The sequence below is a fragment of the Microbacterium sp. B35-04 genome (genome assembly GCF_010634885.1).
In the GTDB taxonomy this organism is placed as follows: Bacteria; Actinomycetota; Actinomycetes; order Actinomycetales; family Microbacteriaceae; genus Microbacterium.
This window is the reverse complement of record NZ_MWLP01000010.1, coordinates 1-57401: the sequence shown is the minus strand read 5'-3', so window position 1 is coordinate 57401 and position 57401 is coordinate 1. Positions and strand designations below refer to the sequence as shown.

The 57401-nt window shown below is 69.6% G+C and carries 55 protein-coding genes and 1 pseudogene (1 of these 56 running past the window's edge); 6 read left to right on the top strand and 50 right to left on the bottom strand.

The window, feature by feature from the left end; all coding sequences use genetic code 11:
- Positions 1-449 carry the beginning of a PqqD family peptide modification chaperone gene (locus B1729_RS02990; RefSeq protein ID WP_163630608.1) on the bottom strand. The gene continues 931 nt to the left of window position 1, outside the view, so 449 of the gene's 1380 nt are visible here — the first part of the coding sequence; the start codon lies at positions 447-449; its stop codon lies off the left edge, out of view.
- A 34-nt stretch (positions 450-483) separates the two neighbouring features.
- On the opposite strand from B1729_RS02990, the gene B1729_RS02985 reads away from it, so the two are divergent.
- The 4 genes from B1729_RS02985 to B1729_RS02970 are packed head-to-tail and all read left to right on the top strand — an operon-like array spanning position 484 to position 5171.
- Positions 484-1866: a polysaccharide biosynthesis tyrosine autokinase gene (locus B1729_RS02985; protein ID WP_163630607.1), complete on the top strand. Its 1383-nt coding sequence runs from the start codon at positions 484-486 to the stop codon at positions 1864-1866.
- A gap of 41 nt (positions 1867-1907) precedes the next feature.
- The gene (locus B1729_RS02980) at positions 1908-3698 is read left to right on the top strand and encodes a DUF4012 domain-containing protein (protein ID WP_239539343.1); all 1791 of its coding nucleotides are present in this window, start codon (positions 1908-1910) and stop codon (positions 3696-3698) included.
- A gap of 10 nt (positions 3699-3708) precedes the next feature.
- Positions 3709-4272, top strand: coding sequence for a cell wall protein (locus B1729_RS02975; RefSeq protein ID WP_163630606.1), 564 nt, complete (start codon positions 3709-3711; stop codon positions 4270-4272).
- 56 nt (positions 4273-4328) lie between these two features.
- A complete protein-coding gene (locus B1729_RS02970) occupies positions 4329-5171 on the top strand; it encodes a hypothetical protein (RefSeq protein WP_163630605.1) in 843 nt (280 codons plus the stop codon).
- Positions 5172-5183: 12 nt separating this feature from the next.
- On the opposite strand, the gene B1729_RS02965 is transcribed toward B1729_RS02970, so the two are convergent.
- Together B1729_RS02965 and B1729_RS02960 are read right to left on the bottom strand one after the other, a co-directional pair.
- Positions 5184-6992, bottom strand: coding sequence for a DUF4012 domain-containing protein (locus B1729_RS02965; protein ID WP_163630604.1), 1809 nt, complete (start codon positions 6990-6992; stop codon positions 5184-5186).
- Positions 6993-7125: 133 nt separating this feature from the next.
- Positions 7126-7845, bottom strand: coding sequence for an endonuclease/exonuclease/phosphatase family protein (locus tag B1729_RS02960; RefSeq protein WP_163630603.1), 720 nt, complete (start codon positions 7843-7845; stop codon positions 7126-7128).
- A 149-nt stretch (positions 7846-7994) separates the two neighbouring features.
- Here B1729_RS02960 and B1729_RS02955 point away from each other — a divergent pair, with 149 nt between their 5' ends.
- Positions 7995-8441 carry a hypothetical protein gene (locus B1729_RS02955; RefSeq protein WP_163630602.1) on the top strand — a complete coding sequence of 149 codons (447 nt, stop codon included), beginning with the start codon at positions 7995-7997 and terminating at the stop codon, positions 8439-8441.
- A gap of 19 nt (positions 8442-8460) precedes the next feature.
- Here B1729_RS02955 and truA read toward each other — a convergent pair whose 3' ends face one another.
- Positions 8461-9321, bottom strand: coding sequence for a tRNA pseudouridine(38-40) synthase TruA (truA, locus tag B1729_RS02950; RefSeq protein ID WP_163630601.1), 861 nt, complete (start codon positions 9319-9321; stop codon positions 8461-8463).
- A gap of 97 nt (positions 9322-9418) precedes the next feature.
- On the opposite strand from truA, the gene B1729_RS02945 reads away from it, so the two are divergent.
- Entirely contained in the window at positions 9419-11350 is a 1932-nt protein-coding gene (locus B1729_RS02945) for an acyltransferase family protein (protein ID WP_163630600.1), read from the top strand.
- Positions 11351-11413: 63 nt separating this feature from the next.
- Here B1729_RS02945 and rplQ read toward each other — a convergent pair whose 3' ends face one another.
- The 46 genes and pseudogenes from rplQ to B1729_RS02715 form a co-directional block, all read right to left on the bottom strand.
- Positions 11414-11953 carry a 50S ribosomal protein L17 gene (gene rplQ / locus B1729_RS02940; RefSeq protein ID WP_163618873.1) on the bottom strand — a complete coding sequence of 180 codons (540 nt, stop codon included), beginning with the start codon at positions 11951-11953 and terminating at the stop codon, positions 11414-11416.
- A gap of 39 nt (positions 11954-11992) precedes the next feature.
- A complete protein-coding gene (locus tag B1729_RS02935) occupies positions 11993-12982 on the bottom strand; it encodes a DNA-directed RNA polymerase subunit alpha (RefSeq protein WP_163618871.1) in 990 nt (329 codons plus the stop codon).
- Positions 12983-13139: 157 nt separating this feature from the next.
- Positions 13140-13538 carry a 30S ribosomal protein S11 gene (gene rpsK / locus B1729_RS02930; RefSeq protein ID WP_018171470.1) on the bottom strand — a complete coding sequence of 133 codons (399 nt, stop codon included), beginning with the start codon at positions 13536-13538 and terminating at the stop codon, positions 13140-13142.
- Between the two features lie 32 nt (positions 13539-13570).
- Positions 13571-13945, bottom strand: a complete 375-nt coding sequence (rpsM, locus tag B1729_RS02925) for a 30S ribosomal protein S13 (RefSeq protein ID WP_163618869.1) — start codon at positions 13943-13945, stop codon at positions 13571-13573.
- A gap of 146 nt (positions 13946-14091) precedes the next feature.
- A complete protein-coding gene (gene rpmJ / locus B1729_RS02920; protein WP_005050492.1) occupies positions 14092-14208 on the bottom strand; it encodes a 50S ribosomal protein L36 in 117 nt (38 codons plus the stop codon).
- Positions 14209-14299: 91 nt separating this feature from the next.
- Positions 14300-14521: a translation initiation factor IF-1 gene (gene infA / locus B1729_RS02915; RefSeq protein WP_017201569.1), complete on the bottom strand. Its 222-nt coding sequence runs from the start codon at positions 14519-14521 to the stop codon at positions 14300-14302.
- Positions 14522-14688: 167 nt separating this feature from the next.
- Complete coding sequence (locus tag B1729_RS02910) at positions 14689-15387, bottom strand: thioredoxin domain-containing protein (RefSeq protein WP_163618867.1); 699 nt, start codon at positions 15385-15387, stop codon at positions 14689-14691.
- A 10-nt stretch (positions 15388-15397) separates the two neighbouring features.
- Positions 15398-16255, bottom strand: coding sequence for a type I methionyl aminopeptidase (map, locus tag B1729_RS02905; protein WP_163618865.1), 858 nt, complete (start codon positions 16253-16255; stop codon positions 15398-15400).
- 4 nt (positions 16256-16259) lie between these two features.
- The gene (locus tag B1729_RS02900; protein ID WP_163630599.1) at positions 16260-16853 is read right to left on the bottom strand and encodes an adenylate kinase; all 594 of its coding nucleotides are present in this window, start codon (positions 16851-16853) and stop codon (positions 16260-16262) included.
- Positions 16850-18172: a preprotein translocase subunit SecY gene (gene secY / locus B1729_RS02895; RefSeq protein ID WP_163618862.1), complete on the bottom strand. Its 1323-nt coding sequence runs from the start codon at positions 18170-18172 to the stop codon at positions 16850-16852. The genes B1729_RS02900 and secY overlap by 4 nt, the downstream gene beginning before the upstream one ends.
- A 99-nt stretch (positions 18173-18271) precedes the next feature.
- The gene (gene rplO, locus B1729_RS02890) at positions 18272-18877 is read right to left on the bottom strand and encodes a 50S ribosomal protein L15 (protein ID WP_163618861.1); all 606 of its coding nucleotides are present in this window, start codon (positions 18875-18877) and stop codon (positions 18272-18274) included.
- Positions 18877-19062, bottom strand: a complete 186-nt coding sequence (rpmD, locus tag B1729_RS02885; RefSeq protein ID WP_018171461.1) for a 50S ribosomal protein L30 — start codon at positions 19060-19062, stop codon at positions 18877-18879. The genes rplO and rpmD overlap by 1 nt, the downstream gene beginning before the upstream one ends.
- A complete protein-coding gene (gene rpsE / locus B1729_RS02880) occupies positions 19062-19751 on the bottom strand; it encodes a 30S ribosomal protein S5 (RefSeq protein ID WP_141892567.1) in 690 nt (229 codons plus the stop codon). The genes rpmD and rpsE overlap by 1 nt, the downstream gene beginning before the upstream one ends.
- Positions 19748-20107: a 50S ribosomal protein L18 gene (gene rplR, locus B1729_RS02875; RefSeq protein WP_163618859.1), complete on the bottom strand. Its 360-nt coding sequence runs from the start codon at positions 20105-20107 to the stop codon at positions 19748-19750. The genes rpsE and rplR overlap by 4 nt, the downstream gene beginning before the upstream one ends.
- Positions 20108-20109: 2 nt before the next feature.
- Positions 20110-20646: a 50S ribosomal protein L6 gene (gene rplF / locus B1729_RS02870; protein WP_163618858.1), complete on the bottom strand. Its 537-nt coding sequence runs from the start codon at positions 20644-20646 to the stop codon at positions 20110-20112.
- A 6-nt stretch (positions 20647-20652) separates the two neighbouring features.
- Positions 20653-21051 (bottom strand): 30S ribosomal protein S8, encoded by a 399-nt coding sequence (rpsH, locus tag B1729_RS02865; protein WP_163618857.1) that lies wholly within the window; start codon positions 21049-21051, stop codon positions 20653-20655.
- 134 nt (positions 21052-21185) lie between these two features.
- Positions 21186-21776 (bottom strand): 50S ribosomal protein L5, encoded by a 591-nt coding sequence (rplE, locus tag B1729_RS02860; protein ID WP_163618856.1) that lies wholly within the window; start codon positions 21774-21776, stop codon positions 21186-21188.
- Entirely contained in the window at positions 21776-22135 is a 360-nt protein-coding gene (rplX, locus tag B1729_RS02855) for a 50S ribosomal protein L24 (RefSeq protein ID WP_163618855.1), read from the bottom strand. Before rplX ends, rplE begins: the two co-directional genes overlap by 1 nt.
- Before the next feature lie 4 nt (positions 22136-22139).
- Complete coding sequence (gene rplN, locus B1729_RS02850; RefSeq protein WP_163618854.1) at positions 22140-22508, bottom strand: 50S ribosomal protein L14; 369 nt, start codon at positions 22506-22508, stop codon at positions 22140-22142.
- Positions 22505-22837, bottom strand: a complete 333-nt coding sequence (rpsQ, locus tag B1729_RS20855; protein WP_163618853.1) for a 30S ribosomal protein S17 — start codon at positions 22835-22837, stop codon at positions 22505-22507. The genes rplN and rpsQ overlap by 4 nt, the downstream gene beginning before the upstream one ends.
- Positions 22837-23151: a 50S ribosomal protein L29 gene (gene rpmC, locus B1729_RS02840; RefSeq protein WP_045301493.1), complete on the bottom strand. Its 315-nt coding sequence runs from the start codon at positions 23149-23151 to the stop codon at positions 22837-22839. The genes rpsQ and rpmC overlap by 1 nt, the downstream gene beginning before the upstream one ends.
- The gene (rplP, locus tag B1729_RS02835; protein WP_018171451.1) at positions 23151-23570 is read right to left on the bottom strand and encodes a 50S ribosomal protein L16; all 420 of its coding nucleotides are present in this window, start codon (positions 23568-23570) and stop codon (positions 23151-23153) included. Before rplP ends, rpmC begins: the two co-directional genes overlap by 1 nt.
- A complete protein-coding gene (rpsC, locus tag B1729_RS02830; protein WP_163618852.1) occupies positions 23570-24340 on the bottom strand; it encodes a 30S ribosomal protein S3 in 771 nt (256 codons plus the stop codon). The genes rplP and rpsC overlap by 1 nt, the downstream gene beginning before the upstream one ends.
- Complete coding sequence (rplV, locus tag B1729_RS02825; RefSeq protein WP_163618851.1) at positions 24340-24738, bottom strand: 50S ribosomal protein L22; 399 nt, start codon at positions 24736-24738, stop codon at positions 24340-24342. Before rplV ends, rpsC begins: the two co-directional genes overlap by 1 nt.
- A 22-nt stretch (positions 24739-24760) precedes the next feature.
- Positions 24761-25042, bottom strand: coding sequence for a 30S ribosomal protein S19 (gene rpsS, locus B1729_RS02820; RefSeq protein WP_045275479.1), 282 nt, complete (start codon positions 25040-25042; stop codon positions 24761-24763).
- A 12-nt stretch (positions 25043-25054) separates the two neighbouring features.
- Positions 25055-25894: a 50S ribosomal protein L2 gene (gene rplB, locus B1729_RS02815; protein ID WP_163618850.1), complete on the bottom strand. Its 840-nt coding sequence runs from the start codon at positions 25892-25894 to the stop codon at positions 25055-25057.
- A 24-nt stretch (positions 25895-25918) separates the two neighbouring features.
- Positions 25919-26218, bottom strand: coding sequence for a 50S ribosomal protein L23 (gene rplW, locus B1729_RS02810; RefSeq protein WP_163618849.1), 300 nt, complete (start codon positions 26216-26218; stop codon positions 25919-25921).
- Positions 26215-26877, bottom strand: coding sequence for a 50S ribosomal protein L4 (rplD, locus tag B1729_RS02805; RefSeq protein WP_163618848.1), 663 nt, complete (start codon positions 26875-26877; stop codon positions 26215-26217). The genes rplW and rplD overlap by 4 nt, the downstream gene beginning before the upstream one ends.
- Positions 26878-26881: 4 nt before the next feature.
- Complete coding sequence (rplC, locus tag B1729_RS02800; protein WP_163618847.1) at positions 26882-27541, bottom strand: 50S ribosomal protein L3; 660 nt, start codon at positions 27539-27541, stop codon at positions 26882-26884.
- A gap of 8 nt (positions 27542-27549) precedes the next feature.
- Entirely contained in the window at positions 27550-27858 is a 309-nt protein-coding gene (gene rpsJ, locus B1729_RS02795; RefSeq protein WP_106816553.1) for a 30S ribosomal protein S10, read from the bottom strand.
- Between the two features lie 484 nt (positions 27859-28342).
- The gene (locus tag B1729_RS02790) at positions 28343-29758 is read right to left on the bottom strand and encodes a hypothetical protein (RefSeq protein WP_163630598.1); all 1416 of its coding nucleotides are present in this window, start codon (positions 29756-29758) and stop codon (positions 28343-28345) included.
- A 440-nt stretch (positions 29759-30198) separates the two neighbouring features.
- Positions 30199-36162, bottom strand: coding sequence for a SpaA isopeptide-forming pilin-related protein (locus B1729_RS02785; RefSeq protein WP_163630597.1), 5964 nt, complete (start codon positions 36160-36162; stop codon positions 30199-30201).
- A 286-nt stretch (positions 36163-36448) separates the two neighbouring features.
- Positions 36449-36667: an Rv0909 family putative TA system antitoxin gene (locus tag B1729_RS02780; RefSeq protein ID WP_163618844.1), complete on the bottom strand. Its 219-nt coding sequence runs from the start codon at positions 36665-36667 to the stop codon at positions 36449-36451.
- 200 nt (positions 36668-36867) lie between these two features.
- Positions 36868-38061, bottom strand: coding sequence for an elongation factor Tu (gene tuf, locus B1729_RS02775; RefSeq protein ID WP_163618843.1), 1194 nt, complete (start codon positions 38059-38061; stop codon positions 36868-36870).
- Positions 38062-38220: 159 nt separating this feature from the next.
- Positions 38221-40335, bottom strand: coding sequence for an elongation factor G (gene fusA, locus B1729_RS02770; RefSeq protein ID WP_163618842.1), 2115 nt, complete (start codon positions 40333-40335; stop codon positions 38221-38223).
- A 122-nt stretch (positions 40336-40457) separates the two neighbouring features.
- The gene (gene rpsG / locus B1729_RS02765; RefSeq protein WP_055962856.1) at positions 40458-40928 is read right to left on the bottom strand and encodes a 30S ribosomal protein S7; all 471 of its coding nucleotides are present in this window, start codon (positions 40926-40928) and stop codon (positions 40458-40460) included.
- A gap of 5 nt (positions 40929-40933) precedes the next feature.
- Positions 40934-41302 carry a 30S ribosomal protein S12 gene (rpsL, locus tag B1729_RS02760; RefSeq protein ID WP_018171438.1) on the bottom strand — a complete coding sequence of 123 codons (369 nt, stop codon included), beginning with the start codon at positions 41300-41302 and terminating at the stop codon, positions 40934-40936.
- A 371-nt stretch (positions 41303-41673) separates the two neighbouring features.
- Entirely contained in the window at positions 41674-42279 is a 606-nt protein-coding gene (locus tag B1729_RS02755) for a hypothetical protein (RefSeq protein WP_163630596.1), read from the bottom strand.
- On the bottom strand, positions 42276-43832 hold the full coding sequence (locus tag B1729_RS02750; RefSeq protein WP_163630594.1) for a DUF5684 domain-containing protein: 1557 nt from the start codon (positions 43830-43832) through the stop codon (positions 42276-42278). Before B1729_RS02750 ends, B1729_RS02755 begins: the two co-directional genes overlap by 4 nt.
- A complete protein-coding gene (locus tag B1729_RS02745; protein WP_163630592.1) occupies positions 43829-46378 on the bottom strand; it encodes a transglutaminase domain-containing protein in 2550 nt (849 codons plus the stop codon). The genes B1729_RS02750 and B1729_RS02745 overlap by 4 nt, the downstream gene beginning before the upstream one ends.
- Complete coding sequence (locus tag B1729_RS02740) at positions 46375-47820, bottom strand: DUF58 domain-containing protein (RefSeq protein ID WP_163630590.1); 1446 nt, start codon at positions 47818-47820, stop codon at positions 46375-46377. The genes B1729_RS02745 and B1729_RS02740 overlap by 4 nt, the downstream gene beginning before the upstream one ends.
- Positions 47817-48782 (bottom strand): MoxR family ATPase, encoded by a 966-nt coding sequence (locus B1729_RS02735; protein WP_163618837.1) that lies wholly within the window; start codon positions 48780-48782, stop codon positions 47817-47819. Before B1729_RS02735 ends, B1729_RS02740 begins: the two co-directional genes overlap by 4 nt.
- A 57-nt stretch (positions 48783-48839) precedes the next feature.
- Positions 48840-54848, bottom strand: a complete 6009-nt coding sequence (locus tag B1729_RS02730; protein WP_204318843.1) for an Ig-like domain-containing protein — start codon at positions 54846-54848, stop codon at positions 48840-48842.
- Entirely contained in the window at positions 54848-55984 is a 1137-nt protein-coding gene (locus B1729_RS02725; protein ID WP_163630588.1) for a serine/threonine-protein kinase, read from the bottom strand. Before B1729_RS02725 ends, B1729_RS02730 begins: the two co-directional genes overlap by 1 nt.
- Before the next feature lie 345 nt (positions 55985-56329).
- Complete coding sequence (locus B1729_RS02720) at positions 56330-56998, bottom strand: spermidine/putrescine ABC transporter substrate-binding protein (RefSeq protein WP_163618835.1); 669 nt, start codon at positions 56996-56998, stop codon at positions 56330-56332.
- A gap of 72 nt (positions 56999-57070) precedes the next feature.
- A pseudogene (locus tag B1729_RS02715) lies at positions 57071-57401 on the bottom strand (hypothetical protein); the annotation flags it as partial.

Here is a 57401-nt window from a genome sequence, read left to right as displayed (position 1 = left end):
TCGGCCTCCCCCGCCTCGATGATCGACAGCGGCTTGCGGTACGGGTGCACCCGCCCCTCGACGTCGACGGCGACCGTCTCGTCGGACACGTACCCGAACTCCCTGCCCAGCACCCGCGCCGCCGTCGTCTTGCCCCGCCCGCTCGGACCGACGAGCGCGACGACGCGGCCGTCGGGCAGCGCCAGGCCGGCCGCATGCAGCATCCACATGCGCCCTCGCTGCGCCTCGATCGCAGCGAGCGTCACGCGCTGCGACAGCGCTGACAGCAGATTCCGGATGCCACCACCCGTGCCCGCCGCGACCTCGACTTCGGCCGGACCGGCGTCGTCGGCATCCACACGCGCATCGCGCCAGGCATCCTCGACGGCCTGCACCTCGTCGGCATCCAACCCGTCGCACGTGATGCGCACCCGCACCCCCAGGGCGGAGATCAAGAGGTTGCCGGTCACACGCGGTAGTGTACGGGTGAGTGGGAGGGGGCCCATGGAGCTGCGGGACTACCTGCGTATTCTTCGAGCGCATTGGCTCGGAATCGTGCTCCTCACCCTTCTCGGTGTGATCGTCGCGTGGGGGTGGACCGCGCTCCAGGCCAAGGTCTACACCGCCGAAGCGAGCGGCATCGTCACCGCCACCAACGCCGGCTCCGACACCGGGTCGTCGCTCGTCGGCGACCAGCTCGCGCGCAGCAAGGTCACCTCGTACGTCGAGCTCGGCTCGTGGCGCGCCGTGGCCGACTGCGCGATCGACGAACTCGGCCTGACGACCACACCCGAGGCACTCGTCACCCGCGTCGACGTCTCGAACCCGCTCGACACCGTCATCGTGCGGGTCACCGCAGCGGCATCGAGCCCCGAAGAGGCGCGCGACCTCGCCGAATCGTGGCTCGGCTGCATGGTGCAGCAGATCAACGCGGTCGAGGGAACCGACGAGACGGGCACGGCCGCCGTCACCCTCGTGACCGGCGACTCCGCACGCCTGCCCACCTCTCCGTCGTCCCCCAACGTACGTCTCGCGCTCGCCCTCGGCGCGCTGGTCGGACTCGCCCTCGGCATCGGGTACGCGATCGTCCGGCACGTGCTCGACCGCCGCCTCCGCGACCCGCGGGACATCGAACGCGAGACCGGCGTACCGGTCGTCGGCACCCTGCCCCTCGACAAAGGGCTCAGCGCCGAGCGCGGCATCGCCGACTTCGACAGCCAGCACTCGGCATCGGCGCCGCTCGCCGAGGCGATGCGCGAGCTGCGGACGAACCTCCAGTTCATGGATGTCGACAATCCGCCGCGCGCGATCGTCGTCACAAGCCCCCTCCCCGGCGACGGCAAGTCCACGATGGCAGCGAACCTCGCCGTCAGCCTCGCCGCGGCGGGCCGCCACGTCGTGCTGCTCGATGCCGACCTGCGACGTCCGATGGTCGCCTCGGTGTTCGGCCTGCCCGAGGGCGCCGGGCTCACCGATGTGCTCGCGGGACGCGCGGAACTCAACGACGTGGTGCACAACGTCGGCGCGAACCGCAACCTCGCCGTCATCACGGCCGGGCGCGTGCCGCCGAACCCCAGCGAAGTTCTCGGGTCGAACCGCATGCAGGCGCTGGTCCGCAGCCTCACCGAGCACGCACTGGTCATCATCGACTCGCCGCCGCTCCTCCCTGTGACAGACGCGGCCGTGCTGACGACCGCCGCCGACGGCGCACTCGTCGTCGTGAGCGCCGGGAAGACGACCTACGACATGCTGCACAAGTCACTGGAGAACCTCGGCAAGGCCAACGCGCGGCCGCTCGGCATCGTGCTGAACCGGGTGCCCCGCAAGAGCGGCGGCTACTACGGCTACCAGTACCAGGGCGACTACGCGGGAGCAGACACCCGCTGACCTGGCGGCGAACGTTCGGCCCCGCATCGTAGGGTGGATCGGTGACCGACTCGCCGCTGCCCCGCTCCGCGCGCATCGGTGGCACCGTCTTCGCCGCCGTGCTCGGCGGCATCCTGCTCCTGGTGATGCTCGGCGCCGCATGGGTCGGCATCCGTGGCGCACTCGCCTACAGTCACCTGCGCGATGCGCAGCAGACCGCCGCCGCCGTCCGCGAGAGCCTCGCCGACCCCGCCACCGCCAGCGCCGCGATCACCTCGCTCGCCGCCGATACCGGCGCGGCCCACGCTCTCACCTCAGACCCGGTGTGGAGCCTCGCCGAAGGCGTGCCGTGGGTCGGTCCCCAGCTCGCCGCCGTCGCCACCGTCGCCGAATCTCTTGACGGCGTGGCAAGCACCGCACTTCGCCCGCTCTCCGAGGTGGCCGGCACCTTCCAGGTCGACGCACTGCGCCCCCAGGGCGGTCGCCTGGATCTCGCGCCGCTGCAGCAGATCAGCGGCGCCGCGGAGACTGCGACCGACGGGGTCGGCGCGGCTGCGGCATCCGTCTCGGCGATCGACCGCACGGCGCTGGTGGCTCCCGTGCGCACCGCCGTCGACGAGGTCGATGGGCTCCTGACCGAGGCCGGGACCGCCACCGATGCGCTCGCACGGGCCACGCAGCTCATCCCGTCGATGCTCGGCGCCGAAGCACCGCGCAACTACCTGGTGCTGTTTCAGAACAACGCCGAATGGCGCTCGCTGGCGGGCATCCCCGGTGCGATGGCGCTCATCCACACCGAGGGCGGCGCGCTGAGTCTGGCGGCACAGGAATCGTCGAGCGACTACGAGCGCTACGACGAGGCAGTGCTGCCGCTCGGCGACGAGATCACCGCCATCTACGGCGATCGCCCCGCACGATGGATTCAGAACGTGACCCAGGTGCCCGACTTCGCGGTGAGTGCCACCCTTGCGCGAGAGATGTGGGCGCGCGAGCACGGCGGGCAGCAGGTCGACGGCGTCATCGCGCTCGACCCCGTCGCGCTGTCGTACCTCCTGCAGGCGACCGGCCCGATCACCCTCCCCACCGGCGACGTGCTCGCGCCCGACACCGCCGTGCCGCTGCTCCTCAACGAGGTGTACGCCCGCTACCCGCGACCGGCCGACCAGGACGCCTTCTTCGCCGTGGCAGCCGCCTCGGTGTTCGCGAAACTGTCGAGCGGCGACGTCGATCCTGCCGCCCTCGTGACGGCGCTCACCCGGGCCGGCGACGAGGACCGCCTGCTGCTGTGGAGTGCGCACGATGAGGAGCAGCGCCTCCTGGCAGGCACCACCCTCGCCGGCGGCCTACCCGAATCGGACGACGGCGCAGCGCGGTTCGGCGTCTACGTCAACGACGGCACCGGCTCGAAGATGGACTTCTACCAGAACGCGGTCACGACCCTCGCCTGGGATGCCTGCACCGTAGATGCGTCCGGAGCCGCCACGGGCGACGCGGTACTCACCGTCACGATCGGCAACACCGCACCCGCCGATGCCGCGAACCTGCCCGCCTACATCACCGGCGCCGGCGGATTCGGCGTTCCCGCCGGCATCACGCGCACGATCGGCTACCTTTACCTGCCCGAGGGCTTCGAGCTGGTCGACGCCACCATGTCTGACGGCTCGGGATTCGGCGGCGGCATGCACGATGGCAGACGCGTCGTGAGCTTCGCCATCGACCTCACTCCGGGCGCGAGCGCGACTGCGACCGTCACCGCCCGCGCGAGCACTCCCGTCGCAGCGACCCTCGAAGCGGTCACGACGCCCACACTGACCCCGCCCGCCGCGGTTGCCGCGGTCTGCGGAGGTTCGTAGACTGCTCTGGATGCCTGAAACCGCCTCGTCGTCCCCCTTCCTCCCCCGAGCCGCGCTCGCCGCGACGCTCGCGCTGGCGGCGATCGTGGCGACGCCGGCCGCGGCCGGCGCGTCGACGATCTATCCCCCGTCCGGCTCGTGCACCGCCTCGCCGACGACGACGCAGGCCGGCGGCACCATCGCCTTCGCCTGCGAGGCCGAGACCTTCTCGCCCGACGAGAGCCTGACCATCACCGTGACGGGTGAGAACGGCGCCGACGCGAGCATCGGCATGGTGCGCTTCGCGATCACGACGGCGAGCGGCACAGCCACGTCGGCAGCCGACGGCTCGCTCACGGCGATCGACATCACGCTCCCCTCGAACGCCACCGGCACCTACAACATCGCCGCCGTCTCGTCGACCTCTGCCGGCGGAACCGCCGCGGTCACGATCACGGGCGCCGACGGACTGCCCGCCACCGGCCTCGACCAGGCATCGACGATCGGCCTGTGGATCGGCGGGGGCGCACTGCTCCTCGCCGGCGCAGCACTCGCGATCGTGGCGACGGTGCGTCGCCGGCGCGACCTCCGCTGACTCCATCGGACGCGTCCCGCGACGACCGTCGGGCACCTCCCGCTAGGGTGATCGGCATGTCGATCGCCGCCGTCTCGACCTCGCTCGAGCGCACCTACCGGTATCTGCGGATCGGCATCGCCGGCACCGTCGTCGCGATCTTCGTCGCGATCGCGCAGGCGGCGACCACCTACGGCTGGCTCACGTCGGTGAGCGACTACTTCTACACGCCCGCCCGCGACGTGTTCGTCGGGGCGCTGATCGCGGTGTCCCTCGCGCTCTTCGCGCTGTCGGGTCGCGGCGCCGAGCGTGCGCTCCTCGATGCCGCCGCGCTGTTCGCACCCCTCATCGCCCTCGTGCCGACGACGCTGTCACCGGATGCCGTGCCCGGCGTCGTCGTCGACTGCACAGGGCGCTGCTTCCCCCCGCAGTACGAAGTGGATGCCGCGAACGGCGTCTCCGTGTACCTCGTGCTCGGCGCGCTCGTGCTCCTCGTCGCCCTCGTGCTCGCTGCGCTCGGTCAGGTCTCGCTCGCCGCCGTGTGGCCGTCGCTGCTGGTCGCCGTGGTCGTGCTCGCCGTCACCGCACTCACCTGGGCGTTCGCACGCGACGCGTTCCTGCAGCAGGCGCACTTCGTCGCGACGACCGCCTTCTTCGCACTGTTCGCGGCGGTCGCGGTGCGCAACGCCTTCCCCCGCCGGGGTCCGCAGCCGACGCCGGGGTTCCGCGTGCTCTACACGGTCATCGCCGTGGGACTCGTGCTCACCCTGATCGCGTACGTCATCCTGCTGCCCGACGCCGACGGCTCCGGCATCCCGATCGTGCTCATCGTCGAAGCCGCCGCGCTCATACTGTTCTTCGCGTTCTGGGTGGTGCAGGGCATCGAGAAGTGGTCCGACCCGGATCCGACGCTCCTCTGACGGGTCCGGCCGTCACCGTGCAGCCGGGAAGAGCGCCACGCAGCTCGGGTCGATGGTGACGGTGGTCGCGGTCGCCGTGGGGGTGTGACGCAGTCGCAGCGGAGCGAGGTCGCCGGGCGGCAATGCGACCGTGAACGCGGTGGTCACGGTCTCTCCCTTGGCGACGAACACCGTCTTGCTGAGTGCGGTGTTGCCCTTCTCGACGCCGCTGCGTTCCCACCGCGGGACGTCTCCCACCGCCGGGACGGTGTGCGTGATCTGAGCGCCGGGAGGCGCGAAGAACAGCACGTCGAGCATCATCGTGGTACTCGGCAGGCCGAATCGCCAGTTGCGGAGCCCGAGCGTGTAAGGGCTTCGGATGTCGTCGCCGATGCCGTTCGCCAGCGTCATCGTGGTCGTGATCGTCCGCGCCGCGGCGTCGCACGTCGCGATGATCGACGTCGTCAAGTGGTACTCGAGCTTGCCGACGGAGGAGTCATTCAGGTAGATCCCCACCTGCGTCCGCGTCGTGGTGTCGCCGGCCAACGCGCCGTCCACCCCGAGCTCGACGGCGAGCGCCTGCGCGGCCTGGTCGACGAACGCGAGGTTGACGCGCTGCTCTGCCGCAGCCTTCTTCAGCGCATCGAGCATCTGCAGCGGGTCCCAGGCCGAGGTCGTGAGGTGCGCGAACACCTGCTTCGCGGCATCCGCGAAGAACCGGTCGGAATCGCGGCCCTCGGGATAGCGCTCGTACGCGTCACGGAGCAGCACCGAGACGGCGTTGTCCGCGGTGAGCTGTTCCCCCGTACCGAGCGTCACGGGTCCGGCGACGGCGAGCATGTGCGAGAGCACGACGGGGTCGATCGAGACGACACCGTCGAACGTCGCGCCGGTGGTGTGGGTCCACAGGGCCTGGAAGAGCTGGGCCGTCGTCGGGAAGTCGGGGGTGAAGGTGTAATCCTGCGAGTGCTGCGCGAACGTGGGCAGATACAGCCCGGTGGTCTCGGCGGGCAGCGCCACGTACACATCGTCCTGCGTTCCGGCGTCGTAGAACGTCTGCGAACTCGCCTGATCCACGTACCCGAGCTTGCCGTCCGTGAGGGTCACGATCATGCTCGCCGCCGGGTTCCCACCCGTGGCACGGATCTCGGCGTTGTTCTGGAAGATCAGGAGGTAGGTCTTGATTCCGCCAGACCCTGCCATGTCGAGAAGTGTCGGCAGGTACTTCTCGGCTACTCCGAGTGCCGGCGTCGCGAGGTCGATGAAGGTGAGGATGTCGGAGATCGACGCGCTCACCTCGGGAAGGAGCGTCGCCGTGTCGATCGGCGCGACGATCGACTGCGCGTCGGCGAAGGCTGCGGCGATCTCGGGGATCGAGCTCTGCACCTGGCGGAACGGCTCGAGGTCGATCCCGCCGCCGTCGAGCGTGAGGTCGTCGAAGTCGGTGACCGAGAGGAACTGCAGTCCCGGCGTCAGGGCGCGCTCGACGAGGACGTCGACCGCATGCGTCACACGCCGCACCGCATCGACGTTCTGCCCGATGAACGGCACGCGAGAGGCGAGGTCCCACAACGGGCCATCCACGGTCCGGACGGCGAGCGTCACGTCCGCCTGGATCGCGTCCGTCGCCGCGAGAAGCTGCGCCTCGTCGGCCGTCTCCAGGCTGCCGCGGAGTTCCGCGATCCCGGATGCCGCCCGCCCGACCGCGGCGCGGGCCCGCTGCGCTTCGGACCAGAACTGCATCGTGAGCGCGCCGGCGACCACGGCGACCGCGAGCAGTACGGCGAGGACACCGACCAGGATCCAGGGCCAAACGCGCCGCCGGCGCGTCGGAACCGGCATTGCCCCGGCATCGTAAGCAACCCCAGTTCGCGCACCCTCGGATACGGTGCGCGTGACGGTCCCCCTCGTCACGCTCCCATCGTACGCGCGGCGCGTCAGGAAACCAGGGGGCGCCTGAAACGCCGGGGTGGGGTCAGGCGACGCCGGTCTCGGCCTCCGCGACCTCGACGACCCGGCGGACGCCGGCAGCGGGGTGAGCCGTCACGAGGATGGGCAGGTGGTCGCTGAGCCCCTGGGGCAGCGTCCGCACGCGGTCGATCTCGAACCCGACCGACGTCGCGAAGTCGTAGTGCCCGCGGAAGAAGCGGTAGCGCGTGTACGTGCGCGAATCGCTGAGGTTCAGCTCGTACCCCTGCTCGCGCACGTGCTGGCCGAGCCGCTCCTTGAACACCGGGTAGTTGTAGTCGCCGACCATGAGCGCCGGCAGCCCTTCGCCGAGCTGCTGCAGCTCGCCCAGCGCCGTGCGGATCTGGTGGCGCCGCAGAGAATTCAGCGCGGTGAGCGGGGCGGCATGGAACGACGCCACGATGATGTCGATGTTCTCGTCGATGTCGTGGAGCCGGACGCCCAGCATCCGTTCCTCCGCCGGCTTCAGCACCCTGTCGTGGAGCGACTTCTTGAGGGCGATAGCCCGCACATCGACGGCGCGGTAGGTGTTCTCGCGGTAGTAGACGGCGAGCCCCAGCCGGTTGCGCTGCGTGGACTCCGCCAGCCTCAGCCCAGAGATCTCGTCCGGGAGGTCGCTGGTATCCGCCTCCTGCAGACACAGCGCATCAGCACCGTGGCGCTCTACCAGGTGGGCCAGTTCGCCGGCCGCCCGGTGCTTGCGCAGGTTGTAAGAGATGACCTTCATGTCGAGGCAAGCCTATGCCGAATGACGTTGCCGACGGGTGGCCTTGCGGCATCCACAACGGGACCTTAGAGGGACCACCGACCTCCGATGTACGAAAACGCGGGCGGGCGCCTCTGGAGTGGTGTCTGCCGAGAACCCAGGAGGACCCCATGGCCGCAGCATCCACTCCCGCCGTACGAGCCGAGCTCGTCGGCGCCCTCGACGCCAGCCGCGCCGCCCGCGAAGCCGCGGAGCGCGAGCTGCGCCGCAGCATCGCCGTCCGCTACCGCGTCGGCGAGATCCTGGAACGCACCGCTGGGCGGCGCGGGCTGGACGAGGCCGAGCGGGTGCGGCTGCGTGACGAGTACGCCGCCGCCGACCGCGTGGTGGCCGAGCGTCGCGCCGCCGTCGACAAGGCGCGCGAGTTCGAACGCGCCGCCATCGTCGTGGCCGAGGCGTTCGAGACCGAGGCGGCGTCGGCGAGCCCGCTGGCTGCCGCGCTGCTCGAACTCGTCGGCTCGCGTGCGGGAGCCACCCGCGGTCGCGCGCCGGTCGCGGCTGCGCGGCGGGCCGCGCCGGCGGCGCGTCTGCGCAGCACGCGTCCTCGCACGGCCTGACGCCCGTTCTCGACGGCGATCACTCGCGGTCGCGGCGTGCCCGTGTCTGCTCCGCGCGCTGCGCCAGCAGGTCGTCGGCCGGGTAGCCGACCTCGGTCAGCGTGAGCCCGCGCGCCGCGAGCACCTTCACCTCGGGCACGCGCTCCTGCTCGTCGCGGATGCCCACGACGTCGTCGACAGCGAGGCGCCCATCGCCGACGGCCACACACGCTCCGACGAGCGCGCGCACCATGCTGTGGCAGAACGCGTCCGCCTTGACGTTCGCGACCAGCACGCCGGCGTCGTCGCGGTGCCAGTCGAACTCCAGAAGCGTGCGGATCGTCGTCGCCTCGTCGCGCGGCTTGCAGTAGGCGGCGAAATCGTGCAGCCCGATGAGGGCGCCGGCTGCGGCATCCATCGCCTCCACATCGAGGGATGAGCGCACCGAGGTGGTGCGATGGCGCTCGAGCGGGTCGTAGCCGGTGACCGCGTCGCCGACGCGGTACTCGTAGCGGCGCCACACCGCGGAGAACCGGGCGTCGAAGCCTGCGGGGGCGACCCGCGAGGCGCGCACCGCCACATCGGAGTAGGCGCCCGCCACGCCCGTCATACGTGCGGCGAGCGCACCGGCGCGGTCGTCGAGCGTCGGTGTTCCGTTTCCCGGGCGCGCGTGCCGCGCGAGGAGGCGCTGCACCTGTGCGTCGTCGAGATCCACGTGGGCGACTTGGCCGGCGGCGTGAACGCCGGCGTCGGTGCGACCGGCGACCACCAGCCGCGGGTCACCGCCCAGCACGCGCGCGAGCGAGGACTCGAGGGTCTCCTGCACGGTGCGCAGGCCCGGCTGGCGCGCCCACCCGCGAAAATGCGTGCCGTCATAGGCGATGTCGAGACGGATGCGCACCCTCCCACCCTATTCGGGCGACCACTGGCCGTCGTGATGTCGGCCCGGCACTGCCACGTAGACTTGCCGTTTCCCCCTCCTTCGTTCGCGAGAACTCATGACGTCCACTGCGCCTTTCAAGAGCCCGCTCTTGGCCCGCTTCGCCGGGCTCGACGGCATGCGCGCGATCGCGGTGGTGCTCGTGGTCGTCTACCACCTGTTCCCGCCGGCGATGCTGCCGGGCGGCTTCGTGGGCGTGGACGTGTTCTTCGTGATCAGCGGGTTCCTGATCACGAGCCTGCTGCTGCGCGAGCACACCGCCACCGGTCGTATCGCGCTCGGCCGGTTCTGGCAGCGCCGCGCGCGACGGCTTCTGCCCGCGCTCGCAGTCGTCGTGGCGGTCTGCTCGGCGGTGGCGTGGGTCGTCGGCGGCGACGTGCTCGTCGACCTCGACGCGCAGGTACTCGCGGCGGCGACGTTCAGCTACAACTGGGTCTCGATCGCGGGCGGCGGCGGCTACTTCGCCGCTGCGACGCCCGAGCTCTTCCGCAACTTCTGGTCGCTCGCCGTCGAGGAGCAGTTCTACCTGCTGTGGCCGGTCGTCTTTCCGCTGTTCCTGCTGCTGCCGCGCACGTGGGCGCGGATCGCCGCGGCTTTCGCTCTCGCCGCCGCTTCGGCGGTCGGCATGGGCGTCATCGTCGGGAGCGGCGGCGACCTCACCCGCGCCTACTTCGGCACCGACACACACGCGTTCGGGCTGCTGATCGGCGTCGGGCTGGCGTTCCTGCTCGCGCCGCTGTTCACCGAGGCACGGCCGCGCTGGGTGCACTCCCCCACCGCGCGTCGCCTTGCCGAAGCGGCCGGCATCGCCGCGCTCGCGGGGCTCGTCGCCGTGACAGCGCTGCCGCTCGGCGGCTCGGTGGCCGCCTTCCCCGGCGCCCTCCTCACCGCGAGCCTGCTGAGCGCCGTCGCGATCGTCGCGGGCGTCTGGCCCGGCTCACGGTTCGGGCGGGCGATCGACGTCCGACCCCTGCGCTGGATCGGCGTCCGCTCCTACGGCATCTACCTCTGGCACTGGCCGCTGCTCGTGCTCGCGGTGGCCGCCTTCACACCGGGCGCGACCGTCGCGACCGCACCGGTGTGGATCGGCATGGGCGTGCTCGCGGCGACGGCCGCGGCATCCGCTCTCTCGTTCCGCTTCGTCGAGACCCCGGTGCGGCGCCTCGGCCTGCGCGCATCGGCACGCGCGCTCGTGGCGCGGCTGCACGGGGGTCCTCGCGCCCGGCTGCGCACGCTCGGTGTCGCCCTCGCCGGGGCACTCGTGCTCGCCGGCACCGGCGCGGCGCTCGCAGCCGCACCCGAGGAATCGAGCGCCGAAGCGGCCGTCGCGGCAGGCCGCGCGGCGCTCGAAGAGGCACGACGCAACGCTCCCCCTGCGCCGGTGTCACCCGACGCCGGCCCCGAGCACGAAGTCGCGGATGCGGCGACCGGCGTCACGGGCGACCGGATCAGCGCCGTGGGCGACTCCGTGATGCTCGCGTCCGCCGGCGGCCTCCTCGAAGAGCTGCCCGGCATCGAGGTGGACGCGGCGGTGTCTCGGTCGATGTGGGCTGGGCCCGGCATCGTGGACGACCTCGCCGCCACAGGACGGCTGCGCCCCTACGTCGTGGTGGCGCTCGGCACGAACGGCGCCATCGACCGCGACTCGCTCGAGCGCATCGCCGCCACGGTGGGCCCGAAGCGCGGGCTGGTGCTCGTCAACGCGTATGCGCCACGCGATTGGATCCCCGGCGTCAACGCCGACCTCGCCGCCTTCGCCGAGCACCGCACCAACGTCGCCGTCGCCGACTGGTCGGGCGCGATCGCCGCGCACACCGATCTGCTGGCCGGCGACCAGATCCACCCCGGCTCGGCCGGCGGCCGCATCTTCGCCGACACCGTCGCGGCCGCCGTCGACACGCTCGCCCACAAGCGCCGCACCGCCGCCGAGCTCTTCGTGCAGTTGCAGCAGGTGCAGCTGAAGCAGGTGCAGCTCGGCGCGGACCGCTGAGTCGATGCAGAGAGACCCGCCACCCTCACGGGTGGCGGGTCTCTCGGTGCAAGCGGGTCCGGATTACGCGGACTTCTCCTCGACGGCGTCCTCGGCAGCAGCCTCGGCGGCGGCGCCCTCCTCCGGCGACTCGGCGCCGGCCTCGGCGGCCTCGTCGGCGGCGGGAGCCTCCTCAGCAGCGGGGGTCTCCTCGGCCGGAGCAGCCTTGGCGGCAGCGGCCTTCTTCGCCGACGGCTTCTTCGTCACGGGCTCGAGAACGAGCTCGATGACGGCCATGGGGGCGTTGTCGCCCTTGCGGTTGCCGACCTTCGTGATGCGGGTGTAGCCGCCCTCACGGTCCGCCACCAGCGGGGCGATCTCGGTGAAGAGCTCGTGGACGACCGACTTGTCGCCGATGACCGACAGCACGCGACGACGCGCGTGCAGGTCGCCGCGCTTCGCGAACGTGATGAGGCGCTCGGCGAGCGGACGCAGGCGCTTGGCCTTGGTCTCGGTCGTCTTGATCGACTTGTGGGTGAACAGCGCAGCGGCCAGGTTCGCAAGCAGCAGACGCTCGTGGGCGGGGCCGCCTCCGAGGCGGGGACCCTTGGTGGGCTTGGGCATTCTTTGTTACTCCAGGATCAGATTCGGGGGGACCGGGACTCAGACGGTCTCGTCGTCGTAGCCGCCGTAGAAGTGCGCGCCGTCGAACCCGGGAACCGAGTCCTTCAGCGACAGGCCGAGTGAGACGAGCTTGTCGCGCACCTCGTCGACCGACTTCTGCCCGAAGTTGCGGATGTTCATGAGCTGCGTCTCCGAGAGGGCGACGAGCTCCGACACGGTGTTGATGCCCTCGCGCTTGAGGCAGTTGTACGAACGCACCGACAGGTCGAGGTCCTCGATCGGCATCGACAGCTCGTTCGACAGGACGGTCTCGACCGGCGCCGGGCCGATCTCGATGCCCTCGGCCTCGACGTTGAGCTCGCGGGCCAGGCCGAAGAGCTCCGTCAGGGTGCGGCCGGCCGAAGCGACGGCGTCGCGCGGGGCGATCGACGACTTCGACTCGACGTCCAGCACGAGCTTGTCGAAGTCGGTGCGCTCACCGGCACGCGTCGCGTCGACGCGGTACGAGACCTTGAGCACCGGCGAGTAGATCGAGTCGATCGGGATCTGACCGGCCTCGGCGTACTCGTTGCGGTTCTGCGTCGCCGAGACGTAGCCGCGGCCACGCTCGATCGTGAGCTCGAGCTCGAACTTGGCGGTGTCGTTCAGCGTCGCGATGACGAGCTCGGGGTTGTGCACCTCGACACCGGCCGGCGCGGAGATGTCGGCGGCGGTGACCTCACCGGCGCCGGTCTTGCGCAGGTACGCGGTGATGGGCTCGTCGCGCTCGCTGGAGACGACCAGCTGCTTGATGTTGAGGATGATCTCGGTGACATCCTCCTTCACACCCGGGATGGTGCTGAACTCGTGGAGGACGCCGTCGATGCGGATCGACGTCACTGCGGCACCGGGGATGGACGACAGGAGGCTGCGACGCAGCGCGTTGCCGATCGTGTAACCGAAGCCGGGCTCCAGCGGCTCGATGACGAAACGGCTGCGGAACTCCCCGATCTTCTCCTCGGTCAGAGTGGGACGCTGTGCGATGAGCACTATGTGTTCCTTTCGATCACGTGCCCGCTATATGACACGTGCGGTGGGTGAGGTGTTGAGTTTTGATCAGGATGCCTCGGGCAGAGGCATCCGAAACGAACGGTGGCCCGTCGACAGGCTCAGGGACCGGTCCCTGAGCCTGTCGAAGGGCGAAGCGTCAGACGCGGCGGCGCTTCGGCGGGCGGCAGCCGTTGTGCGCCTGCGGCGTCACGTCCTGGATCGAGCCGACCTCGAGGCCGGCGGCCGTCAGCGAGCGGATCGCGGTCTCGCGACCCGAGCCCGGGCCCTTCACGAAGACGTCGACCTTCTTGACGCCGTGCTCCTGCGCCTGGCGGGCAGCGGACTCCGCGGCCATGCCGGCGGCGTACGGCGTCGACTTGCGCGAGCCCTTGAAGCCCACGCCACCCGACGACGCCCAGCTGATGACGGCGCCCGACGGGTCGGTGATCGAGACGATCGTGTTGTTGAACGTCGACTTGATGTGGGCCTGGCCCAACGCGATGTTCTTCTTCTCCTTGCGGCGCGGCTTGCGCGCGGCGGACTTGGCCTGTGCCATGTGCGTTCTCTCCTAAACCCTGGGGCCGCGCCTTAGCGCGCCTTCTTCTTGCCGGCGACGGTGCGCTTCGGGCCCTTGCGGGTACGGGCGTTCGTCTTCGTGCGCTGACCGCGCACCGGGAGGCCGCGGCGGTGGCGGATACCCTCGTAGGAACCGATCTCGACCTTGCGGCGGATGTCGGCGGCGACCTCGCGGCGAAGATCGCCCTCGACCTTGTAGTTGCCTTCGATGTGGTCGCGGAGTGCGATGAGCTGGTCGTCGCTGAGGTCCTTGACGCGGATGTTCTCGTCGATCTCCGTTGCTGCGAGGATCTCGTTCGAGCGGGTACGGCCCACGCCGTAGATGTACGTGAGGGCGATCACCACGCGCTTGTCGCGCGGAATGTCAACGCCGGCAAGACGTGCCATGCGGTTTCTCCTATGGAGTGAGTGGAGGTGTGGAGCAGGATCGGTGCCCGGGCCTCCGCCCGAGGTGTCCCCTCCGAAGAGGTTCTGACCCTGCCTGTGATGTGTTCAGTTGTGCGGTTCGAGGCTGCGCGGGGCGCAGCCCCCGATCAGCCCTGGCGCTGCTTGTGACGCGGGTTCGACTTGCAGATGACCATGACGCGACCGTGGCGACGGATGACCTTGCAGTGGTCGCAGATGGGCTTGACGGAGGGATTGACCTTCATGTTCTTTCCTGTTTCGCTGTCTTCGCCGGGCAGGCTTCTCGGCTCGGTTGCTGAGCCTGTCGAAGCACTGGGGCGTTACTTCTCGACCGGTCTAGCGGTAGCGGTAGACGATGCGCCCGCGGGTGAGGTCGTAGGGCGAGAGCTCCACGACGACACGGTCCTCGGGGATGATGCGGATGTAGTTCTGCCGCATCTTGCCGGAGATCGTCGCGAGGACCTTGTGTCCGTTGCTCAGCTCAACGCGGAACATCGCGTTGGGCAGCGCCTCGGAGATCACGCCCTCGATTTCGATGACACCGTCTTTCTTCGCCATACGCTCGCTAACAGTTCTGCAGACCGGTCGGTCTGCGGTGGATGGGATTCGGTGCTACGACACGCCAATGAAGGCGCAACGCACCAAAGATCAAGCATACGTGATAGTGGATGCCTCGGCAAATCACCGGCGGATGCCGCCGGCCGCGGCATCCGTCGTCCGCAGGCTTACTCGAAGAGCGTCGCGAGCTCGCCCGCCGGGGGCAGCGTCGAGTTCGCGATGACCTGGCCGTTGACGGCGACGGTCGGCGTGCCGATCCCCTGCGATCCGGGCTGGATCGGCGTCTGCTCGGTCATCTCGGTCACGAAGCCGGCGTAGGTGCCGTCGTTGACGCACGAGTCGATGCCCGTCACGCCGACGCCCGACGCGATGTCGAGGATCTCGCGGTTCGTGAGACCCGAGGAGCCTTCCGCGGGCTGGTTCTCGAACATCGCCTGCAGGAACGGCAGCGACGCGTCGGGGTCCGCGTCCGCGACGCAGTAGGCGGCATTCGCCGCACGCGTGGAAAACTGCGTTCCGTTCGACTGATCGTCGAGGATCGAGATCGGGTGGATGCCGAGGGTGATGTCCCCGGCGTCGACCATGCCCTCGATCTCGGCGCCGTACACCTGCTCGAACTGGTTGCAGACGGGGCACATGAAGTCGATGTAGGTGTCGAGCCGGTCCTCGCCGTCGCCGACGAGGATGGCGCCGGTCTCGCTGTCGATGCCCGCTGACGACGGCGGGTTCACCTCGGTGGGCAGCGGCTTGGGCGTCGCCGCGTTGTTAAGCGTCACCACCAGGACGACGACGAGCACGAGGGCGACCGCGACGCCAGCCGTCACCCAGATCGCGAACCAGTTGGTCTTGCGTGCGGTCTGTGCCATGTCGGGCCTCCTAGGCGATCTCGCGCGGGGTCACGCCGAAGGGCGCCAGGCCCGCGGCACCGCCGTCGGGTGCCGTGAGCACCCAGATTCCGTCTTCGTGCACGGCCACGCTGTGCTCCCAGTGGGAGCCCGCGGTGCCGTCGAGCGTCGAGACCGTCCAGCCGTCGTCCTCGACGAACGTGGCCTGGTCGCCGATGACGACCATCGGCTCGATCGCGAGCACGAGGCCCGGGCGCACCTCCGGCCCCGGATCCGGGACGCGGTAGTTGAAGACCGAGGGCGACTCGTGCATCTTGCGGCCGATGCCGTGGCCCACGTACTCGCGCAGGATGCCGTAGGTGCCGGCAGTGCCATTCACAGAACGCGGGGAGTGGGCTTCGATGTACTCTTGCACGGCCGTGCCCACCTCGCCGATGCGCTTCGCCGACGCCAGGGCGGCGATGCCGGCCCAGAGCGACCCCTCGGTCACATCCGAGAGCCGCTGACGCTCGGCCACGATCTCGGGCCGGGTGTCATCGGGCAGCACGAAGGTGAACGCCGAGTCGCCGTTCCAGCCCTTGTACTCGGCACCCGCGTCGATCGACAGGATGTCTCCGGCCTCGAGCACGCGATCGCCGGGGATGCCGTGCACGACCTCTTCGTTGACCGAGGCGCAGATGGTGTGGCGGTACCCGCGCACCATCTGGAAGTTCGACTTCGCGCCGCGAGCGGTGATGAGAGCGGATGCCGCGGCATCCAGCTCCGCCGTCGTCACGCCCGGAGCGATCAGGCTCCGTGCGGCGTCGAGCGCCGCGGCCGTGATGAGCCCGGGCTCGACCATCGCCCGCAGCTGGGCGGGTGACTTGTAGATCGAACGGCGCAATGACACGGGATCAGGCGGCGGCGGCGCGGTCGAGACCGCGTGCCTCGAGCGCCGCGATGATGCGAGCGGTGATCTCGTCGAGCGAGCCCACGCCGTCGATGCGGTCGACGATGCCCCGGGTGCGGTACACCTCGAGGATCGGCGCCGTCTCGCGCTCGTAGATCGCGAGGCGATTGGCGATGACCTCTTCGGTGTCGTCGCTGCGCCCCTGCTCGGCGGCCCGCAGCGAGATGCGGGCGATGCTCTCGTCACGGGGCACGACGAGCTCGATGATCGCGTCCAGCTGCTCATCGCGTCCCTCGAGGAACTCGTCGAGGTGCATGACCTGGGCGACGTTGCGCGGGTAGCCGTCGAGGAGGAAGCCCTCTGCGGCATCCTGCTGCGACAGGCGATCGCGCACGACCGCGCTCGTGAGCTCGTCGGACACGAGGTCGCCGGCTTCGATGATGGCCTTGACCTGCTGGCCGAGGTCGGTGCCCGCCGCGACAGCGCCGCGGAAGACATCGCCCGTCGAGACGGCGGGGACGCCGAACGTTTCCGCGATGCGGACGCCCTGCGTGCCCTTGCCCGAGCCCTGCGGTCCGACGATGAGAAGACGGGTCATCGGAGAAGCCCTTCGTAGTGACGCTGCTGGAGCTGTGCGTCGATCTGCTTCACCGTCTCGAGGCCGACGCCGACGATGATGAGGATCGAGGCGCCGCCGAACGGGAAGTTCTGGTTCGCGCCGACCGTGGCGAGGGCGATCAGCGGCAGCAGTGCGATCAGACCCAGGTAGATCGAGCCCGGGAGCGTGATGCGCGTGAGCACGTAGTCGAGGTACTCGGCCGTCGGGCGACCCGCACGGATGCCGGGGATGAAGCCGCCGTACTTCTTCATGTTGTCGGCGACCTCGACCGGGTTGAACGTGATCGCGACGTAGAAGTACGTGAAGCCGACGATGAGCAGGAAGTACAGCGCCATGTACAGCGGGTGATCGCCGCGCACCAGGTACAGCTGGATCCACGCCACCCAGGCGGGGACCTCTTCACCGGCCTGCGGCTGGTTGAACTGTGCGATGAGCGCCGGGATGTACAGCAGCGACGACGCGAAGATGACGGGCACGACGCCGGCCATGTTCACCTTGATCGGGATGTACGTGTTGGTGCCGCCGTAGGTGCGGCGACCCACCATGCGCTTGGCGTACTGCACCGGGATGCGGCGCTGCGACTGCTCGACGTAGACCACCAGCGCGACGACGACGATGCCGACGGCCAGCACGAGCAGGAAGACCTCGAAGCCCTTGGACTGCGCGATCGCCCACATCGAGGCGGGGAAGGCGGCGGCGATCGAGGTGAAGATCAGGAGCGACATGCCGTTGCCGATGCCGCGCTCGGTGACGAGCTCGGCGAACCACATGATGAGGCCGGTGCCGGCGGTCATCGTGATGATCATCAGGAGCTGCGCCCACCACACGTCGTTGGTGAGGAGCTGCTCGCATTCGGGAACACCGGTGGTCCCGAAGAGCTGGCCGCTGCGGGCCACGGTGACGAGGGTGGTCGACTGCAGCAGCGCCAGCGCGATCGTGAGGTAGCGCGTGTACTGCGTCAGGCGGGCCTGGCCCGACTGGCCCTCTTTGTAGAGGGTCTCGAAGTGCGGGATGACCACGCGCAGCAGCTGCACGATGATCGTCGCCGTGATGTACGGCATGACGCCCAGCGCGAAGATCGACAGCTGCAGCAGTGCGCCACCCGAGAACAGGTTGACCAGCGACAGCAGTCCCTCGGTGCCCTCAGACGCCCGCAGACACGTCTGCACGTTCGGGAAGTCGACGAACGGCGCCGGGATGTGCGCACCGAAACGGTACAGGGCGATGATCGCCAGGGTGAATGCGATCTTCCGACGCAGGTCGGGTGTGCGGAAGATCCGCGCGATGGCGCTGAACAAGAGGATTCCTCCAGAGGGGGGCGTCGGCACGCAGACGTGCCGACGTCCAGGGTAACCCAGTGGGGGCCGGAGCAAGCTCCGACCCCCACTGTGCGCGTATTACTTGACGGTTCCGCCCGCGGCGACGATCTTCTGCTCGGCAGAACCCGAGACCTTGTCGACCGACACGGTGAGCTTCACCGAGATGTCGCCGGTGCCGAGCACCTTGACCTTCTCGTTCTTGCGCACTGCACCCTTGGCGACCAGGTCGCCGACGGTGACGTCGCCACCGGCCGGGTACAGCTCCGCGAGCTTGTCCAGGTTCACGACCTGGTACTCGACGCGGAACGGGTTCTTGAAACCGCGCAGCTTCGGGGTGCGCATGTGCAGCGGCATCTGGCCACCCTCGAAGCCCACCTTGACCTGGTAGCGGGCCTTCTGGCCCTTGGTGCCACGGCCGGCGGTCTTGCCCTTCGAGCCCTCACCACGACCCACGCGGGTCTTCGGGGTGTTGGATCCGGGGACCGGACGCAGGTGGTGCACCTTCAGCACGCCCGGGCGCGCAGCCGGGACGTCCTTCTTGGGCGCAGCCTTCTTGGGGGCGGCAGCCTTCTTCGCCGGCGCCTTGTCGGCGGCGGCCTTGGGGGCAGCAGCCTTCTTGGCCGGAGCCTTCTTGGGCGCCTTCTCAGCCTCGACGGCTTCGTTCTTCTGGGCCTTCTCAGCCATCAATCGATCTCCTCAACCTTTACGAGGTGAGCGACGGTCCGGACGTAGCCGCGCGTCTGCGCGTCGTCGGGACGGACGACCGAGTCGCCGATCCGCTTCAGACCGAGCGAACGCAGCGTGTCGCGCTGGTTCTGCTTCTCGCTCACCTTGGACTTGACCTGCGTGACCTTCAGACGCGCAGCCATCAGACACCTGCCTTCGCAGCGGCCGCGGCCTCAGCCTCGGCACGGACGAGACGGGCGGGGGCGACCTGGTCGAAGTCGAGACCGCGACGCGCGGCGACCGCACGGGGCTCCTCGAGCTGCTTCAGGGCCTCCACCGTCGCGTGGACGATGTTGATCGTGTTCGACGAGCCGAGCGACTTCGACAGCACGTCGTGGATGCCGGCGCACTCGAGCACGGCACGCACCGGACCACCGGCGATGACACCGGTACCGGCAGCGGCGGGGCGCAGCAGCACCACACCGGCAGCGGCCTCACCCTGCACGGGGTGCGGGATGGTCGAGCCGACGCGCGGCACGCGGAAGAAGTTGCGCTTGGCCTCTTCGACACCCTTCGAGATCGCCAGCGGCACCTCGCGGGCCTTGCCGTAGCCGACGCCGACCACACCGTTGCCGTCGCCGACGACGACGAGCGCGGTGAAGCTGAAGCGACGACCGCCCTTGACGACCTTCGACACGCGGTTGATGGTGACGACGCGCTCGAGGAACTGGCTCTCGTTGCGGTCGCGACCGCCACGGTCACCACGGGTCTGGTTGCGCTCGCGACCGCCGCGGCGCGGCTCGCGCTCGCGCTCGGCGGGCGCGGTGGCGGCCTCGGCCGGAGCCTCGGCAGCTGCCTGCTCGGTCACGATGTTCTCCTTGTTGTCACTCACAGGTTCAGACCTCCCTCGCGGGCGCCGTCGGCGATCGCCGCGACACGGCCCGCGTAGCGGTTGCCGCCACGGTCGAACACGACGTCCGAGACACCGGCGGCCTTGGCGCGCTCCGCGAGGAGCTCGCCGACCTTGCGCGCCTTGGCCGTCTTGTCACCGTCGAACGTGCGCAGATCGGTCTCGAGGGTCGAGGCCGAGGCCACGGTGTGGCCCTTGCTGTCGTCGACGACCTGCACGAAGACGTGGCGGGCCGAACGGGTGACGACGAGGCGCGGACGCAGCTCGGTGCCGACGACCTTCTTGCGCAGGCGGGCATGACGACGCGAACGCGCCTGAGTCTTTGTCTTGACAGCCATGGTTACTTACCACTCTTTCCGGCCTTGCGACGAACGACCTCGCCGGCGTACCGCACACCCTTGCCCTTGTACGGCTCGGGCTTGCGGATCTTGCGGATGTTCGCGGCGGCCTCGCCGACGGCCTGCTTGTCGATGCCGCTGACCGTGAGCTTGTTGTTGCCCTCGACGGTCAGGGTGATACCAGCGGGCGGCTCGATGAGGACGGGGTGCGAGAAGCCGAGAGCGAACTCGACCGCCGTGCCCTTCTGCGCGACGCGGTAACCCGTGCCGACGACCTCGAGGCCCTTGGTGTAGCCCTGGGTGACACCGATGATGTTGTTGTTGATGAGCGTGCGGGTCAGGCCGTGGAGCGACCGCGAGGAGCGCTCGTCGTCGGGACGGGTCACGATGACCTGGCCCTCTTCGACCTTGACTTCGATGGGACGGGCCACGGTGAGCGCGAGCTCGCCCTTGGGGCCCTTGACGGCGACATCCTGGCCCTCGACCGAAATGGTCACGCCGGAGGGGATGTCGATCGGAAGACGACCGATTCGCGACATGTCAGATCACCACACGTAGGCGAGGACTTCCCCACCCACGCCCTTCTGCTCGGCCTGGCGGTCCGTGAGAAGACCGGAGGAGGTGGACAGGATCGCGACGCCGAGGCCGCCGAGGACGCGCGGGATCTCGGTGGACTTCGCATAGACGCGGAGGCCGGGCTTCGAGACGCGCTTGATGCCGGCGATCGACCGCTCGCGGTTCGGGCCGTACTTGAGCGTCAGCGTGAGGGTCTGGCCGACGCGAGCGTCGCTGATCTCCCACGCGGAGATGTAGCCCTCGCGCTTGAGGATCTCGGCGATGTGCGTCTTGAGCTTGGAATTCGGCAGCGACACCGAGTCGTGGTGCGCCGAGTTCGCGTTGCGCAGACGGGTCAGCATATCTGCGACCGGGTCTGTCATTGTCATTTGTTGATTCCTTTGTTCACGAGGTATCGGCTGCCGTTACACGCCAGACGACCTTCCATGATTGCCGTATTCAGTTATGTGATCGGATGCCGCGACCGCCGCTCGCGCGCCGGCCGCGGCATCCGTTTCAGGAGTTACGCCTGCGCGTCGTCCGACTTGAACGGGAAGCCCAGGTGGCGCAGAAGCGCGCGGCCCTCGGCATCCGTCTTCGCCGTCGTCACGATGGTGATGTCGAAGCCGCGGACGCGGTCGATCTTGTCCTGGTTGATCTCGTGGAACACGGACTGCTCCTGGAGACCGAACGTGTAGTTGCCGTTGCCGTCGAACTGCGCACCCGACAGGCCGCGGAAGTCGCGGATGCGGGGCAGGGCGAGGTTGACGAGACGGTCGATGAACTCCCACGCGCGGTCGCCCCGGAGGGTGACGTGCGCGCCGATGGCCTGACCCTCGCGCAGCTTGAACTGCGCGATGGACTTGCGGGCCTTGGTCACGACCGGCTTCTGGCCGGTGATCTTGGTGAGGTCGTCGACCGCGCCATCGATCACCTTGCTGTCGCGAGCTGCCTCGCCGACACCGGTGTTCACGACGACCTTGACCAGGCCGGGCGTCTGCATGACGTTGGCGTAGCCGAACTCGTCCTGCAGAGCCTTCTTGATCTCGGTGTTGTACTTCTGCTTCAGGCGCGGCTGGATCTTGCCAGCCGGCGCGGCAGTTGCGGTGCTCATCAGAGGTCCTTGCCTGACTTCTTCGCGTAGCGCACGCGGACGGTGCGCTTCACGCCGTCCTTCGTCTGCTCCTCGACCCGGTGGCCGACACGGGTCGGCTTCTTGGTCGAGGGGTCGACGACGGCGACGTTGGAGATGTGGATCGGGGCTTCCATCGTCTCGATGCCGCCCGTCTTGGTGCCGCGCTGCGACTGGCCGACGCGGTTGTGCTTCGTGACGAAGTTCACGCCCTCGACGATGACGCGGTTCTGGTCGGCGAGGACCTCGAGGACCTTGCCCTGCTTGCCGCGGTCGCCGCCGTTTTCCTGCTTCTTGCCGTTGAGGACCTGAACCAGGTCACCCTTCTTGATCTTGGCCATGGGGTCAGATCACCTCCGGTGCGAGCGAGACGATCTTCATGAACTTCTTGTCGCGAAGCTCACGGCCGACCGGGCCGAAGATGCGGGTGCCGCGGGGCTCCCCGTCGCTCTTCAGGATCACGGCGGCGTTCTCGTCGAACTTGATGTAAGAGCCGTCGGCACGACGGGTCTGCTTGACGGTACGGACGATGACGGCCTTGACCACATCGCCCTTCTTGACGTTGCCGCCCGGGATCGCGTCCTTGACGGTGGCCACGATGATGTCACCCACGCCCGCGTAACGGCGGTTCGAGCCGCCGAGAACGCGGATGGTGAGCAGCTCCTTGGCGCCCGTGTTGTCGGCGACCTTGAGGCGGGACTCGTTCTGAATCACTTGGCCTTCTCCAGGATCTCGACCAGACGCCAGCGCTTCGTGGCGCTCAGCGGGCGGGTCTCGTTGATGAGCACGAGGTCGCCGATGCCGGCCGTGTTGCCTTCGTCGTGCGCCTTCACCTTGGAGGTGCGGCGGATGACCTTGCCGTAGAGCGGGTGCTTCACGCGGTCCTCGACCTCGACGACGATGGTCTTGTCCATCTTGTCGCTGACGACGTAGCCGCGGCGGGCCTTGCGGTAGCCGCGGGCGTCGACGTCGCGCACATCGTGCTCGGACGACTCGTGACCCTTGGTCTCGACCGCGTCGGCGGCCTTCTTCGTGTCAGCCATTACTCGGCCTCTTCCTTCGCGGCCTCGTCAGCGGCATCCGCCTTCTTGGCCTTCGTCTTCTTCGCCTTCGTCGCCGTCTCCAGCGGAGCGGGAGTGGCACGGATGCCGAGCTCGCGCTCACGGATCACGGTGTAGAGCCGCGCGATGTCGCGCTTGACCGCACGGATGCGGCCGTGGCTCTCGAGCTGGCCGGTGGCCGACTGGAAGCGCAGGTTGAACAGCTCTTCCTTGGCCTTGCGCAGCTCCTCGACGAGGCGCTGGTCTTCGAACGTGTCGAGCTCGCTCGGAGCGAGCGTCTTGGTGCCGATCGCCATTACGCGTCGCCCTCCTCGCGCTTGATGATGCGTGCCTTCAGCGGCAGCTTGTGGATAGCGCGGGTCAGGGCCTCACGAGCGAGTTCCTCGTTGACGCCGGCGACCTCGAAGAGGACGCGACCCGGCTTGACGTTTGCGACCCACCACTCGGGCGAACCCTTACCGGAACCCATGCGGGTTTCGGCCGGCTTCTTGGTGAGCGGACGGTCGGGGTAGATGTTGATCCACACCTTGCCGCCACGCTTGATGTGACGGGTCATCGCGATACGAGCGGACTCGATCTGACGGTTCGTCACATACGCGGGCGTGAGGGCCTGGATGCCGAACTCGCCGAAGGAGACCTTCGTGCCGCCGGTGGCCTGGCCGGAGCGACCCGGGTGGTGCTGCTTGCGGTACTTGACCTTGCGGGGAATAAGCATTACGCCGATGCTCCTTCTGCCACGGGGGCCTCGTTGCGGCGGTCGCCACGGTCGCCACGGTCGCGGGGGCCGCGACGGTCGCCGCGGTCGCGGGCCGGCTTCTGGTTGGCCTGCTCGCGAGCGAGCTCCTTGTTGGTGAGGTCGCCCTTGTAGATCCAGACCTTCACGCCGATGCGGCCGAAGGTGGTCTTCGCCTCGTAGAAGCCGTAGTCGATGTTCGCGCGCAGCGTGTGCAGCGGCACACGACCCTCGCGGTAGAACTCCGAGCGGCTCATCTCGGCGCCGCCGAGGCGGCCGGAGACCTGGATGCGGACGCCCTTGGCGCCGGCGCGCTGGGCGCCCTGCAGGCCCTTGCGCATCGCGCGGCGGAACGCCACGCGAGCGGTGAGCTGCTCGGCGATGCCCTGCGCGACGAGCTGAGCGTCGGCCTCGGGGTTCTTGACCTCGAGGATGTTCAGCTGGATCTGCTTGCCGGTGAGCTTCTCGAGGTCGGCGCGGATGCGCTCGGCCTCGGCGCCGCGACGACCGATCACGATGCCCGGACGGGCGGTGTGGATGTCGACGCGAACGCGGTCACGGGTGCGCTCGATCTCGATGTTGCTCACGCCGGCCCGGTCGAGCTGGGTCTGCAGGAGCTTGCGGATCTTGATGTCCTCGGCGACGTAGTCGGCGTAACGCTGACCGGGCTTCGTCGAGTCCGAGAACCAGCGCGACACGTGGTCGGTCGTGATGCCGAGGCGGAAGCCGTAGGGGTGGACTTTCTGTCCCATTACTTGCTCGCCTTCTTGGTCTTGGCAGCCGGCGCCGTGTCGGTGACCTCGGGGGTCGACAGCACGACGGTGATGTGGCTGGTGCGCTTCTTGATCTGGAAGGCACGACCCTGCGCGCGGGGGCGGAAACGCTTGAGCGTCGTGCCCTCGTCGACGTACGCGTTGGCCACGTACAGGTCCTGCTCGTCCAGGTACTCGCCGTCCTTGTCTGCCTTCACGCGAGCGTTCGCGATTCCGGCGGCGACGAGCTTGTAGATCGGCTCGCTCGCGCTCTGCGGCGCGAACTTGAGGATGGCCAGGGCCTCCTCAGCCTGCTTGCCCTTGATGAGCGCGACGACACGACGAGCCTTCTGAGGGGTCACGCGGATGTGTCGCACGCGTGCGATGGACTCCACCATTTCTCTCTCCTCTGCCCCCGCGTCAGCGGCGGCGGCCCTTCTTGTCGTCCTTCACGTGGCCGCGGAAGGTGCGGGTGGGCGCGAACTCGCCCAGTTTGTGGCCGACCATGGTCTCGGACACGAACACGGGGATGTGCTTGCGTCCGTCGTGCACGGCGATGGTGTGACCCAGCATGGCCGGGATGATCATCGAACGGCGCGACCAGGTCTTGATGACGTTCTTGGTGCCGGCTTCGTTCTGGACGACGACCTTGCGAAGCAGGTGCTCGTCGACGAAGGGGCCCTTCTTAAGGCTGCGAGGCATCTTCCTCTACTCCTACTTCCGCTTCTTGCCGGCGTTGCGACGACGGACGATGTACTTGTCGCTTTCCTTGTTCGCGTGACGGGTGCGGCCTTCGGCCTGACCCCACGGCGAAACCGGGTGACGACCACCGGAGGTCTTACCCTCACCACCACCGTGGGGGTGGTCGACCGGGTTCATCGCGACACCGCGGACGGTCGGGCGGATGCCCTTCCAGCGGTTGCGGCCGGCCTTGCCCCAGTTGATGTTCGACTGCTCGGCGTTGCCGACCTCGCCGACGGTCGCGCGGCAGCGCGCGTCGACGTTGCGGATCTCGCCCGAGGGCAGACGCAGCTGGGCGTAGGGGCCGTCCTTCGCCACGAGGCGAACCGACGTGCCGGCCGAGCGCGCCAGCTTCGCGCCGCCGCCGGGGCGGAGCTCGATGGCGTGGATCACGGTACCGGTGGGGATGTTCTTCAGCGGCAGGTTGTTGCCCGGCTTGATGTCAGCCGAGGCGCCCGACTCGACGATGTCGCCCTGCGACAGCTTGTTCGGCGCGAGGATGTAGCGCTTCTCGCCGTCGAAGTAGTGCAGGAGCGCGATGCGCGCAGTGCGGTTGGGGTCGTACTCGATGTGAGCGACCTTGGCGTTGACGCCGTCCTTGTCATTGCGACGGAAGTCGATGACGCGGTACTGACGCTTGTGGCCACCACCGATGTGACGCGTGGTGATGCGGCCCTGGTTGTTGCGGCCACCGGTCTTGCTGAGCGGGCGGAGGAGCGACTTCTCAGGCGTCGATCGGGTGATCTCGGCGAAGTCGGCCACCGACGAGCCGCGGCGACCCGGGGTCGTGGGCTTGTACTTGCGAATAGCCATATCTCTAGTCCTCTATCCCGACCGTCAGCCGACTGCCGTGAAGATGTCGATGGTGCCCGACTTCAGGGTCACGATGGCGCGCTTGGTGTCCTTGCGCTTGCCGGTGCCGAAGCGGGTACGACGGGCCTTGCCCGTGCGGTTGAGCGTGTTGACCGCTGCGACCTTGACGCCGAAGATCTTCTCGATCGCGAGCTTGATCTCGGTCTTCGAAGCGCGGGGGTCGACGAGGAAGGTGTACTTGCCTTCGTCGATGAGCCCGTAGCTCTTCTCCGAAACGACCGGCTTCAGGATGATGTCGCGCGGGTCCTTGTAAACGGCGGTCATGCCGAGGCCTCCTCGGTGACGGCGGTCTTCGACGCGATGAACGCGTCGAGGGCGGCCTTGGTGAAGACGATGTCGTCCGAGACGATCACGTCGTACGCGTTGAGCTGGTCGAACGGCAGCACGTGGGCGAACGAGATGTTGCGCACGCTCAGCACGGTGACGTCGTCATCGCGGTCCACGACGACGAGCACGTTCTTGGTCGCGTTGACGCTGGCGAAGACCGTTGCGGCGGTCTTGGTCGAGGGCGCGCCCTCGATGCCGAACGTCTCGACGACGTGCAGACGCTCACCGCGAGCACGGTCGCTGAGCGCACCCAGGAGGGCGGCCGCGATCATCTTCTTGGGAGTGCGCTGCGAGTAGTCGCGCGGCTTGGGGCCGTGCACGATGCCACCGCCGGTCATCTGAGGCGCGCGGATGGAGCCCTGACGGGCGTTACCCGTGCCCTTCTGCTTGAAGGGCTTGCGGCCGGCGCCCGAGACCTCACCGCGACGCTTGGTCGAGTGGGTGCCCTGGCGAGCCGCCGCGAGCTGCGCGACGACGACCTGGTGGATGAGCGGGATGTTCGTCTTGACGTCGAAGATCGAAGCCGGCAGTTCGACGGAACCAGCCGCCGTGCCGTCTGCCTTCAGGACGTCGAGCGCGAGAGTGGTGTCAGCCATGAGATCAGGCACCCTTCACTGCGTTGCGGACGTAGACGATGCGGCCACGAGCACCGGGGACGGCGCCCTTGACGAGCAGCAGACCCTTCTCGGCGTCGACGGCGTGCACCTTGAGGTTGAGGACGGTCACGCGCTCGCCACCCATACGGCCGGCCATGCGCATGCCCTTGAAGACGCGGCTCGGCGTCGACGAGGCGCCGATCGAACCGGGCTTGCGGTGGTTGCGGTGCGCACCGTGCGAAGCGGAGACACCCTTGAAGTTGTGGCGCTTCATGACACCCGCGGTGCCCTTGCCCTTGCTGGTGCCGACGACGTCGACCAGCTGGCCGGCCTCGAACGTGCCGTCCACCGTGAGCTCCTGACCGAGCGAGTAGTCAGCAGCGTCCGCGGTGCGGACCTCGGTGAGGTGACGGCGCGGGGTGACACCCGCGGCCTCGAAGTGGGCCGTGAGGGGCTGGTTCACCTTGCGGGGGTCGATCTGGCCGTACGCGATCTGGACGGCCTTGTAGCCGTCCTTCTCGGGCGTACGCACCTGCGTGACCACGTTCGGTGCGATCTCGATGACGGTGACGGGAACGAGCTTGCCGTTCTCGTCCCACACCTGGGTCATGCCGAGCTTGGTGCCGAGCAGGCCCTTGGAAACCTTTGAGTTGATGTCAGCCATGTCGAACCTCAGAGCTTGATCTCGATGTTGACATCGGCCGGGAGGTCGAGACGCATGAGCGAGTCGACAGCCTTGGGCGTCGGGTCGACGATGTCGATCAGACGCTTGTGGGTGCGCATCTCGAAGTGCTCGCGGCTGTCCTTGTACTTGTGGGGAGAACGGATCACGGCGATCACGTTCTTCTCCGTCGGGAGGGGCACGGGGCCCACGACCGTCGCGCCCGCACGGGTCACGGTGTCGACGATCTTTCGTGCCGACGAGTCGATGACCTCGTGGTCGTACGACTTCAGGCGAATGCGGATCTTCTGTCCCGCCATTGTCTGCTCACTCTCTTTCTCGCGTCATACCCCAGTGGCATTGGACGCACGTGGCGCACGGGGCGCCATGGCACTTACTCCTCGCGGCCGCTCGGTTCCCGAGCTTGTCGAGGGATGCTGCACCGCTGTTCTGCTGTCAATCCGGGTGTCGCACCGAAGCGCTGCTCCCGGCATCCGTTCTCCATCTGCGCGCGGAGCATGGCTCCGCTGTGGATGGATTCGAGATGTGGTGGTTCTGCTGCCCGCGGCCTAGGACCCTGCGCGTTGCGCCTGCCTATGCACTGCCCTGACAGTGATCCGACGCACGCCAAGAGGGGCGCCGGAATGTGGAACCTCACTAGTCTACGTGCAGCCCGGGCGTGTCGCAAACTCGGGCGTGTCGCGACGCGAGTATGCTCGGCCGTTTCCCAGACGGCGGATGCCGGAGGGCAACGGAAAGGGCGGCCGCGCTATGCGCGACCGCCCTTTCGACTGTCCGTCGGCGTTACTGCATGCTCGCGTGACGGCGGCGGTACGCCGCGATCGTCACGACCGCGATGCCGGCGACGAGTGCCGCTCCGCCCGCTGCCACGACGATCGGGTTGATGCCGCCACCGGTCACGGCCAGTGCCTCGGCGTCGGTCGACGTCGGGGTGCCGGTGGTGGGGTCGTCGTCGCCCACGGGCGGGTTGGCGCACAGCGCAGCGGCCTGCGGGTACTCGACCACGGTCGTGTACGTCGGGTTGACGTCGAACTCGACCGTGACGCCTGCACGGGTCCACGCGAAGTTGCCGTCGGTCTCCACGTACTCGCCGTCGACGAGATCCCAGCCCGGCCACATCTTCGGCTCGCCGTCGGACGCACCCGGCCAGAGCAGCGCACCGCTCAGGGGCTGGTCCGCGACGACGTAGTCCTCGCCGTCCGGGTTCACGAACGTGATCGTGACGGGGTTGGCGCTGTCGGGCACGAAGCCCTCGGGCAGCGTCACCTGGTAGCCGAGGTACGGCACGTCGCCGACGCACACGGACTGGATCTCACCGGGGACCAGCGGGCAGTCGCCGAGCTCGTCCTGCGTGAGGGGGCGAGTGTTGACCACGTCTGCCGATGAGGGCGTGCCCGGCACCCACTTCTCGGTGGACTCGTCCCAGACGAACGGGGTGGTCGTCGTGGTGGTGGTCACGGTCGCCGTCGTGCTCGCACAGTCGAAGGTCGTCTTGCTGGACTCGCTCTTCACCGGCTCCGGCTGCTCGGGCTGCTCACTGGGCTCGCACTCCTCGGCGAGCTTCTCGAGGGACGGGACATCCCAGCTCACCTTCACGCCTTCTTCGAACACCGTGCCGAGAATCGGCCGCGCCGTCCACGTGGTCGTGCCGTCGTCATGCACCTCGGGCGTCCAGTCGACGTTCTCGCTACGGGTGATGTAGCCTTCCGCGTCGCAGTCGATGGTCAGGTTCGGCTTGACGATCACAGGGGGCTTCGGAGCCGTGCCCTTGCAGACGATCCAGTGCGAGACCTCGGCATCGTTGTTGCCGTTCGAGGGCGACGCATAAGCGACGCCGGCCACCGGATGCCTCACGACGAAGTTCGAGTCGCTTCCCGCCTTGATCACGAGAAGCTCCCAGTGCCGGTCCGCGCCCCAAGCGGGGTCGAACGGCTTCAGGGTCACCGTCAGCTTGTTCTCGCTCACGGTGCCATGAGCGGAGCTGTTCGCACCTTCGACCTTGTAGCAGACCGCACTGTGGTCGGCATACAGGTCTTCCCAGTAGTCCTCGTGGTTCGTCTCCGAGGTCCAGGGCAGCGTCTGGCCGACGCCATCTTCCAGCGGCTCGGCCGCGGTCGCGCCGGCGGTCATCAGCGGTGCCACGACGAGTGCCGCGGCGACCAATGCCCCAGCCCAAGCTTTCAGAGTTCTCTTGCGCACTGCAGACACAGTGTTCCTCCCCTAATCGACGTCGAGCGTCGTCCCAGCGGCGCGCGCAGCGCGCCGTATTTCCCAGCGGCGCGCGGAGCACGCCGTACTTCCCAGCGACGTGCGGGGCACGCCGGTACTTCTCTGCGACGCGCGGGGGCACGCCGTACTCACCGGCACGGGGGTGTGCCGTTCCTCCTCCGATGCGGGGGGCGCAGAGGAGAACGGCGGACAACCGCCGTGGGTGCAGGCTATCGGTCAGGCGTCGATGTGCGAAATCGACGCGCGGGACGGTCCAGCCGCGGCCGCGGCATCCGTCATCCGCACGTGTCGCAGACGCGCTCGAGCCCCTCGTGTTCGGGGTACGAGGGGCTCGAGCTTCCGGCCTACCGGAGCGGGTCGGAGCCAGGTGGGAGAGAGCGGGCGTTGGGGCGGTCCCGCCCTCTCTCACGTCAGAGGTTCGCCTTGACCTCTCCGCGCCGGCGGCGGGCGACGAGGAGCAGCGTCGTGCCTCCGAGCAGAGCGAACAGGCCCATGATGACCAGCAGCGGCGGCAGCTCGCCACCCGTTGCCGGGAGCGCCGACAGCAGCACGATGGCGTCGTCGGAGTCGCGGCCCGCGTCGTCCGGGTCACCGAAGGTGTGGTAGTCCACGACTGCCACATTGGTGATCGAACTGCTCGTGGACGCCGGGTTCACCGTCGCCGCCAGGGTGATGGTCGGAGCCGCCGAGGCGCCTTCGTTCGCCCCCTGCGGCTGCAGGGGTCCGAAGAGCACGCACTCGAGGGTGCCGCCGTAGCCGGCGCTGTTCTGTCCGGTGACCTCACAGGTCTGCCAGTTCGGGAACACCGCGTCGTCACCCTCGCCGACCCAGCTCACGTCGGTGATCTTGATGTCGGCGGGGATCGCGTCGGTGACCACCACCGACTCGGCGGCCGCGTCATCGCTCACGTTGGCCACCGCGAGGGTGTACGTGAACGAGGCACCCGGGTCGGTCTTCTCGACACTGGCCGTCTTCTCGATCTGGACGTTCGAGTGGCGGGCCACGGAGCACTCGGGCGTCGCCGCCGGGTACTCCGTCGTGAACACCAGCTCGGGGTTGACCGTGAAGGTGATCGTCGAGCTGAGACGCCAGGCGTAGTCGAGCTCGCTGTCGTCGAGGATCAGACCGTTGAACACGTAGTCCGGCTGGTCGGCCGCACTGATGATGTCGGTCGTTCCCGGGTAGTAGTACTGCGTCGGGGTCGATCCGGGCACGATGTCGCTCGCGACGATCGGCCGCCATCCCGGGTAGTCGATGCTCACGCCCGAAGGTGTGAACGCCGCACCCGGCCAGTCGATCTCCTCACTCCACGTCGCAGTGCCACCCGGCTGGGTGATCGAGACGTTCGCGGGGTCGGTCGTCGCAGTGCCGTTGTCGGGAGTCCAGAGGAAGTCGATCTCCTCGTCGATGAGCGCCGCGGACTTGGTGATCGTCCAGCCCAGGAGCGGGGCGTCCGCCACGCACCTGGTGTAGACGATCGCGGTGATCTCGCGGACCGGGATCTCGATCTCCGAGCAGTTGTTCTCATCGACCTCATCACGCTCCGCGGCGACGCAGGCCTCGTTGACGAGCTCCTCGAGCGGAGCCGGCGGCTCCTCCGTCCCGTCACCAGGCTCGATCGGCGGCACCGGGGCCGGCAGGAACTCCACCGTCACCGTGATCTCCACCGAATCACCCTCGAGCAGCAGCGGCGTGCTCACCTGCAGCACGTTGTCGCCGTCCACCAGGTCAGGGGCGTTGTCGTTGGCCCAACCGTCGGGCAGTTCGAGGCCGGTGACCTCGAGGCGGTCCGGGATCGGGTCGGTGACGACCACGTCCGTCGCGTCACGAGTGCCGTTGTTGGTCACCGTCAGCACGTAGTCGAACTCGTCACCGGGCTCGACCGAGGTCTGACCCTCCGGCAGGTTCGACGTCTTCACGATGTCCACGTCGTCGAAGTGCACGGTGCCGCACGCCTCGTCGTCGATCGGCTCGTCCTCGCCCACCGTGAGTTCGGCGGTGTTGACGATGCCGATGCCTTCGCCGCCTTCCTCACACGTCGTGGGGTCAGCCGGCTCGGCCGTCACATCGACCTCGACCACCACGGTGTACACCGCGTCGTTCGAGCCGTTGTAGGCGGCGAGCTCCTCGTCATCCGCGAGCACTGCGGTCAGCGACGACTCGAGGTCGAAGTCACCGCTCGTCGGCCCGCTCCACGAGGCGCCGGTGTAGGTGACGCCTGCGGCCGGAGTGTCGAGGGTGTCAGTCAGGTCGTACGTGATGGGCACGAGCACGCTGTTGTTGTGCACCGTGATCTCATAGGTCACGGTCCAGCTGTCGTCCTCGTTCTGCACTGAGCTGATCGCGGTCTTGTCGAGTGTGTAGCCCTGGTCGACGTGAGTGTTCACGATGGTGCAGACCACGTTCTCGCCCTTGTCGAGGCCACGCAGTGTCGCCGCACCCGGCTCGCTGTCGGTCAGCGTGATCGTGCCCGCGTCGTCCGAGACACAGGACCACAGCTCCGGCTCGAACTCGCCGAGACCCGGAACGTCGCCGATCACGTCCTCCGACAAGTCGAACTCGACTCCCGGCAGGACCGCGGTCGGAGCGACATCGCCGCCCGCCGGGTTGGTGACGGCGTCACCTTCCGCCGGAGTGCCGAAGAGCTGCCAGTTGGTGTCGGCCACCTGAGCGCCGTTCACGACCTTCACGAGCGACAGCGTCGGCCGCTCGGCCGTGTTGGTGAACTCGCACCACACGCTCTCGTTCGGCATGGTGAACGTGCCGGACCTCGCATCGACTTCGAGCATCTTCGAGTGGTCGACGGTGATGCAGACCAGCGAGCTGGTGTAGTCGGATGCTTCACCCTCGACCACGTCGAGAACCTCGCTGACCGTGACCTCGCTGCCGATCAGCGCCTGCTTCTCGAGCGCGTTCTGGACGTCTGTCCACGAGCCGACGTCGCCGTTCGACACCGAGGTGTCTTCGGTCAACGGGAGACCCGAGATCGAGAGGTCGGCGGAATCGCCCTCCTGACCGTTCACCCATGTCTTGACGAGGTGCACCTTAGCGGTGCGTGCCTGGTTCACGAAGAAGCACAGGCTCGGGCCCGTCACGGTCAGCTGGAAGCTCCGGCCGACGCCGGTGCCCGAAGCCTGCCCGCCGGTGCAACTGTACGTGGAGTCGTACTGACCGAGGGCGTTGAGCGCGATCGTCTCATTCATCGGCAGCACGGCGCCGATACGCGCCTGGAGGACAACGGTGTTGATGTTGTCGATGAAGGTTCCGGTGCCGATGACCTCCGACAGCCTCGTGAGGATCGGGCCCGCTTCAGGCGTCACTGACAACGTCGTGTCATCGCCGAGAACGGCTCCGATCCACTGCTTGTGCAGGACGACCCCGACCTTGATGGCGGTGTTGATGAACGTGCAGCTCACATCGGAGTCGGGAGCGACGAAGTCGAAGTCGCGCCCCTGCCCGACACCGTTCGCGACGGTCGAGCACGCATACGAGCTGTCGTACTCGCCGGTGTTGGTCGCGCTGTCGAGAACCTCGTGGATGTTCACGTCGTCGCCGACGCGCACCGACACGGTGACCACATCTTCGTCGAGCTGGTTCGCCGTGCCGTTCGCTGTCGACTCCTCGGTGGTGCCGTTGATCGACATCGACGCGACGTCGCCCTCGAAGGCATCGATCCAGCGCTTGTCGAGTGTGACGCTGATCTCATCCGCCGTGTTCACGATCGTGCAGTCGAGGTCGCCCTCGACCGTGATCTCGGGGATGCTGTCGCCCTCGCCACTGCTGCCGTCCGAGCAGAACCACGTCGCGGTGTACTCACCCGTGTTGTCGCCGGGCAGGCTCTCCGAGAGTGTCACCTTCTCGCCGAACCGAACCTCGACGGACGCCACGTTCGTGTCGTCGGTGCTGTTCCCGCCGGTCGCGACCGAGGTCGCGCTGTCGGACGCCGCACCCGTGATGGACAGATCGGCCTCGTCGCCTTCGAAGGCGTTGACCCACTGCTTGTTCAGGGTGACCGTGCCGCGGTCGGCGGTGTTCGTGAAGGTACAGGTCACGTTGGCGTTCGGAACGGTGAGCGTGAACGACGTTCCGGTGCCGTCACCGGTCGTCTGACCGCTGGTGCATGAGTAGGTCGAACCGTAGCTGCCGACGCCACCCAAGACCTCGCTGAGGCCCACGGTGTCACCGACGCGAACCGAGACCTGCGCGACGTTCATCTGGTCGAGCTGCTCGGCCGTGCCGTTCGCCACCGACGTTGCAGTGTCGGCACCTGCGTGCAACTCCGCCGTGTCGCCTTCGATGGCATCGACCCAGCGCTTCTGCAGGGTGATGGTCTTCTGGATCGCCGTGTTGGTGAACGTGCACTGCACGCCCGCCCCCGAAGCCGGGTACGCGGGCACGGTGATCGAGCCGCCGGTTCCCGTGTTGTTGGAGACAGTGGCCCCCACACACGTGAGGACCGACGAGTATTCGCCCGTGTTGGCGTCCGGCAGAACCTCGGCGAGCGTCAGCGCCGAGCCCGGTGCGACGGAGACCTGGACGACCTGACCGTTGGTCGGAGCCGTCGAGGTGCCGTTCGCCGTGGCCGCTCCCCCGATGGAGAGGTCGGCCTTGTCACCCGTGAACGAGTCGACCCAGACCTTGCTCAGCGTCACCGTCGCGAACGGGATGTTCACGAACGGGTTGGTGAGCGAGGCGTTGGGCGCCTGCTGGGTGATCGAGAAGTTCTGCGGGTTGCCGTCGAGGACGTAGCCGGTGGGCGCCGCCGTCTCGGTCACGGTGTAGGTGCCGATCGGGACGTTCACGACCTTGATCACGCCCGCAGCCGGGTCGGTGTCATTGGTGCCGTTGTCGACCACGGTGCGGGGGAAGCCCGCCACACCCTGGGCCACGCCGCCGGTGTTGGCCACGATCTGGAAGGTCGCGCCGCCGAGCGGGTTGCCCGCGCCGTCGTGCTTGAGCCAGGTCACCGTGCCGAGCGGGTCTACGAACGTCAGGGTCTCAGTCTCTGCGTCGCCGAGCGTCACCTGCTGGGGGTTGTTCGACGTCGGCAGGAGGTAGCCCGGAGGAGCCTTGGTCTCGGTCACCGTGTAGACGCCGGGCTCGATGCCGCCGAGGACGATCTTGCCGTCAGCCCCGGTCGTCTCCGTGCCGTCGCTGCCCGTCGGCACCGGAGAGATCGTGAACTCCGCACCCTGGAGCGGCGTGCCGTCGGTGTTGGTCTTGAGGATCGTGAGCGTCGCACACGTCGACGGCACATTGAGGGCGATGGGGTCGACCCAGTCGGCGAGGGAGGACGTCTCGGAGGGGGACTGGCTCGAACGCACGTTCAGCACGCCGAAGCTGCCGCTGCAGCCGGTCTCACCGAAGAGCTTCGTCAGATCGATCGCGGCCTCGGCGAAGGTGCCTGCCTCCAGCTCATCGGTGCCCGTCAGCCGGTTGATGATGTCCTGGTTGACCTGGCCCACGAAGCCGGCGAGCGAACCGAGCGAGACCCAGCTGTCGCCGTCCCAGGTGTCCGCGCCCACGAGCGAGATGGTGTTGTTGCCGTTCTGCTCGATCGTCAGACGGAGGTCGCCCACCGTTCGGGTCGGCACCGGCCCGAACGCGTTGTCCGCCTGGTTCAGCTCGACGTGGTACGACACCGACCCGGTGTTCACCTGGCGCTCGAAGCCGAGGTATGCGTAGACGTGACCGTCGACGGTCTGCGTGTAGGCGTACACGTTTCCGATGTCGGTCTTGGCCGATCCCGATCCGCTGTTGAGGATGGTCTGCGCCGCGCTCCACGGCCAGTTGGCCTCGGAGGCGCCCTGGTCGAACTGCTCGGGGTCGTCGAAGCCGTCACTCGCGACCGGCTGCCCGCCGACATTCGCCCAGTCCAGCGTGCCGTCGCCGTCGAGACACAGGTTGCCGTCGATCTCGAAGCCGGCGACCGGCGAACCGGCGACCGGCCAGCCGTCGCACGGGACGAGCGCGAACAGCGACACCTCCGGCTCAGCGAGAGGTGCGACCAGCGCCGAGAACGGCGCGTCGCCCTCCGGAGCGGTCACCTCAGGCGCAGCCGGCTGCTCAGCCGGCGCGGGTTCTTCGGCCGCGGGTTCTTCAGCGGCCGGCTCCTCCGCGGGTGGCGGGGTCTCGGCATCCGTCGAGGGCGTCTCTGTCGTCGCCTCGCTCGTGGGAGCGGGATCGGTGGGAGTCACCTCCTCCGCGGTGGCCGGAGACATGCCCGAGAACACGAGCGCGCTCGCGACGACGGCCGCGAGCCCTCCGACGTACCAGCGCCTCTGGAGCGCGATCTTGCGCTCCTGAGCCCGCTCTTGACGCATGCGGCGGCGCAGACCCTCATCAGAGGCGCGCACGAAAGTACGACTGAACATCACTTCACCCTTGGTCGTCACGACACAGGGTGCCCCAAGAAGAGGCCCCTCCCATCACGCAACGGCCAGCGATTGCAACGGCGCCCCCGAAGAGGTTCGGCGTTGTCCCCAAACACGAGCCGAAACGTGTTCCCGGGGCAAAGCTATGCCCGCGGTCGGGCCACGTCAAGTGTCGGATCGGAACGCCGGGCGTGGCTGGAGAGGGCGGGTCCTGGGGAATGCCCATAGTGCGGCCGACGCGAAACGGCCCGGGCGTGTGCCCGGGCCGTCTCGTCACATCGGCGGTCTACTGGTTGCCGACTGCTCCGTCGACGTTCCCACGGATGTCGTCCACCGTGTCGTGGTGTTCCTCCGGCACGACCTTCTTCGCGATGCCCGAGGCGCCGTCCAGCACCTTGTCGCTGATGTCCTCGGCCTGCTCGGACTTCAGGAACTCGCCGATCTTGTCCTTGTTCTGCTCGTACAGGCCCTTGCCCTGATTGACGAGGTCGTCGAAACCGCCCATGCTCACTCCTTCAGCCGCCCCCCGGCGAGGCGTCAGGCCAATTGTGCCGGGGACGGATGCCGCGGCGGTACCCCTGCGCGTCAACGGCCCCGCGCGGCTCACAGCCGCCCGGGGACGCCGAGAAGCCCCCGGGATCACTCCCGGGGGCTTCTCGTCACAGCAGTCGATCAGGTCGCAGGGCGACCTCGTCGAGAACCGTCTTACTTGATGATCTTCGTGACCGTGCCGGCACCGACGGTGCGGCCACCCTCACGGATGGCGTAGCCGAGGCCCTCCTCCATGGCGATCGGCTGGATCAGCTCGACCGTCATGTCGGTGGTGTCGCCGGGCATGACCATCTCGGTGCCCTCGGGCAGCGTGATGACGCCGGTGACGTCGGTGGTGCGGAAGTAGAACTGCGGACGGTAGTTCGTGAAGAACGGGTTGTGACGGCCGCCCTCCTCCTTGGACAGGATGTACGCCGTGCCCTCGAAGTTGGTGTGCGGGGTGACCGAACCGGGCTTCACGACGACCTGGCCGCGCTCGACGTCGTCACGCTTGGTGCCGCGCAGGAGCAGACCACAGTTCTCGCCGGCCCATGCCTCGTCGAGCTGCTTGTGGAACATCTCGATACCGGTGACGATCGTCTTCTGCGTCGGGCGCAGACCCACGATCTCGACCTCGGAGTTGATCGCGAGGGTACCGCGCTCGGCGCGGCCCGTGACGACCGTGCCACGGCCGGTGATCGTGAAGACGTCCTCGATCGGCATGAGGAACGGCTTGTCCTTGTCGCGGATCGGGTCCGGGATCGACTCGTCGACAGCGTCCATGAGCTCGACGATCTTCTCGACCCACTCGGCGTCGCCCTCGAGAGCCTTGAGGCCCGAGACGCGGACGACAGGAGCGTTGTCGCCGTCGAAGTCCTGCGACGACAGCAGCTCGCGAACCTCGAGCTCGACGAGCTCCAGGATCTCCTCGTCGTCGACCATGTCCGACTTGTTCAGCGCGACCAGCAGGTAGGGAACGCCGACCTGCTTGGCGAGCAGCACGTGCTCGCGCGTCTGCGCCATCGGGCCGTCGGTGGCGGCGACCACGAGGATCGCGCCGTCCATCTGAGCAGCACCGGTGATCATGTTCTTGATGTAGTCGGCGTGACCCGGGGCGTCGACGTGAGCGTAGTGACGCTTCGGGGTCTCGTACTCGACGTGCGAGATGTTGATCGTGATGCCGCGCTGGCGCTCCTCGGGAGCGGAGTCGATCGACGCGAAGTCGCGCTGCACGTTGGTGGCCGACGGGTACTTGTCGGCGAGCACCTTCGAGATCGCTGCGGTGAGCGTGGTCTTGCCGTGGTCGACGTGACCGATCGTTCCGATGTTCACGTGCGGCTTGGTGCGCTCGAACTTGGCCTTAGCCACTGGGTCCTCCTCAGGACGTTCGTGTAGAACTTCCGGACGCTGGTGTGCGCCGGTCGCCTACGGGGATATCTCCACCTTAGTGGAGACGATTCTGGTGATTCTGTGTGAAGTTGTGCCCCCGGGATGCCTCGTCACCGAGGCATCCCAGGAGAAAAGGGCTTACTCGCCCTTGACCTTCTGGATGATCTCGTCAGCCACGGCGCGAGGAACCTCGGCGTAGCTGTCGAACTCCATCGAGTACACGGCGCGGCCCGAGGTCTTCGAGCGCAGGTCGCCGATGTAGCCGAACATCTCGGACAGCGGGACCAGCGCGCGGACGACCTTGACGCCCTGGGCGTCCTCCATGGACTGGATCTGGCCACGACGCGAGTTCAGGTCGCCGATGACGTCGCCCATGTACTCCTCGGGAGTACGCACCTCGACCGCCATGAGCGGCTCGAGGATGACGGGGTTCGCCTTGCGGACGGCCTCCTTGAAGCCCATCGAGCCGGCGATCTTGAACGCCATCTCGGACGAGTCGACGTCGTGCGAGGCGCCGTCCGTGAGGATCGCCTTCACGCCCACCATGGGGTAGCCGGCGAGCACGCCGACGGCCATGGCGTCCTGGAAGCCCTGGTTGGTCGGCTCGATGTACTCGCGCGGGATGCGGCCACCGGTGACCTTGTTCTCGAACTCGTACGTCTTGTCGGCCGTGACCTCAAGGGGCTCGAGCGCGAACTGGATCTTCGCGAACTGACCCGAACCACCGGTCTGCTTCTTGTGCGTGTAGTCGTGACGCTCGACGATCTTGCGGATCGTCTCGCGGTACGCCACCTGCGGCTTGCCGACGTTGGCCTCGACCTTGAACTCGCGCTTCATGCGGTCGACCAGGATGTCGAGGTGCAGCTCGCCCATGCCCTTGATGACGGTCTGACCGGTCTCGGAGTTCTGCTCGACGCGGAACGTCGGGTCCTCCTCGGCGAGCTTCTGGATCGCGAGACCCAGCTTCTCCTGGTCGGCCTTCGTCTTGGGCTCGATCGCGACCTCGATGACCGGCTCCGGGAACGTCATCGACTCGAGGACGACCTGGTTGGCGCTGTCGGACAGCGTGTCACCCGTGGTGGTGTCCTTGAGGCCGATGACCGCGTAGATGTGACCGGCGGTGACGGAGTCGACCGGCATCTCCTTGTTGGCGTGCATCTGGAAGATCTTCCCGATGCGCTCCTTCTTGCCCTTGGTCGCGTTGACGACCTGGGCACCGGAGTCGAGGTGACCCGAGTAGACGCGGATGTAGGTGAGGCGACCGAAGAACGGGTGCGTCACGATCTTGAACGCGAGCGCCGCGAACGGCTCGTCACGGTCGGCGTGACGCTCGATGATGACCTCTTCGTTCTTCGGGTCCTTCGCCTCGATGGCGGGGACGTCGAGAGGCGACGGGAGGTAGTCGACGACCGCGTCGAGCATGGGCTGCACGCCGCGGTTCTTGAACGCCGAGCCGCAGAGCACGGGGTAGAGCTCCGAGGCGATGGTGAGCTTGCGGATGGCGCCCTTGATCTCGGCGACCGTGAGGCCCTCACCGCCGAAGTACTTCTCGAGCAGGTGCTCGTCGGACTCGGCGACCGTCTCGAGCAGCTTCTCGCGGTACTCGGCAGCCTTGTCGGCGAGCTCGGCCGGGATCTCCTGGATCTCGTACTTGGCGCCCATGGTCACGTCGCCCTTGGCGTCGCCGGGCCAGACGAGTGCGCGCATCTCGACGAGGTCGATGACGCCGACGAAGTCGTTCTCAGCGCCGATCGGCAGCTGGATGACGAGCGGCTTGGCCTTCAGGCGGTTGACGATGGTGTCGACCGTGAAGTAGAAGTCGGCGCCCAGCTTGTCCATCTTGTTGACGAAGCAGATGCGGGGGACGTCGTACTTGTCGGCCTGACGCCAGACGGTCTCGGACTGGGGCTCGACGCCCTCCTTGCCGTCGAAGACGGCGACGGCACCGTCGAGGACGCGGAGCGAGCGCTCCACCTCGACCGTGAAGTCCACGTGACCGGGGGTGTCGATGATGTTGATCTGGTTCTTGTCCCAGAAGCACGTCACGGCGGCGGACGTGATCGTGATGCCGCGCTCCTGCTCCTGCTCCATCCAGTCGGTGGTGGCAGCGCCGTCGTGCGTCTCGCCGATCTTGTGGTTGACGCCCGTGTAGAACAGGATGCGCTCGGTCGTCGTCGTCTTGCCGGCATCGATGTGCGCCATGATGCCGATGTTGCGGACCTTGTTGAGGTCGGTGAGCACTTCTTGTGCCACGGGGTGTCCTTACGGGTTGAAAGTGATTCGGGGGCGTTTCGTCTCGTTTCGCTCGCTCAACGACCGAGATCTCCGGTCGTTGAGCGAGCGAGGTACGAGCGAGACGAAACGCGCGAAGTGGATTACCAGCGGTAGTGCGCGAAGGCGCGGTTCGACTCGGCCATCTTGTGGGTGTCTTCGCGGCGCTTGACCGCGGCACCCAGGCCGTTCGAGGCGTCCAGGATCTCGTTCTGCAGACGCTCGGTCATCGTCTTCTCACGACGACCCTTCGCGTAGCTGACGAGCCAGCGCAGCGCCAGCGTGTTGGCGCGGTGAGGCTTGACCTCGACCGGCACCTGGTAGGTCGAGCCACCGACACGGCGGCTCTTGACCTCGAGGGTCGGGCGCACGTTGTCGAGCGCCTTCTTGAGCGTGGCGACGGCATCCTGGCCGTTCTTCGCCTCGACACCCTTGAGGGCGGTGTACACGATCGACTCGGCGATCGACTTCTTGCCGTCGACGAGGATCTTGTTCACCAGCTGGCTGACGATGGGTGCGCCGTATACCGGGTCGTTGACGACGGGGCGCTTCGGGGCGGGTCCCTTACGAGGCATCTTGCTTAGCCCTTCTTCGCGCCGTAGCGGCTGCGAGCCTGCTTACGGTTCTTGACTGCCTGGGTGTCGAGCGCACCGCGGACGATCTTGTAGCGGACACCGGGGAGGTCCTTCACACGACCGCCACGCACGAGCACGAGCGAGTGCTCCTGCAGGTTGTGGCCCTCGCCGGGGATGTACGCGGTGACCTCGGTGCCGTTGCGGAGCTTGACACGGGCGACCTTGCGCATCGCCGAGTTCGGCTTCTTCGGGGTGGTGGTGTACACACGGGTGCAGACACCCGCCTGCTGCGGGTTCGCCTTGAGCGCCGGCGCCTTGGTCTTCGAGACCTTGGGCGAGCGACCCTTGCGAACCAACTGCTGAATGGTTGGCACGTTCTCTCCTTGTCGTCTGCGCGGTTGTGGCGCGCAGCTGCTGCACGGTGACAGCGTCGTGGTCTCCCCCGCCGCATCCGGATCTTGCGATTCATGACGCTGCGGGCTCACGCGGACCCACCGACGCGGCAGAATGACTGACGCGCTTTCGCTGGTGGGTATGCCGTGGGGGTGGCCTGTTCGCAGGCCGTTCCCTGAGATGCGGCGCCCACACCATCGTCCGCACCGAGGCACGGTCGATGGCGCGCGTGAGCGCACACCCGATCCATGATACGTGGGTTTCGGGGGTCGGGCAAACGCGCAAGCACGCCGCGGGCCGAACGTGGCCGCGACACGCCGCCCCGGGCGCCAGATCGCCCCCGCTGAGTACGTCAGCCGACGGTCAGCAGAACCACGAGTGACACTGCGACGACGGCCGCGAGAACGGATGCCGCGGCTACCACCACGATCGCCCGACGGCGTCGGCGGCGCCGCCGGCCATCCTCGGCGGCGGCCGTGTCGATGTACGTCTGCGGTGCGCGGGGGCCGGGCTCGGCTCGCGTCGCGTTCGCCGCCGGCACCTGGCGCGCGCGGTACACGGCCGCGTCGACCTGCGGACGCGACGCGACGCGGCCGTGCCACGCGGACGCGCCGGTGCGGGCGGGGCCCGCCGGGCGATCGTCGGCGTCGCCTGCGTCGGCGGGTGCGCTGCGGCGAGGGCCGACCGGTCCCGATGCGGTCGCCGCCTGGGTGGTCAGCTCGGACGCCTGCGGCCCCGCGGAGCGGGACGACACGGCGGTGATGTCGACGTCGGCCGGAAGCGCGGTGGATCGGCGCGGGGCCGCGTCGGACGGCGCGGGGGCACCGGCATCCGTCGTCCCGGCTCGTGCCCGCCTGCTGGGGAGGGTCCGGTCGTCCGGAGCGTCGTCGGCGGACGGTCCCGCGGCCGCCGTCGCGCGCCGCGAGAGGGCCGTGCGCTCGTCGTCGGGATCGATCACCCGTCGCTCCGCCGCAGCCGGACCTCCGCGTCACCCAGCAGGAACCGGTCCCCGGCCTCGACCTCTTCGCCGGCGGGCGCTTCGACCTCGGTGCCCATCACCGTCGCGAACAGCACGCCGTTGGTGGAGTCGAGGTCCGTGACGTACCAGCGGTCGTCGCGCAGCGTCAGCCGGGCGTGCGTCTTGGAGACGGTGCCGTCGTGGATCGACACCAGCTGCGCGGCAGGGAAGTCGGGGTCGCCCGCCGGGCGCCGGCCGAGGATCACGACCTCGGCCGACAGGGCGACCGGCTCGCCGGTCGGCGGGACCAGGGTCCAGTCGGTGCGCTTGCGGCGGGCGATGATCGTCTCGTCGAGCACGTCCTGCTCGTCGGGGATCTCGGGCTTGCCGTGGAAGGACGACACCGACGTCCGCGCGGAGCGGGGCGCGCCGGCATCCGGTGCGCCGGCGATCGCCGACACGGGACCGGATGCCTCGGGGAATGCGTCGCCCTCGCTCATCGGCGAGCGTGCCGGCGCCCAGGGCTCGGCGCTGTCGTCGACCACACTGTCGCCGGGGACACGGTCAGCGGCCGGCACCCGCATCACGGGCGGGCGCGTGAGGTGCTCGCCCGTCGTCGACCCCTCGGGGGCCGCGAACGGGCCCGACGCGGAGGCGGGCGCGAAGGTGGACGCGGACGCGGAGGCGGAGGCGGGCGCGGGAGCGGACGGCACGGCCGAGATGGGCCCGGGAGCACCGGGCACCGCACCGGTGACCTCGGCGCTGCGGTCGGTCGTGTCGAGGACGAAACCCTTCCAGGGGTCGGGAAGAGCGCCGGCGGCGGCCTGCGCTGCTTCGTCGCCGGAGGAGTCGAGAGGAGCGGAGGAGACGGGGGCGGCGGCGACCGGACCGGCGACACCGGGACTCGGCGCGACAGGACGGCCGGGAAGCGGCGGAGGCGTCCAGCCGCCTGCCGGCGGCGCGACGTCAGCTGCGGCGGGTGCGCTGGGCGTGGCGGCGGGGGGCGGAGGCGCGTACGCGGCCGGAGCGAAGCCGGCGGCGGCGGGCGATGCGGGCGGGAACACGGCCGGCTCACCCGCGCGCGAGGCGGGAGCGGGGAACGGCGGCAACGGCGGAAGGCCGGGCGCCTCGGCCGATGCCCGGCGGACGCCGCCGCCGAGGGGGCCGCGGGACGAGGCATCCCGTCCGACCCATCGGGCACTTCCCCACCCGACGATCGACGCCCACACCGGGAAGAGCAGAACCCCGACCACCGTCATGCCGGCCCCGAACCCGAACGCCACGCTGACGCGGTAGAGCGCGATCGCGAAGACCACCAGGAACGCGATGTTCACGATCGGGACGAACGCCAGGAGCACCAGCCACGGCGAGAGCCCCGCCAGCTGCAGCAGGACGACGATGTTGAGGATCGGCACCCAGGCCTTGAAGGGCTCCACACCGGACTTGCGGAAGACCGCCGACAGGGCGAGCGCCATCCAGACGTAGACACCGGCGAACAGGAGCAGGCTAATCAGCGTGCCGAAGACGGCCGCGGTGGCATCGGTGGCGTTCATGGCATGGGACGCACGGGCAGAGCCCGCCGTCTCCCCCTCTCGGAGAATCGGCTGCGGACGCCCGCCTCGGGCGCCAGTGGTCGGAGCAACGATCTCAACGATACGGTCGCCAGGGCTCCGCGCCAGAACCCATTCTGGCGGCGCAGCGTCCGCCGCTCCGCGTCGACGGCGTCCCAGTACCGCCGGGCTTCGTCGGCCGACAGCTCGGCGCGCGAGAACACCGCACGGTCGGCGGTGTGCGCGAGCTCGTCGCCGGCGGGGGTCGCGAACGCGGCGGCCAGCTCGGTGCGGGTGAGCGCGCGGGATGCCGTGCGCCCCGTGTCGACGGCGGCGTCGACGTATTCGTCCCAGCCGCCGGCGATCCGGGCGGAGGGGGCCCCGGCGCGTCGGCGGGAGCGGCGGCGGGCGGCCTTGGTTCCGATCACGATGAGGAAGGGACCGAACGCCAGGGCCAGCACGAGCAGCGCGATGCCGGCGATCCGCAACGTCGGCCAGAGCCACGCGAGGTCGAGGCCGGAGCCGTCCTCGGGGGTGCGCTCCTCGCCGGAGTCCTCCTGCGCGGGGTCCGGCGGCACGACCTCCTCCACGGCGTCCGGGCGCACCTCGGTCACGTTCTCGGGATCGCGCTGCTCGGTCACGTCCAGGCTCGGCGACACGGCGTACTGGGGCGTCACGTCGACGGCGACCCACTGCCCGCCGGCCGACTGCACCTCGGTCCACGCGGTCAGGTCCTGCGCCCCGCACGCTCCGTCGTCGCATGTGGCGAGCCCCGGCTCGGCCGACGTCAGCCGGGCGCCGAGCACGACGCGCGACGGGAAGCCGAGCTCTCGCGCCATGAGCGCCACCGCGACCGCGAACTGCTCGTCGTCGCCGATCGCCGCGACGAAACTGCGGGGCCCCGTGCCTTGCTGGTCGGTCTCTCGCTCGAGCAGGCGGGCGTACATGGTGTCGACCCGAGCCAGCGAATGCCCCGAGGCGCTCGGCTGGAACGTGTAGTCGGGGAGCGCGGCGGCCCATGCCGGCACCTGGTCGCCGCGGGACAGGCCGTGGCTGAGATAGCCGCGCTCCCGGAGCAGCGAGACCAGGCCCGCGAGGGCGGCGCCGCCGGAGCCCGTCACATGCTCGTCCATCCACGCCCGCAGGTTGTCGGGCGCGGCGACACCCCCCGGGCTGCCGGGCGCCTCGAGCTCGGCGAGGTCCGCGGTCGGCGGCTCGACCCCGCGCACGACGTAGCTGTCGCCCGCCTCGAGGCCTCCCCCGGCGGTCTGCACGCCGGCCGACGCGGCGGCGTTGTAATAGAACCGATCGGCGAGCGACGCCGACCTGTCGCCGGCGAACTGGATGGCAGAAAGCCGGCCGGCTGTCGGCATCCAGATCCCGTCCCACGCGTCGATCTCGACGCGCGCCTCGACGACCTCGCCCTCACCGGCGTCGAGCGCCGACGGCACGCGCACGAACCGCCCCGCGTCGACGGCGCCCTCGCCGCCCGAGCGGTAGACCTGCCCGTCGTACGCGTCGAGGGTGGCGATCCGGACGCGCTCGGGCAGCGCGCCCGCAGATCCCTCGGCCACGGGCTCCACCGTGAACAGGACCTCGTCGGCGCGGTCGTCGGTGAACAGCGCACGGTACTGCGCCAGCGGACTCACCTCGGCCGACAGGTCGATGTCGGGGCCCACCGCCGAGCGCAGCACGTCGCGCTCGGCGCCGCGGGCGGCGAACGGCACCACCGCCACTGCGAGCACCAGCGCACCCGCGACCATGCCGGCGCCGAGCGCCGTGCGACGGCGGTCGGCGCCGGTGGGGCGGCGCGAGATGCGCACGCCGCTGGAGGCCGCCGCGCGCTGCAGCGCGCGGACCCGCTCGTCGTGCGTGCGCCACGCGAGCCACAGCAGGCAGGTCGTGAGACCGGCGATGCCGACAGCCGTCTCTGCGGGGGCGTACAGCGTGACGGGGCCGAGCTGCAGCGGCGCGCTCACCGTGGTGCGTCCGAAGAACAGGCCGAAGGTCACCATGCCGAGCGCCACGGGGACCGCGGCGTAGGCAGCCCGGTCGTCGCGCCAGGCCAGCAGCAGCACCAGGCACGTGCCGACGAGGAAGACGACGAGTGCGGGCACCAGCAGGTTGCGATACGAGCCGACGGGCAGCTCGACGGTGACGAGGTCCTTCCACCCCAGCACGAGCCCGGTCGCGACCTCGCCCAGCCCCCGGAGAAGGTCGTCGGGCGCGCCGAGGCGCGAGGGGACCGCCAGCGGCACACCGAGCAGGAACACGGCCGCGGCGAGCGCAGCCGCGACGACCCAGCCGCTCCACCGCCGCCACCACGCCACCGCCGCGATCCCGCCGCCCACGAGGGTTCCGACGGCGACCAGGAGCGCGAAGGCACCAGAGCGGTAGATGGGCCAGGCGGCGACCGCGGCGACGGCTGCGATCAGCACCGCGAACGCGAATCCCACCCAGATGCGCGGCACCAGCCGCGGCGCGGGGGCTTCGGCGACGGTGCGCGGGGCGGCCGCCGCGCTCACCGGCACGTCGATCGGCCCGCTCACGACGTCGCTCCCCGCAGGAGGAGACCGGCGAGGTCGTCCAGGGTGCCGACGGTGAGCACCGTCATGCCCGACAACTGCTGCATCCGCGGGTGGGCGCGCTCGTCGCAGATGAGGCCGACGACCGCCGTGTCGGCCGAGAACGCCAGCGCCGCCTGCTGAAGTCGGCTGAGCGGCACCCGCGAGCCCACGACCACGAAGGCGATCGACAGGCGCTCGCCCGACTCGGCGGTGAGCCGGCACACCTCCCCCACCGGCATGGTGCTCTCGATCAGGTCGATGCCGCTGAACCCGTCGAGCATGGGGCGGGGCGCCGCGGCCGGGATGCGGCGGATGGCGCGGAGCCGCCCGCGCACCACCCGAGGGATCTCCGAGCCGGTGACGATCTGCACGTCGCGGGCGTCGTGCACCGCGCGCAGGCCGAGCGAGGCGGCACAGGACACGGCGAGCTCGAACTCGTCGGCATCCGCGTACTCGCCCTCGGCCACCGCGAGCACCACCGCCATGCGCGAGCGCCGCGACTCCTCGTACTGGCGCACCATGAGGCGCCCGGTCTTGGCCGTCGAGCGCCAGTGGATCTGCCGGCGCGAGTCGCCCGGCACGTACTCGCGGATGGCGTGGAACGACATGTCGGCGTCGACGAGCCGCCGCGTCGGGGCGCCCTCGAGGTCGCGGATCAGCCCCGCGCTCGTCGACGGCAGCGCGGTCGTGCGGGGGTGGACGTAGAGGTCGTGCACGTCGGCGAAGGAGTGCTCGCGGCGCAGCAGCCCGACCGGGTCGCTGCGGACGGTGGTCGCCGGCCCGACCGTCACGATGCCGCGGCGGAGGCCCGGGATGTCGAGCGGCTGCTCGACGGTGTGCCCCGGGCGCAGCAGCGGCACCCCGAACTCCACCAGCCCCGCACCCACCGCGACGTCGATGCGTCCCGGCAGGGCGACGCGGTGACTCTCGTTCCGCACCACGATGCGCCCGCTCACGCCGTCGCCGGCGACGATGCGCTCGTGGGTGAGCGTGAGGTCGACGTCGTAGGCGCGGGCGCCGAAGAGGAACGGCACGGCGGCGATCAGGAGGAGGACGGATGCCGCGCCCGCGACCATGAACTCCACCCAGCCGAAGGCGATGCCCAGGACGAGACCCGCCGTCCCCGCCACCGCGGCGAGGGCGCCTGCGGGCCGGATCGTACGCGCCGACCAGACGGCGGCAGCCCCGATGGCGGTGGAGGCTGCCCGCCACGCGCCCGTCCCCCACACGGCCGCGCGCACGAACGCGCGCCCGCGGCGCGGCGCCACACTTGTCGCGGAGCCCGTGGCGGTGGAGGTCAGGTGGGTGCGGCCCTCCGTCGCGGTGGACGAGACGGTGCGGGTGATGCGCGCATCCAGGGTGCCGGTGCCGCCGCGCCGGCGCTCACCAGACCCTGAGGTACCGCCCGGACGGTCGGCGCTCATACCGCTTCGCGTCTCGAGGGCGGAGCCACGTCCAGCAGCACCTGGCCGACCACGGTCTCCTGCGTCACGCCGTCGAACTCGGCCTCGGGGTGCAGGATCAGCCGGTGCGAGAGCACGGGCACCGCGAGCGTCTTGACGTCGTCGGGCGTGGCATAGGTGCGCCCCTGCGAGGCGGCGCGGGTGCGCGCGGCGCGGGTGAGCGCGAGCGCGCCGCGGATGCTGACGCCCAGGCGCACCTCGTCGGCGGTGCGCGTGCCGTCCACCAGCCGTGCGATGTAGTCGAGCACGAGGGCGTCGACATACACCTGGGCCGCGAGATCGGCCATGCCGACGAGGGCCTGCGGCGTGATGATCGGCGTGAGGTCCGCCGTCGCGATGGCTGCGCCGTCGAGGATGCGGACGGTCGCGGCGTGATCGGGGTACCCGAGAGAGGTGCGCATCATGAAGCGGTCCAGCTGGGCCTCGGGCAGGCGGTAGGTGCCGGCCTGCTCGACGGGGTTCTGGGTCGCGAGCACGAGGAACGGCACGCCGGCCTCACGCGAGACGCCGTCGATCGTGACGCGGCCCTCCTCCATCACCTCGAGCAGCGCCGACTGCGTCTTGGGGCTCGCCCGGTTGATCTCGTCGGCGAGCACGATGTTGGCGAAGATGGGGCCGGCGTGGAACTCGAACACCCCCTCCTTCTGGTCGTACACGCTGAGTCCGGTGATGTCGCTCGGCAGGAGGTCGGGGGTGAATTGAATACGCGTGTTCGCGCCCTGCACGGACTGCCCCATCGCCCGCGCGAGGGAGGTCTTGCCGGTTCCCGGCACATCCTCGAGCAGCACGTGCCCGTCGCTCAGCATCGCGGTGAGCACGAGTTCGACGACGTGGCGCTTGCCCAGCACGGCACGCTCGACGTTGTCGGCGATCTGCCCGAACGTCTGCGCGAACCAGTCGGCCTGCTCCTGCGTGATCGTCATGTCGTGTCTCGTCCTCTGTGGCGGGGGATGGTCGTGATGAGCGGTGGATGCCGGCGGTCAGGGCGTCGGGCCGGGTGGGGGGTTGCCGTTGTTCGGCTGGCAGTCGGCCTTGAAGGTCGTGCTCACGGGCGCGAGTCCCCAGCCCTGGGCGTCCCAGTTGACCGAGACGGCGATCCCCTCGACCCGCACCGCGCCGATCGGCACGGTCCACGTCCCCGGCTCGGAGGTCAGCAGCCTCTCCTGGTCGTTGAAGTAGCGCAGCCCGGCGTTGCCGAACGTGAACGCGGCGGACGAGCCGTCCGGCGCGTTGGACGAGCGGCCGCGATAGGCCAGGTCGCTCCCGCCGACGCACGAGGTGACCTCCCACGTCGCCTGCACCTGGTACGGCGCGCTGCCGGCGCGCGGCGTCACCGTCGCCCAGCCCGTGGCGGTCCCCCACCAGTCGTGGACGTAACGGACCTGGATGCCGGGGCTCTGGCCGACCACCGACGTCGAGCCGTTCCAACCCGAGAACTCGGGGTGGTTGCGGTTGGGGATCCTCTCGGTGGTGGTGGGCTCGGCCCGGATGATCCAGTCGGCGCGCTGTCCGTTCACGTTCGGGGTGGCGTCGACCGCGAACGTCCAGCCCTGCGGTGCCCTGCCGGACTGCTGCGCGCGCACGCTGGCCGACGTCTCGGCCCGCCCGTAAGACCTGTCGTCCACGTACGACTCGACGCACACGCGGTACGTGTACTCATCGCCGTCCGCCACCGAGAACGTCGCGGTCGAGCCGGTCGCAGCCACCGTGCAGCGCTCACCGTCGCGCACGATGCCGTAGCGCAGGCTCGACCCGTCGCCGTTGAGCACGGCCGAGGCGTTCGCGGTGATCGTCGCCGTCTCGTCGCCGTTCGACACCGAGCTGAGCGTCAGCTGCGGCGACAACGGGCTGCCGACGCCGTTCGCCTGCACCGTCGCGGAGGCGCCGGAGGCACTGCCGCCGAGCCCGGGCGGCAGCTCGAACCGCGAGTACGGCGTCACGGTGACCAGCGAGGCGGTGTTGCTGCCGACGCGGTACCCCGGCACCTCGACGCGCGTCTGGTTGCCGTTCACCGGCACCCGCACCACCTCACCCGCGGGGCTCGAGATCTCGAGGCTTCCGGTCTCGCCCGTCTCGATGCCGTCGATGACGAGCGACACGATGCCGCCGGCGCCGTCGCCGGTGACCACGGGCGCCGCCGTGACGCTCGTCGGTGCGAGCGGCGCGTCATACGCCCAGGCCGTCGTGCGGACGCTGCCCTTCGACTCGCCCACGCCGTTCACCGCCCACGCCTCGTAGGTACGCTGCTCGCCGTTCGGGGCGGCGATCGTCGGGCAGACGCCGTCGGCGCCGCAGCGGGCGACCTCCTGGCCGCCGGAACGGATGACGAACCCCGAGAGCGCCGGATACGCCAGGCGCGCCTCCCCCGGGTCGACCCGCAGCGTGACGCTGCCGTCGGCATATGCCGTCTGGGTGATACTCGCCGGCGGCTTCGGGTAACCCAGCAGATCCAGCATCACGCGGCCGTCGCGCTCGGCGTTCGTGACCCGGCCCTGGGCATCCCGGACCGAGAACGTGGCGGTGCACGTCGCCCCCGGGGCATCCGTCGTCCATGTGGCCGTGATCGACGTCGCCGAGGCGACCTGGAAGCCCACGCCTGCGCAGGCCCCGGTCGACCGCACGTCGGCCACCTCGAGCGGGGTACGCGGCAGCGGATTGACCTCGCCGCCTGCGCCGATCACCGGGATGGTGCACGACGATCCCGCCGCCTGCGAGCACTGCTGGACGACCGAGCCGCCCTGCGGCAGCGTCGAGGGCGCGGCGCCGACGCGGAGGATGAGGCGCGCCGGCGTCACCGAGGGGTGGCTGGTGACCGACACCAGCACCACCTCCTCCGAGCCGGGAACGGCACGGTCGGCGCCCGTCACCGTCAGGCTGGAGCCGTCCTGCGTCACCTGGAACGCGGTGCCCGCGTGCTCGGTCGCATAGACGATGCCGTCCCAGTCCTCGCGCAGCTGCCAGGTGGTCATGTTCTTCAGGTCGAACGTCGCGGTCTCGCCGGGTCCGACCGTGATCGAGCCGGGTCGCAGCTCGGGCTGCGGATCACGCGGCTGCACGACGATCGGCACCGAGAGGAACGTCCACTCCTCGTCGCCCGCCAGCCTCACCGGCACCTGGCAGGCGTCCACCCACGGCGCACCCGCACCCGCGTCGTAGCGCACGACCGCACCGGACTCGACGGCGCAGGCCGCCTCGCCGCGGGCGCCCGAGGCGCGCACCTCGTCGCCGATCTCGATCGACGTGCCCCGTGGCCGCGCCACCAGGCTCGCCATGTCGAACGTCGTCGATTCGAGCTCGGCGACCTCGGGGGATGCCGCACCCGCGCGGAGCGTCAGCGCCAGGTCGTCGTCACCCGGCACGCGCAGGAACCCGTACGAGGTCACCTCGCCCGACGCGCCGTCGCCGGTCACGGCGAACGGGATGAGCCGGGTGGTGGCGGGCAGCGCGCCGCGGAGGCGCGAGCCCTGCACCGACACCCCCGCGGGATCGCCCCACAGCGAGAGCTCGAGGTCGTCGACGTCGCCGCCCGACCACGCGACCTTTCCGGCCATCACGTCGACGCCGCGGGGGAAGTCCTCGCGGCTCTCGACGGTCAGGGCGGTGTCGGCGACGACCGGGTAGTCGGGCACGCTCTCGCGCACCACGCGGACCACGATGAGGCCGCGCCCCGTGTTGCCCGACGACGACTCCACGTCGTAGAGGAACGACATCGTCGCCGGTTCGTCGCCGGCCGCGATCCGCACCGTCGCGTCGTCGACGTCGACGATCTGCTCGCGCAGGCGCGCGTACTCGGGGTTATCGCTGCCGTCGACGAGGGTCGCCGGCACGTCGGGACGGATGTCGGTGACGCGCAGCTCGCCCATGGTCGGGTCGACGTCGTTCGAGAGCGGACTGACGCGGACGGCGTTGCCGTCGCCGGCCTGCACCTGCACGTAGTCGGTGAAGGTGACCGGACTCGGGTTGGCCTCGGTGTCGAGCACGCCGACCCGCACCGTGCCCTCGGCGGTCTCGCCGAACGCGTCCACGACGCGGTAGCGGAACGACACCTGCCCACTGTCCCCCGGCACGCTCGTGTACATGATCGACGCCCCGTCCGCGGTGACCGTCGCGGCACCCCGCTCGGGCTGGGCGACGATGCGGTCCAGGGTCACGACATCGCCGTCGGGATCCATGCCGAAGCCGTCGAAGTCGATGAGCGCGGACTGTCCGCTCAGCACCCGGCCCTCCAGCGTGTCGGCCGTCGGAGCGCGGTTGGCGTCGGCGTCGATCACCTGCACCCGGACCTCCGCCGTGTCGGCGAGCGCCGGCGCGCCGGTGGTGAAGACCGAGTACTCGATGCCGTAGTCGCCGGGCTCCTCGGGCGCGAGGTAGCGCAGCAGGTCGCCCGACGCGAAGGCCAGCGCGTCGTCGGAGGACGACCGCACCGAGGCCGGGTTGAGCGTGGGCAAGCCGCCCGACGGGGCGATGTCGTTGGCGAGCACCGGGATGTCGATCTGCGCGCCCGCGCGCACCACGACGGTGTCGTGGACGGCGATCGGCGCCAGCTCCGGCGCAGGCGGGAGCAGGTACACCGTCGCCTCGCCCTGGACGCTCGCGCCGGCATCCTCGGTGCCGTCGCTCACCACGTACGAGACGGTGCCCAGCCGGCCGGCGGCGCCGTCCGCGGTCGTTCCCGAGACCCGGAGGTGGTTCTGCCCGACCGCGTCGACCGAGAGCGTGGCGCCGTCGTCCGCGCGCGCGGCGACATCGCTCAGCAGCAGCACACGCCGCGTCGGGTTCGACACCGCGTCGAAGACCTCCAGCGTGGCGTCCTGCTGAGGGTGCACGAACGCGACCACCGGCGAGGTCGCGAGCTGCGCCGGTGCATCGGCGGGCAGCAGGGTGATGCGCGCGGTGCCGGTCGCCTCGCTGACGCCGTCGGACACCGTGAAGTCGACGCGGAACGTGCCGGGCTGCTGGGCCGTGAAGTCGAACGAGGTCGAGCCGCCGGCCACGGTCGCCGTGGCGGCGGCGTCATCGAGCACGCGCACCGAGGCCAGCGACAGCGTGCCCGCGGTGCCGGTGACATGGTCGGCCACGTCGACGGTGATGCCCGACGCGACCGTGTCCGTGACGGCGAACGACTGCGCGGCCAGCTGCGGCTGCGGCGACACCTTCACGATCAGCGGCTTCACGGCCGTCTGTCCCTGCGTGTCGGCGACGGTCACGGCGAGCTCGATGAGCTCCTCCCCGCCGTCGCCGGCATCGCTGTGCTGGTAGACGACGTCGCCGCCGGGCGTCGCCGCGACGCTTCCGGGCCCCGTCACGTTCTCGACCGAGAGCAGCAGCAGCGGGTCGCCCTCCGGATCGACCCAGCCCGGGAGCACCGGCACCGTCACCGTGCCGCCGCGCGCGACCTCGGGCTGAGGCCATTGCACCAGGCACCGCTCGACCCCGCACCATTCCGGCGCTGATCGGGCCGCGGCATCCGCCACGGTCAGGGTGACCGTCGTCGCCTCCGACATGAGGCCGTTCTCGGCCGTGCCGTCGGCGACCGCGTACGAGAAGGTGGCGGAGCCCGTCACACCGGGCTGCACACGCACCGCGAGCCGCTGGTCGGCGTCGGTCACCGTCACGGTGCCGAAGGCCGGATCGAGTCCCGTGACCGACTTCGGGTCGATGGTGAGCACGTCCTCGTTGGGGTCGTGGTCGTTCATGAGCACCGGCAGCGAGACGAGCGCGCCGGCGCGCACGCCGAAGGCGTCCGGCTCGGCGATGGGCGGCTTCGGGTCGAGCATGACCTGCAGCTGCTCCCCGCTCGGCACCGCGTCGGGGTCGGTGCGGTCGTCGAGGCTCCAGTCCTGGCTCGACGTGATGAGCGCGCCGTCCGGCACCGACCACGCCCACCCGGAACGCGTGTCGTTGAGGATCACGGCGGAGTCGCTCGCGACGAACACCGGGCGGACGTCGTCGGCCAGCGACTCGGCGCCGTAGTCGAGCACCACTTCCCCGCCGCCCGAGCGCCACAGCTGCCCGCCGGCGTCGCCGGTGCCCAACCAGGCGGCGTACGTCTCGCCGTCGTGCGTGATCGGCTGCGCGGGGGTGCCGAGCACCGGCCCGTTCCCGCCCCCGACCTCGGTCGTCATGTCCGAGCCGTCGGCCGGCACCCGCACAAGGCTGGTGTCGTCGGCGAGGTAGACATCGGTGCCGCGGGCAGCCGGTGCGCCGACCACGATGGTGCCGGCGATCGGCGCGCGGGCCGCGGCATCCTGCCCCCGCAGCCACACGTCGCCGTCCTCCGTGTCGACGACGGCCCACGTGTCGCCCGCGGCCGTGATGGCCGGCACGGCCAGCCCATCGTCGTCGAGCGCGTCGCGGGCGCGGACCTCGCCATCACCGACGTGGTAGCGCAGCACCGAGCCGTCGTCGCGCGAGTAGGCGAACAGCATGCCGCGGTCGTCGACCGCGATCGCGTCGGCGGTGTACTGCGGGGTGTCGTCGTCATCGGTGCGGAACGGGTCGAGCTGCGTCGACGAGCCGCTCGACAGGCGCCCCGCGAAGACGGCGCCCGAATCGGTCAGATACGCGACGTAGTCCCCCGCCGTCACCACCTCGGTCGTGCCGGGCGGCGTCCTCTGCGACTCCTGCAGCGCCTCTTCGTCGAGGTCGGCGGGCATCGCCGCGTCGATGCGCGTGAGCGTGCTGAAGCTGTCGCTGAACAAGTACGCGGCATCCCCCGTCTGCACGACCTGGTCGGGATTGCTGATGCTGCGGACGGTGTCGAGCTCACCCACCGACGTGTTGACCCGCGCGTAGCGGCGGCCGTCGCCGGTCTGCAGCGCCCACACCGCGGTGTCGACGTCGGGCGTCTCCTGCGCGTCGAGCCCGGGCCACACGATGCTGAGCCCGACGACCGCGGCCACGACCGCCCCGGCGGCGATGAAGCCCACGATCGTGCCGCGACGCACCGGCGTCGTGCTGCGCAGCGACGGCCCGGTGCCGCGGGCCATCAGAGAACCCCCGCGGCAAGGAGGGTCACGACGACCGCGCCGGCGCCCACGACGACTCCGGCGCCGATTCCGACGACCCAGGGCACGGCGCCGCGTCCGCGCCGTGCGGGCGCCGAGATCTCGGTGTCCTCGTCGCGCGCGAGCGCTGCGACCCCGCTGCCGGCGCGCGCCTTGCGGGTGAGGTCGCGCTCGATGTGCGAACGCGCGGGGCCGCGCAGCGCCGAGTCGCCGAAGTCGACGGGCCCGGATGCCGGGGACCACTCCGCGTCGGGGATCTCGAGCGGCGTCGGCGACAGGCCGAGCCCCGCCTGCACCTCGCGCAGCGCCTCGCCGAACGCACGGGCGGAGTCGTACCGGCGACCGGGGTCGCGGCTCATCGCGGTCGCGAGCACGCTCTGCAGCGCGGCGGGGACGTCGGGGCGCGGGATCTCGACGTACGTGGCACGGGCGATGCGCCGCCGCAGCAGGTCCTTGGTGTTCTGGCCGCGCTCGCGCCGCTCGAACGGACTGTGGCCCGCGAGCAGCGAGTACACGGTCGCTCCGAGGCTCCACACCTCGCTCGTGACCGTGCCGCTGGTCTGCTCGGCGACGACTTCCGGCGAGCTCCACGGGATCGACATCGCGAGCACCTCCCCGCCGCTCTTGCGCTGCAGCGAGGCCGAGATGCCGAAGTCGGCGAGCACCGGAGTGCCGAAGGTCGTGATGAGGATGTTGCTGGGCTTGACGTCGCGGTGGATGAGCCCGGCGCGATGCGCCGACTCGAGTGCGCTCGACATGCGCACGCCGATCGCGAGCACCTCCTCGACGGGGATGCGCTCCACCCGGTAGCGCTGCGCGAGCGATCCCGGGCAGTACTCCATCACGATGTAGGGGCGCCCATCGGCGGAGATGCTCGCCTGGTAGACCGTCACGATCGAGGGGTGGGCCGACAGGTGCGCCAGCACGTCGGCCTCGGCGTTGAACATGCGCCGCAGCTCGGGGTCACGCACGTCGCTCGGCATGACCTTGACCGCGACGTTGCGGCGGGGCATGTCCTGCTCGTACAGGAAGACGTCGGCGAATCCGCCGGAGCCGAGCGGGCGGATATAGGCCAGCCCGGGAAGGATCGGGGGCGCCGAGGGAAGTCGTGTGGCCACCACACCTCCCCCGCAGTCCGCTACCTTGACACGACCCGTGCCGCGCTGGCGGCAACAAACCTGGCCATGCTAACAAAACCACTTCCGAGCACGCGCCGCTAACCGGTCTGTGGAATACGCCGCGGCCAGGCAAGTCCTGCCGGACTCGAAAGCTGGTGTGCCGAAAGTCGGGTCCGTCAGCTGACACGCCGGGCCGAGGCATCCGTCACCGGCGCGCCGCCGTCACCGACCCGACTTTTCGCACGCGAGCGCTCGCACCGGACACACGGACCGGACACACGGACCCGGGCCTCACGGACCGGGCTTACGGGGCCAGAAGCGCGCGGGGCGACCTCGGGGCCGGGCTCACTCCAGGCGGGGGGCGTCGCCGGGGTCGTGCGGGTCGAAAGGTGCGTCGAGCGACTTGGTGAGGTCGGCGAGCATGGCCTCGATCTGCGGCTCGACGAACTCGCTGACCGCGGCCTGGATGCGCAGCCGGTGGTGCAGCAGGATCGTGCACACCTCGCGCCCGACCATGTTGGCGTAATCGTCCGCGAGGCCGACCTCCTGCCGGAGCGCCGCCTTCGCCTCGTCGGTGAGCGGCGGCAGCGCCGGGACGTGTGCGTCGGCCTCTTCGGCGAGTCCGGCGATCGTGAAGAGGAAGGGCGCGCCCGGCACCGGGTCGGGATCCAGCGGCAGCCCTTCGAACTCGGGGTCGAGCCCTTCGCCGGGTCGATAGCTGCGCGCGCGGTTGCGGGCCGCCTGCTGATCGAGCTCGCCCTGCAGCATCGGCAGGTTCAGCGCCGTGTACTCGGCCACGGAGCGGTCGACGATCGTCTTGATCCGGGTCGAGAGGCCGTGCTGCACGCCGTGCGGGACGTCGGCTCCGAGACCGGCAGCCGACAGCACCGGCGACCCGAAGCAGCGGCGGCACGGAGCGGTCCGGCCGCGGTGCGTCGCAGGCTCCCATCGCGGCAACCACGCGAGCCAGGCGTCCACCGCCTGGCTGACTTGGGTCTCGAGCGACCGCTCCACCCGCTCAACGCTAGTACCCGGCATCCGTTCACGCCCGGATCAGCGCGGATTTCCGCGGCCCCGGCGCGCCGATCACTCGTCGAACTCGTCTTCCCAGGGCCACCGCGGACGGTGTGCGCGCGTGCGCACGAGCGCGATCCCGCTCCACGCCGACACGAACGCAGCCGCCGCGACGGCCAGGCCGAACCACGAGGTCGCCAGGCGTCCGGCGACAGCCGTCGCCACGCCGAGGTCCGCGCCGGTGAAGACGGCGGCGAACCACACCCCTCCGACGTAGGCGAGGAACGCGGCGGCGGTCGTCCACGCGGCACCCCAGTACGACGGATGCCGCGTCCCGGCGCCTGCGGGCGACGAGGCGCCCGCGCCTCCCGCTGCCGGCTCCGCGCCGGGGGCCGCGGCATCC

What these genes read in the sequence shown, in the direction of transcription:
- rpsQ (WP_163618853.1), bottom strand. Translation starts at nt 22,837, where the DNA reads ATGGCTGACACGAAGAAGGCCGCCGACGCGGTCGAGACCAAGGGTCAC.
- B1729_RS02955 (WP_163630602.1), top strand. Translation starts at nt 7,995, where the DNA reads ATGGCCGCAGCATCCACTCCCGCCGTACGAGCCGAGCTCGTCGGCGCC.
- rpsJ (WP_106816553.1), bottom strand. Translation starts at nt 27,858, where the DNA reads ATGGCGGGACAGAAGATCCGCATTCGCCTGAAGTCGTACGACCACGAG.
- B1729_RS02985 (WP_163630607.1), top strand. Translation starts at nt 484, where the DNA reads ATGGAGCTGCGGGACTACCTGCGTATTCTTCGAGCGCATTGGCTCGGA.
- rplE (WP_163618856.1), bottom strand. Translation starts at nt 21,776, where the DNA reads ATGAGCACCGCAACTGCCGCGCCGGCTGGCAAGATCCAGCCGCGCCTG.
- rpsG (WP_055962856.1), bottom strand. Translation starts at nt 40,928, where the DNA reads ATGCCTCGTAAGGGACCCGCCCCGAAGCGCCCCGTCGTCAACGACCCG.
- rpsH (WP_163618857.1), bottom strand. Translation starts at nt 21,051, where the DNA reads ATGACAATGACAGACCCGGTCGCAGATATGCTGACCCGTCTGCGCAAC.
- B1729_RS02735 (WP_163618837.1), bottom strand. Translation starts at nt 48,782, where the DNA reads ATGACGATCACGCAGGAGCAGGCCGACTGGTTCGCGCAGACGTTCGGG.
- rpmC (WP_045301493.1), bottom strand. Translation starts at nt 23,151, where the DNA reads ATGGCGATCGGCACCAAGACGCTCGCTCCGAGCGAGCTCGACACGTTC.
- B1729_RS02750 (WP_163630594.1), bottom strand. Translation starts at nt 43,832, where the DNA reads ATGAACGCCACCGATGCCACCGCGGCCGTCTTCGGCACGCTGATTAGC.
- rplF (WP_163618858.1), bottom strand. Translation starts at nt 20,646, where the DNA reads ATGTCGCGAATCGGTCGTCTTCCGATCGACATCCCCTCCGGCGTGACC.
- rpsK (WP_018171470.1), bottom strand. Translation starts at nt 13,538, where the DNA reads ATGGCACAGGCCAAGTCCGCCGCGCGCAAGCCGCGCCGCAAGGAGAAG.
- rplP (WP_018171451.1), bottom strand. Translation starts at nt 23,570, where the DNA reads ATGCTTATTCCCCGCAAGGTCAAGTACCGCAAGCAGCACCACCCGGGT.
- B1729_RS02965 (WP_163630604.1), bottom strand. Translation starts at nt 6,992, where the DNA reads ATGCCGGTTCCGACGCGCCGGCGGCGCGTTTGGCCCTGGATCCTGGTC.
- rplQ (WP_163618873.1), bottom strand. Translation starts at nt 11,953, where the DNA reads ATGCCCAAGCCCACCAAGGGTCCCCGCCTCGGAGGCGGCCCCGCCCAC.
- rpmJ (WP_005050492.1), bottom strand. Translation starts at nt 14,208, where the DNA reads ATGAAGGTCAATCCCTCCGTCAAGCCCATCTGCGACCACTGCAAGGTC.
- rpsM (WP_163618869.1), bottom strand. Translation starts at nt 13,945, where the DNA reads ATGGCACGTCTTGCCGGCGTTGACATTCCGCGCGACAAGCGCGTGGTG.
- B1729_RS02900 (WP_163630599.1), bottom strand. Translation starts at nt 16,853, where the DNA reads ATGACCCGTCTTCTCATCGTCGGACCGCAGGGCTCGGGCAAGGGCACG.
- rplV (WP_163618851.1), bottom strand. Translation starts at nt 24,738, where the DNA reads ATGGTGGAGTCCATCGCACGCGTGCGACACATCCGCGTGACCCCTCAG.
- rplW (WP_163618849.1), bottom strand. Translation starts at nt 26,218, where the DNA reads ATGACCGCCGTTTACAAGGACCCGCGCGACATCATCCTGAAGCCGGTC.
- B1729_RS02945 (WP_163630600.1), top strand. Translation starts at nt 9,419, where the DNA reads ATGACGTCCACTGCGCCTTTCAAGAGCCCGCTCTTGGCCCGCTTCGCC.
- rplB (WP_163618850.1), bottom strand. Translation starts at nt 25,894, where the DNA reads ATGGCTATTCGCAAGTACAAGCCCACGACCCCGGGTCGCCGCGGCTCG.
- B1729_RS02740 (WP_163630590.1), bottom strand. Translation starts at nt 47,820, where the DNA reads ATGAGCGCCGACCGTCCGGGCGGTACCTCAGGGTCTGGTGAGCGCCGG.
- rplR (WP_163618859.1), bottom strand. Translation starts at nt 20,107, where the DNA reads ATGGCTGTCAAGACAAAGACTCAGGCGCGTTCGCGTCGTCATGCCCGC.
- B1729_RS02785 (WP_163630597.1), bottom strand. Translation starts at nt 36,162, where the DNA reads ATGTTCAGTCGTACTTTCGTGCGCGCCTCTGATGAGGGTCTGCGCCGC.
- rplD (WP_163618848.1), bottom strand. Translation starts at nt 26,877, where the DNA reads ATGGCTGACACCACTCTCGCGCTCGACGTCCTGAAGGCAGACGGCACG.
- rpsC (WP_163618852.1), bottom strand. Translation starts at nt 24,340, where the DNA reads ATGGGACAGAAAGTCCACCCCTACGGCTTCCGCCTCGGCATCACGACC.
- B1729_RS02970 (WP_163630605.1), top strand. Translation starts at nt 4,329, where the DNA reads ATGTCGATCGCCGCCGTCTCGACCTCGCTCGAGCGCACCTACCGGTAT.
- B1729_RS02730 (WP_204318843.1), bottom strand. Translation starts at nt 54,848, where the DNA reads ATGGCCCGCGGCACCGGGCCGTCGCTGCGCAGCACGACGCCGGTGCGT.
- B1729_RS02975 (WP_163630606.1), top strand. Translation starts at nt 3,709, where the DNA reads ATGCCTGAAACCGCCTCGTCGTCCCCCTTCCTCCCCCGAGCCGCGCTC.
- B1729_RS02960 (WP_163630603.1), bottom strand. Translation starts at nt 7,845, where the DNA reads ATGAAGGTCATCTCTTACAACCTGCGCAAGCACCGGGCGGCCGGCGAA.
- infA (WP_017201569.1), bottom strand. Translation starts at nt 14,521, where the DNA reads ATGGCGAAGAAAGACGGTGTCATCGAAATCGAGGGCGTGATCTCCGAG.
- rplX (WP_163618855.1), bottom strand. Translation starts at nt 22,135, where the DNA reads ATGGCCAAGATCAAGAAGGGTGACCTGGTTCAGGTCCTCAACGGCAAG.
- rpsS (WP_045275479.1), bottom strand. Translation starts at nt 25,042, where the DNA reads ATGCCTCGCAGCCTTAAGAAGGGCCCCTTCGTCGACGAGCACCTGCTT.
- rplO (WP_163618861.1), bottom strand. Translation starts at nt 18,877, where the DNA reads ATGGCTGAGAAGGCCCAGAAGAACGAAGCCGTCGAGGCTGAGAAGGCG.
- rplC (WP_163618847.1), bottom strand. Translation starts at nt 27,541, where the DNA reads ATGGCTGACATCAACTCAAAGGTTTCCAAGGGCCTGCTCGGCACCAAG.
- rpmD (WP_018171461.1), bottom strand. Translation starts at nt 19,062, where the DNA reads ATGGCTGCGCGTCTGAAGGTCACGCAGGTCAAGTCCAAGGTGAGCGAG.
- B1729_RS02910 (WP_163618867.1), bottom strand. Translation starts at nt 15,387, where the DNA reads ATGGCACAGACCGCACGCAAGACCAACTGGTTCGCGATCTGGGTGACG.
- B1729_RS02780 (WP_163618844.1), bottom strand. Translation starts at nt 36,667, where the DNA reads ATGGGCGGTTTCGACGACCTCGTCAATCAGGGCAAGGGCCTGTACGAG.